Origin of the sequence: Pseudoxanthomonas composti (assembly GCF_004122095.1) — a bacterium.
Lineage (GTDB): Bacteria > Pseudomonadota > Gammaproteobacteria > Xanthomonadales > Xanthomonadaceae > Pseudoxanthomonas_A > Pseudoxanthomonas_A composti.
Map to the genome: position 1 here is coordinate 1 of NZ_SAWZ01000012.1, position 57,258 is coordinate 57,258.

The following is a 57,258-nucleotide window of genomic DNA, read 5'->3' on the forward strand; positions in this document are numbered from 1 at the left end:
TCTAACTGGCCGTGATCAAACCGTCAACACCGCGCTTTTCAGCTCGTCCCCGCCAGCGAAGCAATTCGCCGTCGGGAGCAGGAAATTATGCGAGGTCTTCACAACTTCGTCAACTTCTTTTCGAGGAAATTTTCGAAGCGTCCTGCCCTGCAACACTCCCTCACCTTGCCCCGGTTCAACTTCGAATCAGGCCGCCGGTGAAGCGGGGCGCGAAGTATGGGAGGTGATGACGATCTTGTGAAGGGGTTGGGACACTTTTTTTTCAGACCTACCCTGCCACGGCGCCGAAACGCCCTCACATCAGGCGTTTCGGCTTGGACCACTGCGAGTTCGATCAGGCAGCGACAAGACGAATGCGACTGAAGTTGCGCTTGCCGACCTGAAGAATGCCTTCGAAGCCCGGGACGAAGACGCGCTGTAGATCTTCGAAGACTTCGCCATCCACCCGCACCGCGCGCTCCTTGAGCTTGCGATTGGCCTCCGAGTTGCTGGGCGTCAGGCCAGCGGCGGTGAGCAAGGCCGCCATGCGAACGCCTTCGGCCGGAATCACCACGTCCTGCAGTTCCAGCAGTTCTGCGTTGGCCTCACCGCGCACGACCGCCTCCCATCCGGCCACGGCTTGGTCTGCGGCCGCCGCGTCGTGGAAGCGGGTGGCCAGCTCGCGCGCCAGGCGCAGCTTCACTTCGCGCGGATTCAACCGACCCGCTGCCACCTCGACCTTCAGCTGCTTGGCCTCTTCGATGGAGATATCGAAGCTCAGCAGATCGATCCAGCGCCAGGTGAGCTCGTCGCTGATCTTCATGGTCTTGGTGACGATGTCGATGGCCGGCTCGCTGATGCCGATGTAGTTGCCCAGCGACTTGGACATCTTGTTGACGCCGTCCAGGCCCTCCAGCAACGGCATGGTCAGCACGATCTGCGGCTTCTGGCCGTAGTGTTCCTGCAGGCCGCGCCCCATCAGCAGGTTGAACTTCTGGTCGGTGCCGCCAAGTTCGACATCGGCCTCCAGCGCCACCGAGTCGTAGCCCTGCACCAGCGGATAGAGGAACTCATGCAGCGCGATGGACTGCTGGGCGGCGTAGCGCTTGGCGAAATCGTCGCGCTCCAGCATGCGGGCCACGGTGTGCTGGCCGGCAAGACGGATCATGTCGGCCGCCGCCATCTTGCCGAACCACTCACTATTGAAACGGACTTCGGTCTTGTCGCGGTCCAGCACCTTGAAGACCTGCTCCTCGTAGGTCCTGGCGTTGGCCAGCACGTCTTCGCGCGTGAGCGGCTTGCGGGTGACGTTCTTGCCGCTGGGGTCGCCGATCATTCCGGTGAAGTCGCCGATCAGGAAGATCACCTGATGCCCGAGCAGCTGGAACTGCCGCAGCTTGTTCAACAGCACCGTATGGCCCAGGTGCAGGTCCGGCGCGGTGGGATCGAAGCCCGCCTTGATCCGCAAGGGGCGCCCCAGCGCCAGCCGGGCCTGCAGTTCCTCGGATTTCAAAAGTTCATCGGCACCGCGGCCGATAAGTTGGAGTGCTTCTGCGTGGGACGTGGTCATCTTTTGATCTGAATACGCGTGAGGGAATGACAAAGGTGAACCTGCAGTTAAAGCTTCATTAAACCGTCCGGCAGCCGAAATTTCGAATCCACTCAATGGTTTGACGCAGGGTTTTCACGTGACTATGGTACGACGATTGGGCTCGCTGCCTGGGCCCGGGGTGAACGACAGCATGCAGACGAACGGGGACGGCAACCGCCGCAAGCAACGGTTCCGTGAACGCCTGGAGGTCCTCCGAGACTCCGAACTTCATCGCCACGTGCGCCGCCACCTGCCTTCGGGCGGCTGGACGCGGCGGCAGTGGATCCACGCCAGCCTGTTCACCACCATCGGCATCATGGTGGCCACCATCATCCCGGGTTTTTCCTCCGCCATCCCCGCGCCGAAGGCCACCCACGCCACGCTGGCGCTGGAGCTGCCCGAGCTGGAAGGCGATGCCGCGCAGGACCATGCCGGCGATAGCTGGCAGACCTTGCGCATCAAGCCGGGGCAAACCTTGGGCGGCTTGTTCGAGGAGCTGGAAATCCCGGCCACGACGATGCACCAGTTCCTGGCCAACGACGACTTCAAGGCGCTGATGCGTCGCTTGAAGCCTGGCACCGAAATCAGTTTCGACATGCCCGTGGGCGGCACGCTGCGGGCCCTGCGTTACGACCGCGACCTGTCCAGCCGGGTGGTGCTCTCGCTCAAGGGCGAGAAGGTGGTGGAGAAGGTGATCCCGCGCGAGACCACGACCCGTACCGTCGTGCTCAGCGGCAAGGTCGGCAGCTCGCTCAACCGCTCGGCGCGCAAGGCAGGGCTGACCGCCGCCAACATCAACGCGCTGACCGACGACATCTTCAAATACGACATCGACTTCAATTCCGACCTGGACAGCGACGACCGCTTCAGCGTGGTGGTCCAGCAGACCTGGCGCGAGGGCGAGCTGGTGGCCACCGGGCCGATCGAGGCGGCGACCTTCACCGTCGACGGAAAGCTGCACTCCGGCTTCCGCTACGCGCGCCCGGGCAGCACGGCCGAATACTTCACCGCGCAGGGACGGCCGCTGAAGAAGAGCTTCATCCGCATGCCGATTCCCTATGCCCGCCTGAGTTCCAAGTTCGGCGCGCGCAAGCATCCGGTGTTGGGCACCATGCGCATGCACAAGGGTGTGGACTACGCCGCGGTGACCGGCACGCCGATCATGGCCGCGGGCGATGCCAAGGTGCAGTTCGCCGGCGTGCAGCGCGGCTACGGCAACGTGGTGATCCTGGACCACGGCCGCGGCTACACCACGCTGTACGGACACATGTCGCGCATCGGCAAGGTGCGTCCGGGCCAGCGCATCGCACAGGGCACGGTGATCGGCTACGTCGGCTCGACCGGACTGGCGACCGGGCCGCATTTGCACTACGAATTCCGCGTCAACGGTGCGCACCGCAATCCGCTGTCGATCACCATGCCGCCGCCGGAGCCGCTGGGCGGGGCGCAGCTGGCCTCGTTCAAGACCCAGACCCGCGATGCCCTGGCGCGCATCCACACGGTGGAAAGCGCCATCTACGCGGACCTGGAGCCGGGAACGCCGGTGGAGAGCAAGGTCGATCGCGCCGCGGTCACCGAGGTCGCCGACGCCACCCCGGCCAAGGGCCAGAAGAAGGGCGGCAAGAAGAAAGCGGGCACGCGCAAGAAGCGCGGCTGAGCACGGCGGGCCGCAGCGGCCCGCGTCGCAGATCCAGGGCGCAGCCATCCGGCGGCGCCCTTTTCATTGACGGCTTTGGGTGGAAGGAAAGCGCATGTCCGAGTTGTTCCTTGGCCTGATGTCCGGCACCAGTGCCGACGGCATCGATGCGGCACTGGTGCGCTTCGAGGCGACACCGCAGTTGGTGGCTGCACGCACCTACCCGTGGGTCCCGGAGCTGCGCGCGCAGCTGGTCGCGCTGGGCCAGGGCGGGGACGTGACTTCTTTGGATGCGCTGGGCGAGCTGGAGACGCGGATCGGCCTGGCCTTCGCCGAGGCGGCCAATGCCTTGATGCGCGAGGCGGAGGTCGCCCCGGCCTCGGTGCGGGCGATCGGGTCGCACGGCCAGACCGTGCGCCATCGGCCCGCTGCCCGGCACCCCTTCACCTGGCAGATGGGCGATGCCAGCGTGCTGGCCGAGCGGTGCGGCATCACCACGGTGGCCGACTTCCGCCGCCGCGACGTCGCCGCCGGGGGCCAGGGCGCGCCGCTGATGCCGGCCTTCCATGCGGCCATGCTGCACGCGCAGACCGAGGACCGGGCGGTGCTAAACCTGGGTGGCATCGGCAACTTCACCCTGCTACCGACGAGCGGGCAGGTCCTGGGCTTCGACACCGGCCCGGCCAATGCCCTGATGGACGCCTGGTGCGAGCGTCACACCGGGCAGGCCTTCGACGCGTCCGGCGCGTTTGCCGCCAGCGGCCAGGTGCACGCCGGTCTGCTGCAGCGGCTGCTGGACGATGCGTGGTTCGCGCTGCCTCCGCCGAAAAGCACCGGGCGCGAGCAGTTCCATCTGGACTGGGTCGAGGCGGCACTGCAGGCGCTGGCGGTGTCGCCCGCCGACGTCCAGGCCACGCTGCTGGAACTGAGTGCGCAAACAGTGACCGATGCGCTGAAGGCGACCCAGCCGGGCACACGGCGCGTGCTGGTCTGTGGCGGCGGGGTCCACAACCCGCGGCTGCTGGATCGCATCGCGGCGCACCTGCCCGAGGTGGTCGTCGAATCGACCGCGGTGCATGGGCTGGACCCGGATTACGTGGAAGCCATGGGGTTCGCCTGGCTGGCGCGGGAAACCCTGGCCGGGCGGCCCGGCAACCTGCCCTCGGTCACCGGCGCGGCGGGTCCGCGGGTGCTGGGCGCCATCCATCCGGCGTGACCCCGGCCGGGCGCTGATGCGCCAGCGCAGCGGGTCGGGCGCGGGACATTGCGCGACCCTTCAGGCGCTCAACGGCCGAGGTTGGCGTTGAGTTCCGGCTGCACGATCTCGATCCAGTAGCCGTCCGGGTCCTTCACGAAGGCCACGTCCTTCATTTTGCCCTGGTCCGGGCGCTTGACGAAGGTCACCTCATTCGCATCGAACCAGGCCACGGCCTTGGCCAGGTCCGGGACGGCGAAGCAGATGTGGCCGAAACCCTGCGGCTGGGCGTTGCCATCGTGGTACTTGAAGTCGGCCTGTTCCTCGGTCCCCCAGTTGTGGGTCAGCTCCAGCAGGCCACGCTGGCCGAAGGTCCAGACCGTGCGCGCGCCAATGTCTTCCGGCACCTGCTCGTGCGTGTCCAGCTTGGCCAGGAAGAACAGCGAGAAGGCCATCTCGGGGAAGTCCAGCTTGCGCAGCAGCGACATGCCGAACACGCGCGTGTAGAAGGCCAGTGACACCGCCGGGTCCTTCACCCGCAGCATGGTGTGGTTGAGGACGAAGCCCTCGCTGTCGGCGGTGGGCGCGTGCACGCCGGGCTGCTGCTCGGTGGTGAATGCCATGGGAGGTCTCGTTGGGGATGCGGGGCGCCGCGGGCCGTGGAGGGTAACGCAGGGCTGCGGATGCGCGTGCAGTCGTGCGGCCCTTGCGCGTCAACCCTGTGTATCACGCGTGCGTCTTCGGTCGTTGGACCGGCATGGCAGCGGAGCGCCTCGCGCGTGCTTCTTCAGATCTCGCGCGATGAGCGACATGCCGGACGACGCGCCGTGAACTGGGGTGACGGGTCGACGCGCTTGGCACCGGGCAACATCGCTTTCGACACGGCGTAGCAGAAGTTGTCGGTCCCTTGATGCGACGCGCTGCTTCGCAGGCATTGCGCGAGCCAGTGTCGGACGGACTCGCGGCACAAGACGCTGCACATCTTCACTGCAGGCCACGCCATGCCAGGCAAGCCCGCGCTGAAAAGGTCGCCACTCGCAGACAGCCCAGTGTCAGCGCTGTCCGGCGAGCAAGTGGCCCGGCGCGGCAGGGCGCCAGGCCCCTCCGTCAGAAACCCTGGCCCTGCGGCAGCTGCCTGAGCGCGGCGATGGCTTCGGACAGGGCGTGGACCTCCCCGCTCTCCAGGCCGCCGCGGACCTGGCTCTCCAGGACGAACAGGCCCTGCTCGATCACCGCGGTGAGCGTTTCCTCCATGGCCCAGCCACGGGCTTCGGCGATGCGCGCGATACGGTCCTTGAGCAGCGGGTCAAGCGTCTGGGCAACTGAAGTCATGGCGTGTCCGTTGTGCTTGCGGGTTCGGCTTCCTTGATATGACGCCAAAGCCAGGCAAGCAAGGCCAGCGCCGGCACGATGGTCATCGCGCTGAGGAAGAAGAAGGTGCTGTAGGAGGTGGCTTCCACCAGGTAACCGGAGAAGCTGCCGCTGAACTTGCCCGGCAGATTGGCCAAGGACACCAGCAGGGCGAACTGGGTAGCGGTGAAGTTGCGGTCGGTCAGGGACGACATGAAGGCGACGATGACCGTGCCGGCGAAGCCCTGGCACAGGTTGTCGGCGCTGATGGCCAGGTAGAACGCCCACAGCTGGCCGGGATTGTGCGCCATCAGCAGGAAGGCCAGGTTCGAGAAAGCCACGCCCAGCGCCGCCACCAACAGCATCTTGCGATAGCCGAAGTACGCCACCGCGCCACCGCCGAGGAACGCCCCGAGGATGCCCATCCAGATCCCGAAGACCTTGGCCACCGTGGCGATCTCGGCCTTGGTGTAGCCGCTGTCCAGATAGAAGGGCCCGGCCATCACGCCGATGACCTGATCGGGGAACTTGTAGATACCGACGAACACGAGCACCACGATGGAAAAGGCCACACCATGGCTAGAGAAGAAGCTGCTGATCGGCTCCCAGAACGCCTGCGCGGCATCGACCCGGCGGATCTGCTCGCCCTCGGGCCGCGGCGGTTCACGGCACAGCAGCGTGGTCAGGATGGGCAGCAGCATCAGTCCGGCCATCGCGGCATATGCCCACTGCCAGTCGACGAAATCGGCCACGTACAGCGCCCCGGCCCCGCCCAGGATCAGCCCGATGCGATAGCCGAGGGTGTAGGTGGCGGCCAGCGCGGCCTGCGCGTTCTTCGGGGCGATCTCGATGCGGTAGGCATCGACCACCGAGTCCTGGGTGGCGCCGGCAAACGAAGCGACCAGCACCCAGACCACCAGCCACCACACGCCTTGCTCAGGGTGCGTGGCGCCGATGGCGAACAGCCCGACCAGCACGGTGACCTGCGAGAACAGCAGCCAGGAACGGCGGCGGCCCATCGCGCCCAGTCCGGGAAAAGCGAAGCGGTCGATCAACGGCGCCCACACGAACTTCAGCAGGTAGAAGAAGCTCGCCAGGCTGATCAGCCCGATGCTGCCCAGGTCCAGGCCGACATCGCGCAAGCGCGTGGACAGCGTTTGCGATGCGATCAACAGGAACGGCAGGCCGCTGCCGAAGCCCAGCACCGCCATCGTCAGTGCCGCCGGCGTGGCGAAGGCGCGACGGATGCCTTGCCAGCCCTTGTAGGACGGCGCCTGCGTCGACGCGACCGGTGCACTCACTCGGCGTAGTCCACGGTGAACGGCGCGTGGTCGGAGAAGCGCTGCTCGCGGTAGATCGCGCAGCGTTGCAGGCGATCGCGCAGGCCCGGGGTGACGAACTGGTAGTCGATGCGCCACCCCACGTCGTTGGCGCGCGCCGCGCCGCGGTTGGACCACCAGGTGTAATCCTGGCCCTGCGGATGCAGCACGCGGTAGGCATCGACCCAGCCACGGCCACTGCCGGCATCGGCATCCTCAAGCACGTCGGCGCACAGGCCGTTGAGCCAGTCGCGCTCGGGGGGCAGGCAACCGGAGTTCTTCTGGTTGGATTTCCAGTTCTTGATGTCCAGCGCGCTGCGCACGATGTTCCAGTCGCCGCACAGCACGTACTCGCGGCCGCTGGCCAGCCACTGCTCCAGAATCGGCCGTAGCCAGGCCATGACCCTGAACTTGTACTCCTGCCGGATCTCGCCGGAAGAGCCGGAGGGGATGTAGAAGGACACCACACTCAGGTTGCCGTAGCGCGCCTCGATGTAGCGGCCTTCCTCGTCGAACTCGGCCCAGCCCAGCGCCGTGCGCACCTCGTCCGGCTCGCGCCTGCTGTAGATCGCCACGCCGCTGTAGCCCTTCTTCGTGGTGGCATCGCGGAACCAGGCCTTGTAGCCCTCGGGCAGGAAGGTCGGACCGGTGAGCTGGTGCTCCTGGGCCTTGGTCTCCTGGATGCACAGCACGTCGGCGTCCTGCTGGCTGAACCAGTCGAAGAAGCCCTTGGTGGCGGCGGAGCGAAGCCCGTTGGCGTTGAAGCTGATGATGCGCATTGCGTGCCGTGCGTGAGCGAAACCGGCGCCCAGCATACCGCCGCGGCCGACGACAGGCCTGCCATCGGCCCCGCGGGTTGCTACGCTGTCCTCCCCTGCACGCCCCCACCCGAGCCCCGTGAACGACTACCGCTCCCGCTTCCTGCAGCTGGCCCTGCATGCCAACGCCCTGCGCTTTGGCGAATTCACCCTCAAATCCGGTCGCATCAGCCCGTACTTCTTCAATGCCGGGCGCTTCGACCGCGGCCAGGCGCTGGCGACGCTGGCGACCTGCTACGCCGATGCGATCGAGGCCTCCGGGGTCCAGTTCGACCTGCTGTTCGGCCCGGCCTACAAGGGCATTCCGCTGGCGTCGGCGCTGGGCGTGGAGTTCGCCCGCCGTGGCCGCGACCTGCCGATCGCCTTCAACCGCAAGGAGGCCAAGGACCACGGCGAGGGCGGCATGCTGATCGGCGCGCCGCTGGAAGAGCGCCGGGTGCTGATCGTGGATGACGTGATCACCGCCGGCACCGCCATCCGCGAGGCGCTGGGCCTGATCCGCGCTGGCGGCGGTGAGCCGGCGGGCATCGTGGTGGCCCTGGACCGCCAGGAGATGCTGGGCGATCCGGCCAGCGGCCAGGCGCGGCGCTCGGCGGCGCAGGCCGTGGCCGAGGAGACCAGCGTTCCCGTGACCGCGGTCGCGACCCTGTCCGACCTGCTTGCATTCGCCGGGGAAAACGCCGACCTTGTGCGCCACCGCGACCAGCTGCTCGCCTACCGGGCGCGCTACGGCAGCGGCCACTCGGACACATGACAGCAGGGGGCTGTTGATGTTCAAGCCTCGCACCATCGCCCATTGCGCCCTGGCGGCCTTGCTGTGGCCCCTGGCCGTGGCCGCGCAGGACGCCCCGGCCCCGCAGAAGAAGCTGTATTGCTGGAACGACCGCGGCACCCGCGTGTGCAGTGATGCGCTGCCGCCGGAGCAGGTCAACAACGCGCGCCAGGAGTTCAGCGCCAACAGCGGCGCGCGGACCAGCTCGGTGGCGGCGGCGATGACCGACGAGGAGCGCGCCAACGCCGCCCTGGTAGCCGCGCAGGAACAAGCCGACGCGGCGGCCGCCGAGACCAAGCGCCGCACCGAGCAGGCGATGCTGACCTCCTACGCCAGCGAGGACGATCTCCGGCGCGTGTTCGGCGAGCGCACCGCGTTGCTGGACAACAACGTCAAGACCGCGCGCTACAACATCGCCAGCCTGCGCGAGGGCCTGGTCATGCTCTTGCAGAGGGCCGGTGAGCGCGAGCTGGGCGGCAAGCCGGTGGACGCCAAGCTGGCGGGTGAAATTGCCGAGCGCCATCGGGTGCTGCTGGAGCAGCAGCGCATGGCCACGCGCTTCGAGACCCAACGCGCGTCGCTGGACGATGACATCACCGAGACCCTGGAGCGCTATCGGCAGATGAAACAGCCGGACGCGCCGGGCGCGTGACCCGGGATCTATGCAGATCTATTCGCACATCCTTTCCATTCGGATCTCACACTCCGCCCTGGATCCGGACCTCGTGACCCGCACGCTAGGGCTGACTCCAGAGGTCACCTGGAAAGCTGGCGAGCCTCGCAAAACGCCCAAGGGGACCTTGCTCAAGGGCACACGGTCTAGCGGCTACTGGACGACCGATCCTTTCGGCTATGGCTGGAGAGAAAGTCCCGAAGCGACAGTCGAGGATGGCCTGGAAGAGTTGGTGTCGTTTCTGGAGCCGCATCGGGACTATTTGCGTGGGATCGCCCAGGATGGTCGGGTCGAGATCTGGGCCAGCACTCAGAGCGACCGGAATTTCGCCATTGAGCTTGCACCGCACATGCTGTTGCGCATTGGAACGCTAGGCGCCAGCCTGGTGCACGACGTCTACTAGGCCCTATCGCCGTATGGCGGCGTAGATCAGTCACGCCGCAGTGTTCTCGACGCTCCGCGTTTAGAACGTCAGCGTCAGCTCCGGCGCCACCTGCTGCAGCGTGCCGCGGAAGGCGTCGCGGATGCGATCCAGTGCGGCCTGGTCGTCGGCCTCGAAGCGCAGCACCAGCACCGGGGTGGTGTTGGAAGCCCGCAGCAGGCCCCAGCCATCGTCCCAGTCCGCGCGCAGGCCATCGATGGTCGACAGGCGCGCACCTTCGAACTGCGTCACCTCGACGAAGCGCTCGACGATCTCATGCGGCGAGGCCTCGCCCACGGCCACCTTCAGCTCCGGCGTGGACACGCCGTTGGGCAGGGCCGCCAGCGTATCGCTGGGGGCCTCCTCACTGGCGGCCAGGATCTCCAGCAGGCGCGCGGCGGCATACAGGCCGTCGTCGAAGCCGTACCAGCGCTCCTGGAAGAAGAAGTGGCCGCTCATCTCGCCGGCCAGCTCGGCGCCGGTCTCGCGCATGCGACCCTTGATCAGCGAATGCCCGGTCCGCCACATCATCGGCGTGCCACCGTGGCGCAGCACCCAGCCCTGCAGCTTGCCGGTGCACTTGACGTCGTAGATCACCATCGCGCCCGGGTTGCGCTCCAGCACGTCGCCGGCGAACAGCATCAGCAGGCGGTCGGCATAGATGATCTCGCCTTCGCGCGTGACCACGCCCAGGCGGTCGCCATCGCCGTCGAAAGCCAGGCCGATGTCGGCGTTGAAGCGCTGCACCGTCTGGATCAGGTCCTGAAGGTTGTGCGGTTCGCTGGGGTCGGGGTGATGGTTGGGGAAGGTGCCATCGACGTCGCAGTACAGCGGGATGGCCTCGGCGCCAATGGCCTCCATCAGGGCGGGGGCGAACTCGCCGGCCACGCCGTTGCCTGCGTCGATCACCACCTTGAGCGGACGCGCCAGCTGCACGTCGCCGGCGATGCGCTCCAGGTAATCCTGGGCCACGTCGCGGGCCTCCAGGCTGCCCTTGTCGGTGGAGATCAGCTGGCCTTCGGTGATGCGGGTGTACAGCGCGGTGATGGCCTCGCCCGATAGCGTCTCGCCGCCGATGACGATCTTGAACCCGTTGTAGTCCGGCGGGTTGTGGCTGCCGGTGACCGCCACGCAGCTACCGGTCTGCAGGTGATAGGCGGCGAAGTAGCACACCGGCGTGGGCGCCAGGCCGATGTCGATGACGTCGATGCCGGCCCGGCGCAGTCCTTCGATCAGGCCCGCGGACAGCTCAGGCCCGGACAGTCGGCCGTCGCGCCCCACCACCACGTTGTTGAAGCCGGCCTCGGACATCACCGAGCCGATGGCCTGGCCGATCAACTCGGCGGTGCGCACGGTGAGGCTGCCGCCCACCACGCCGCGGATGTCGTAGGCGCGGAAGATCCCCGGATCGACATGGCCGCCCGCAGCGCTGCCCACTGCTTTCTTCGCCGGTGCCTCGCTGGTCTCGGTTCGCGCCGGCACAGGGGGCGCTTCGCGCTTGATCGCCTCGCCGAAGGTGACATCGCTGCCGTGGGCGACCGCGCCCGGCTCGCGCTTGCGCGCCAGGGCCAGGGTCGGCACGCGCAGGCGCTGGAAGGCCAGCAGCACGCTCAGGGCGGCCACCAGCAGCAGCAGGCCGGCCACGATCAGGCACTGCACCGCGCCCAGGCCCATCGGCCCTTCGCTGATCGCAGGCGTGGCCTCGACCACGCGCAGGCCGCTGGTGCCCACGGAGCGGCCACCGGAATCGGCGCTGGCCGACAGGCTGGCATCGCCCGATTCGGCCACCGTGTGGCTGCCCTGACGCAAGGCCAGATACGCCCCTTCGGGCAGGGCGGCGTTACTGACCGCCGCGGTCACCGCGGTGGCCGGCAACACGGCATAGACCACATGGCCCCCTGTTGCGGCGGCCACGCCCAGCACCGGCTGCTTGCGCTCAAGCACGATGCCCGCCTGCGGCTGGCCCTGCTCGAGCGCGCGTTCCAGCAGTGCCAGCTTGGCGTAGCCGAAGGTGCCGGCATCGGCATAGCCGGCTTCCAGGGCGGCCTCCAGCACCTGGACATCCTTGACGTCCTGCCAGCCCGCACGCACGGCCTGCGCGGCCGCGGCGGTGTCGCCCGCGGCCAGCGCGGCGCCGACTTCGGGCTTGGCCACGCGTTGGGCCAGCTGGCTGCCCTGGGTGGCCAGCACCTGCTGCATCGCAGCCACGGCCTCCTCGCGCGCCGCCAGGGCCTGCTGCTCATGCCGCTCGGAACTCAGCAGGCTCCAGCCGCCCCAGCCGAACCAGGCCGCCAGCAGCACCAGCACCACGGCCAGCAGCGGCAGCGATTGCCGCCTGTCCTGCAGATTCAACTCCAAGCCCTTCTTTTTCCCCGCCATGCGTCACAGCCCCCTGTCAGCGCACACCCGTGTGGCCAAAGCCCCCCTCGCCACGCGTGCTTCCGGTAAATGAATCCACGACCTGCAAGCTTACGCGGGTGATGGGCTGGATCACCAACTGGGCGATGCGATCGCCGGGCTGAATCGTGAACGGCTCCCCGGAACGGTTCCAGGTGCTGATCAGCAGCGGCCCCTGGTAGTCGGCATCGATCAGGCCGGTGCCGTTGCCCAGCACGATGCCGTGGCGGTGGCCCAGACCCGAGCGCGGCAGGATGATGCCGCACAGCGCCGGGTCGCCGATGTGGATGGAGATGCCGCTGGGAATCAGCGCGCTCTCGCCGCCGGCCAGGGTCATCGGCGCCTCGATCGCCGCGCGCAGGTCCAGCCCGGCGCTGGCCTCGGTGGCGTAGGCCGGCAGCGGCCATTCGTCGCCGTATCGGGGATCGAGCAGTTTCAGCTGCAGGGCGTGGCTCATGCGTTCAATCGCTCGACGATCAGATCGACCAGCCGGTCGGCCAGTTCGGTCTTGGGGGCGGAGGAGAAGTCGCGCTCGCCGTCCTTCCAGTAGGCGGTCATCGCATTGCGGTCGCTCTCGAAGCCGCCATCGGGGATGCCCACGCGATTGGCCACGATCATGTCCAGGCGCTTGGCCAGCAGCTTGCCGCGGGCGTACTCGGCCACGTTCTCGGTTTCGGCGGCGAATCCCACCACCAGCTTCAGGGCCTGCTCGGAGGCGGCCACCTCGGCCAGGATGTCCGGCGTGCGCACCAGGTCCAGGTCCAGCCGCTCGCTGGATTTCTTGATCTTGTTGGCCATCTGCGTGCGTGGGGTGTAGTCGGCCACGGCGGCCGCGCCGATGTAGATGTCCGCCGGCAGCGCGCCCAGCACGGCCTGGCGCATCTGCACCGCTGAGCGCACGTCGATCCGGCTCACCCCGACCGGGGTGGGCAGGCTGACCGGGCCGGCCACCAGCAGCACCTCGGCGCCGCGGCGCGCGGCGGCGGCGGCGATGGCAAACCCCATCTTGCCGCTGCTGCGATTGCCCAGGTAACGCACCGGGTCCAGGTCCTCGTAGGTGGGTCCGGCGCTGACCACCACGCGCTCGCCGGCCAGGGTCTGCGCCAGGGCCGGCGCGGCCTGCTCGGCCGTGCGGGACAGGGCCGCGACGATCGCGGTCGGTTCGGTCAGGCGGCCCGGGCCGGACTCGCCCTCGGCCAGCGGGCCGTCTTCCGGGCCGATGACCTGCACCCCGCGCTGCCTGAGCAGCTGCACGTTGGCCTGGGTGGCCGGGTGCGCCCACATCACGTGGTTCATCGCCGGGCACACGGTGATCGGCGCGGTGGTGGCCAGGCACAGGGTGGTGACCAGATCGTCGGCCAGGCCCTGGGCCAGGTGCGCCAGCAGATCGGCGGTGGCCGGGGCGATCAGCACCCGGTCGGCCCAGCGGGCCAGCTCGATATGCCCCATCGAGGCCTCGGCGTGGCTGTCCCACAGCGTGGTGCGGGTGGGATGGCCGGACAGGGCCTGGAAGGTCAGTGGGGTGACGAATTGCTGGGCACCGGCGGTCATGGCGACCTGCACCTGCGCCCCGGCATCGCGCAGACGGCGCACCAGGTCCAGCGACTTGTAAGCGGCGATGCCGCCACCCACGCACAGCAACACACGTTGTCCCAGCAGCGCTTGGTTCACGTGGGAAAGTTCCGACTTGCCAACAGGCCGCTAGCTTACCCGATGCCCCGCGCGCCCCTGATGCCAGCGAAGCATGTGCCGATGCACATTCGTCACATGCGCCAGGGCCGCGCCATGTCGGCGCGCCGATGCGCCGACCCCGAGGACCCCTGCATGCACATCCGCGACTGGCCCGCCGGCGAACGCCCCCGAGAAAAACTGCTGCTGCGCGGCGCCGCCGTGCTCTCCGACGCCGAACTGCTGGCGATCTTCCTCGGCTCGGGCCTGCCCGGTCGGGATGCGGTGCAGACCGCGCGCGATCTGTTGCGGCAGCACGGCCCGCTGCGCCGGCTGCTGGACTGCTCCGCCAAGGCCCTGGCCAAGCTGCCGGGCCTGGGCCCGGCGCGCGCCAGCGCGCTGTGCGCCGCCCTTGAGCTGAGCCAGCGACATCTGGCCGCCGAGCTGGAGCGCGGCCAGGCCCTGGCCGACCCGCACGCGGCCGGCCGCTACTTCAGCCAGCGCCTGCGCGGGCGACCGCACGAGGTCTTCGCCGCGCTGTTTCTGGACAGCCGGCATCGCGCGCTGGGCTTCGAGGAGCTGTTCACCGGCACCGTGGACAGCGCCGAGGTCCATCCGCGCGAAGTGGTGCGGCGGGCGCTGTCGCACAATGCCGCCGCCGTGATCGTGGGCCATAACCACCCTTCCGGCTGCAGCGAGCCTTCGGCGGCGGACCGCGCCATCACCGCGCGGCTCAAGCAGGCGCTGGCCCTGGTGGATGTGCGTCTGCTGGACCATGTGGTGATCGGCGACGGCATGCCCGTGTCCATGGCCGCACGGGGTGAGCTGTAGGCGGATGGGGCAGCGATCGGGCGCATTCGGGCGTGCAACGGGCGCGGTGGGCTAAAATCGCCGGTCCGCGTTGTCAGCCAGCGACCCATCCCTGTGAAATCCCCCCTACGCGCCTTGATCCTGCAAGGCATCGATGCCCTGCGCCAGAACGGCACCCTGCCGGCCGATGCGGCCACGCCGGACTTCGTGGTCGAGCGGCCCAAGACCCGTGAACACGGCGATTTCGCCACCAATGCCGCCATGCTGCTGGCCAAGGCCGCGCGCAGCAATCCGCGCGCGGTGGCGCAGGCGCTGCTGGATGCGATGCCCGCCAATGCGGACATCGCCAAGGTCGAGATCGCAGGCCCGGGCTTCATCAATTTCCACTTCAGCGCCGCCGCCTACCAGCGCGAGGCCGCCAACGTGCTGGCGCAGGGCGCCGGCTACGGGCGCAACGACAGCGGCGCGGGCAAGACCGTGGGCGTGGAATACGTCTCGGCCAATCCCACCGGGCCGCTGCACGTGGGCCACGGTCGCGCCGCGGTGATCGGTGACTGCCTGGGCCGGGTGCTGGCCGCCAACGGCTGGGACGTCAAGCGCGAGTTTTACTACAACGACGCCGGCGTGCAGATCGAAAACCTGGCCAAGTCCACCTTCGCGCGCCTGCACGGGCTCAAGCCGGGCGATGCGCAATGGCCGGAGGCCGCCTACAACGGCGACTACATCGCCGATGTCGCCGCGGCCTACCTGCGCGGCGATGCCATCGAGCTCGAAGGCCAGACCGTGACCGGCAGCGGCGACATCGAGGATCTCGATGCGATCCGCCGCTTCGCCGTGGCCTACCTGCGTCGCGAGCAGAACGCCGACCTGGCCGCTTTCGGCGTCGGCTTCGATGTGTATTTCCTGGAGAGCTCGCTGTACCAGGACGGCAAGGTCGAGGAAACCGTGGCCAGGCTCAATGCCTCGGGCCATACCTACGAGGAGGGCGGCGCGCTGTGGCTGCGTTCGACCGACTTCGGTGACGACAAGGACCGCGTCATGCGCAAGTCCGACGGCACCTACACCTACTTCCTGCCCGACGTGGCCTACCACCTGTCCAAGTGGCAGCGCGGCTACGAGCGCGCCATCACCGAGCTGGGCGCCGACCACCATGGCTCGCTGGCGCGCGTGCGCGCCGGGCTGCAGGCGCTGGACGTGGGCATCCCCCAGGGCTGGCCGGAGTACGTGCTGCACCAGATGGTCACGGTGATGCGCGGCGGCGAGGAAGTGAAGCTGTCCAAGCGCGCCGGCAGCTACCTGACCTTGCGCGACCTGATCGAGGAAGCCGGCGCCGATGCCACGCGTTGGTTCCTGATCGCGCGCAAGCCGGACTCGCAGCTGACCTTCGACATCGACCTGGCCCGCCAGCAGAGCAACGACAATCCGGTGTTCTACGTGCAGTACGCGCACGCGCGCATCTGCAGCCTGCTGCGCCAGCTGGCCGAGAAGGGCCTGTCGGCCTACGACCAGGGCGCGGGCATCGAGGGACTTTCGGGTCTGGACGATGCCGCCTCGCTGGCGCTGATGGTGGAACTGTCGCGCTATCCGGAAGTGGTGGAAGCGGCCGGCCAGTCGCTGGAGCCCCATGCCATCGCGCAATACCTGCGGGAACTGGCCTATGCTTTCCACACTTGGTACGGCGCCACGCCGGTGCTGGTGGAAGATGCCGCCGCGCGCAACGCGCGCCTGGCCCTGGCGATGGCCACCCGTCAGGCGCTGGCCAACGGCCTGGACCTGCTGGGCGTCAGCGCGCCCGAGCGCATGTAATCGCAGACCCGATCAGAGAGCTCCCGAGAAGATGGCGGCACGACGCAACAAGAAGCAGGCCACGCGCAACAGCGGCAACAGCACGCCCGGCTGGGTGTGGTTGTTGTCCGGGCTGGTACTGGGCGCGGCGCTGTTCTTCATCGTGCCCGGGCTGATGAAGAAGGAAGGCGACGGCTTCTTCCGTCCCAAGCCCAACCCGGACGCCAAACCCGCTCCGGTGGCCGAGGACGACAGCGCCGAATCGGCCGAAGCGCCGTCGCAGGCGCCGGCGGACGCCGCGGCCGAGAAGCACAAGGAAACGCAGTACGACTTCTACACGCTGCTGCCTGGCCGCGAAGTGCAGATGTCCGATGCCGAACTGGCCGCCAGCGCCGAAGCCGAGCAGAAAGCCCAGCAGAAGGCGCAGCAGCAGCTGGAAGCCGCGCGCGCGCAGGCCGCCCTGGAAGGCCGTACCCCGCCGCCGGCCAGCGCCAATCCCGACCCGACCCTGCTCGCCGCCGGCCCGCAGCCGCTGGACGAATCGGCCCGCCCCGCGGTGGCCGCCGCCACACCGGCAGCCACCCCCGCCGCTGTTGGGAGCGCCTCGGCAATGGCCGCGCCTGCCACTGGCGGCGATGCGCGCTACATCCTGCAGGCCGGCTCCTTCGGCGCCTCCGGCGATGCCGAGCAGACCAAGGCCAAGCTGGCGATGATGGGGCTGGGCGCGCGCGTGGAATCGGCCGACATCAACGGCAAGACGGTCTACCGCGTCCGCATGGGCCCCTACGGAACCGCCAGCGAACTGGCCGAAGCCAAGCAGAAGCTGGCCGGCAGCGGCCTGCAGGCGATGGCCATCAAGGCACGATGAAGGCACCGGAGACGGCCGCACAGCGCCTGATCCTGGCGGCCGCAGCCGCCATCGGCCTGCAGCTGGCCGCATCCGGGCTGCTGAGCCTGGCCCTGCCCGCCGGGCAGACCCTCCTGCTTCCGACCCGGATCGGCTTTATCGACCCGATCAGCGAACTGGTGACCGTCCTGGCAATGGCCGTAGGCGGCTGGCTGGGCGGGCGCGCCTTCGTGCCGTTGGCCGCAGCCCTGAGCCTGCTGATGTGGGCCGGCATCATCGCGATGCTCTCCTTCGCCGGATTGCCCGGCGCGATGCCTGGCCAAAGCGCCGCCCTGGGGCAGATTGTCCGCGACAACCTGGCAGGCATCGTGCTGACCCTGTTGGCCGCCGCGGCCGGCGCCTGGCTGGGCGCCTGGCTGCGACAGCGCACCCGTCCCTCCCCTTCCGCATGAGTCCGCCCGCATGACCCAGACTGCCCTCATCACCGGTGCCACTTCCGGCTTCGGCGCTGCCGCCGCGCGGCGTTTCCTCACCGCTGGCTGGAAGATCATCGCCACCGGCCGCCGGGCCGAGCGCCTGCAGCCGCTGGTCGATGAGTTCGGCAGCGGGCGCGTTCACGTGGCCGCCTTCGACATGCGCGACAGCGCCGCGCTCAATGCCGCCATCGACGCGCTGCCGGCCGCGTTTTCCGACATCGACCTGCTGGTGAACAACGCCGGCCTGGCCCTGGGCACCAAGCCGGCTCAGCAGTCGGACCTGGCGCAGTGGCAGCAGATGATCGACACCAACATCACCGCGCTGGCGACCCTGACCCACCGCGTGTTGCCGACGCTGATCGCGCGCAAGGGCGCGGTGATCAACATCAGCTCGGTGGCCGCCACCTACCCTTACCCGGGCGGCAACGTGTACGGCGGCACCAAGGCCTTCGTGGCGCAGTTCTCGCTGGGCCTGCGCAGCGATCTGCACGGTACCGGCGTGCGCGTGACCAGCATCGAGCCGGGCATGGCCGAGACCGAGTTCACCCTGGTGCGCACCAGCGGCGACCAGGCCGCATCGGACACGCTGTACAGCGGGGCCACGCCGATGACCGGCGAGGATATCGCCGAGACGATCTTCTACGTGGCCACGCTGCCCAGGCACCTCAACATCAACCGTATCGAGCTGATGCCGGTCAGCCAGTCCTTCGCCGGGTTCCAGGTCGCACGCAACGCATCTTGATGCGCGCATGAGACACCGCAATGCGCTGGCGTTGATCGGCAACACGCCGCTGCTGGCGCTGACGCGGCTCAGCCCGCCGGGCAGCACGATCTGGGCCAAGGCCGAGTTCCTGAACCCCGGCGGCAGCATCAAGGACCGGCCGGCGCTGGCGATCCTGCGGGCGGCCCGGGCCAGCGGCCAGCTGCGGCCGGGGCAGGCGGTGGTGGAGATGAGCAGCGGCAACATGGGCGCCGGACTGGCGGTGGTCTGCGCCGTGCTCGGGCATCGGCTGGTGGTGGCGATGTCGCGCGGCAACAGTGCCGAGCGCGTGCGGATGCTCCAGTCGCTGGGCGCGCAGGTGCTGCTGGTGGATCAGGTCGATGGCGCGCCCGGGCAGGTCACCGGCGCGGACATCGCCGCGGCCACCGCGCAGGCGATGGCCTTTGCCCGCGACCACGACGCTTACTACGTCGACCAGTTCAACAACCCTGGCAGCATCGCTGCCCACGAGCACGGCACCGGCCCTGAGATCCTGCGCGGCACCGACGGGCGCATCGATGCGTTCGTGGCCACGGTGGGCAGCAGCGGCACCTTCGTCGGCACCGCACGCAGCCTCAAGCGGCATTCTGCCGCGATCCGCTGCGTGGCGGTCGAGCCGGCCGGTGCGCAGGTGCTGGCGGGCCAGGCCGTGGTCAAGCCGCGGCATCTGCTGCAGGGTACCGGCTACGGCAGCGTCCCGCCGCACTGGGAGCCGGCTCTAGCCGATGCCTTGCTGGCCGTGTCCGATGACGAGGCGCTCAGCTACAAGCGCCGGCTGGCGCACGAGGAAGGCCTGCATGTGGGCTATTCGGCGGCGGCCAACGTCTGCGCCTGCGTCCGGCTGATCGAGGCCGGCGGCCTGGGCCCGGCGCCCTCGGTGGTCACCGTGCTGTGCGACACCGGGCTCAAGTACGCCTAGCGCGCCTTCAGCCCGGCATCCCTTGCGCCTGCGTGGCAGGCGGCCTGTGCAACAGCCGTGCACGCAGGCGCAGGCCGGGCCGCTCCACCGCGTGGTGCAGCAGCACCGCCGCCAGCAGTGAGGCGCCGCCGTAGACCAGCACCTGGGCCAGGCCCCAGCCTGCGATGGCATCGCCCAGATGCAGCTGCACCAGCTTGTACACGGCCTTGTGGACCAGATAGAGGCTGTAGGAGATGGCGGCCAGCCACGTCGCGCCCGGAACCGCCCGGCGCCCGATCAGGCTGGCACGCCCGGCACCTGCGAACACCAGCAGCGCCAGGCCCATGGACAGCACCGGCCAGCCCACGGCATTGCCGAGCAGGCCGACCCGATCGCGGAACAGCCACAGCGCCAGGGCCATCACCGCGATCCCCAGGACCAGCGCGAGATTGGCGTGCCGTTGCATGCGCGCCCATTGCGCCGGCCTGAAGGTCTTCACGGTCGCAAGCAGCACCCCGCACAGCAATCCGTCCAGGCGATTCCACGTGGGGTAATAGAGATCCTCCACGAACCAGTTGCGCTGCATTGCGCCGGCCGCTTCGAGGGCACTGCCGTGCAGCCAGATGCCTGCACGCAGCGCGATGCCACCCAGCATCACCACCGCGGCCAGCGTGACCACCTTCCAGGCCGCGGGCTTGCGCATCAGCCACCAGGCCATCAGCGGAAAGACCAGATAGAAGTGCTCTTCCACGCAGAGCGACCAGGCATGGGAGAACGCCGAGCGGCTGTAGTCGTTGCCCAGGTTGACCACCATCAGCAGGAACTTCCACAGCGGCTCCAGCAGCGGCGCTTCCCGCCAGACCGGCACACAGAAGTACAGCGCCAGCACCACCCAATATGCCGGGAGGATGCGGAACGCGCGGCGCAGGTAGAAATCGCCAAAGCGCAGGGGCTCGCCACGTGCCAGCGGCGCCAGCACCTGCCCGCCAATGAGGAAGCCGCTGAGCACGAAGAACAGGTCCACGCCCATCCAGCCATAGCGCGAGAGCCAGGTCCACTCCGGCGGCAGCCCGCCCACCACCCAGGCGTGAAAGAACATCACCCACGCGATGGCGACGGCGCGCAGCAGGTCCAGGCCGGGATAACGCGATTCGGAGAGGATCATCGGGCCAGGCCGGGCATGCGGGAAAGTGGACAGGCGGAAAGTCTATGCGTGCGTGCAGCATTTGGGCCGGGCCGGGCCCAGGCGCCGCAGAATGCCAGCACGAAGCTGCATCTGACTCCGTTCATTGCTTGGTCGGGCAATCCGTTACGCAGGCTCAGTCCCGCCCGGACACCGCAGGCGGGCCGCTGGCCGTTGGGGCTGCGCCGACCGGCGGCCGGTGCCTGGACAGCCAGCGCTCGCGCAGCCTCAGGCCCGGGCGCTCCACGGCGTAGTGCAGCACGGCGCCGGCTGCCAGGACGGTCAGGGCGTAGCCGGTGAAAGTGATCACCCCGTGCCCGTCCAGCCAGTGGCCCAGGTGCCGGTGCACCAGCGCGGCCACCGCCGTGTGCGTGAGATACAGGCTGTAGGACACGGCCGCCAGCCAGCCGACACCGGGCAGCGCGCGCGCGCCGATCCAGCTGTGCCGGGAGGCGGCGGCGAAGACCAGCAGCGCCATCGCGGCCGATAGCAGCGGCCAACCCACGGTGTTGCCCACCGGACTGATCCGCGACCAGAAGCTGGCAATCGCCAGGCCCAGCAGCACCAGCCCCAGCATCAACATGAGGTTGGCGCGCTGCTGCCACCGCACCCAGTGATCGGGACGGAAGACCCGCAGCATCGCCAGGCACAGCCCCGCAAGCAGGCCGTCCAGGCGGTTCCAGGTCGGGTAATACAGGGCGCGGCCGTACCAGGTCACCGCATCGACCCCAGCGGCCACCTGCGCCCGCGCCTCATGCAGCCAGATGGCCCCACGCAGGATCACCCCCGCGCTGACCAGGAACACGCACAGGGCCACGAAGCCGCGCCGGTCGATGCGGCCCGCCAGCGCCGCGGCCAGCAGCGGCAGCACCAGGTAGAAGTGCTCCTCCACGCACAGCGACCAGGCCTGGGCGAAGGCGTCGCGTTGCAGCGTGTGGGTCAGGTTGAACAGGAAGAACACGAACTTCCACCAGGGCTCCATGTCCGGCCGTTCGCGGAAGCCAGGCCACAGCAGGTACAGAGCCAACACCACCCAGTACGCCGGCAGGATGCGCAGCGCGCGGCGCAGGTAGAACTCGCCGATGCGCAGCCGCGTCCCGCGCGCGATCGGCGCCAGCACCTGCTGCCCCACCAGGAATCCACTGAGCACGAAGAACAGGTCCACGCCCACCCAGCCATGCCGGGCCAGGGCATCGCCCCAGGGCCCCAGTCCACCGACCTGGTAGCTGTGGAACAGCATCACCCACACGATGGCCAGGGCACGCAGCAGATCCAGTCCGGGGTAGCGCAACGCAGACTCCTCTCCTTGGACGCGCGATGCTACCCGTGTTCTTGCCGATGCGCGCCCGGGAGACAGGCCATGGCAACCGGCGACAGCACCGCCCTGCGGCGGCCGATGCGTTTACTGCAGCGGCTCATCGCTCAGGTAGGTGTAGCCGGTCAGGCCGGCTTCCAGCGCCTGGGACAGCTCCTGGGCGCGCTCGGGCGACAGGTCGGCGGCGGCCACGCGCTGGGCGTAGGCGCTGCGCAGGTCGGCCAGGGCGTAACCGACGTAGTCCAGCATCACGTCGGTGGTGTCGCCCCGGCGCTGTTGGGTGAGCTGGTAGCCCTGGCCATCGCAGGCCACTTCCACCGCATCGGTGTCGCCGAACAGGTTGTGGATGTCGCCCAGGATCTCCTGGTAGGCACCGACCAGGAAGAACCCGATGCGGTAGGAATCGCCGTGCTTGAGCGCATGCAGCGGCAGCGAGCTGTCCAGGCTCTCGTTCTCGACATAGGTCTTGACCATGCCGTCCGAGTCGCAGGTCATGTCGGCGATGATGCCGCGGCGCGAGGGCGCCTCATCCAGCCGCTCGATCGGCACGATCGGAAACACCTGGTCGATGGCCCACACGTCCGGGATGGATTCGAACACGCTGAAGTTGACGAAGTACTTGTCCACCAGACGGTCGTTGAGCTCGTCCAGGATCGGGCGGTGGCTCTTTTCCTCGTGGCTCAAACGCGCGCGCACGCCGTGGGCGATGGCGTAGAACAAGTCGTCGATGCGCGCCCGCGAGGTCAGGTCGATCTGGCCCAGCGCATAGGCGCTCAGGCCCTCGGCGTGGAAATGCTGCGCTTCCTGGAACAGTTCCACCGCCGGACGCACGTCCAGCTCATCGTGGATCTCGCGCAGGTGGCGCACCGCCGCCGGCTCGTCCTCGTGCGCATCGGGCACGCGCCCTTCCGGCGCTTCCTCGACCTCGGACACGTTGGCGATCAGCACTGCGTGGTGGGCGGTCATCGCGCGGCCGCACTCGGTGACGATGCGCGGCGGCGTCAGGCCGTGCTCCTCGCAGGCCTCGGCCAGCGGCTGGACGATGTTGCCGGCGTAGGAACCCAGCCCGTAGTTGATCGAGTAGTAGCTGCGCGAGCGCGTGCCTTCGTAGTCGATGCCCAGGCCGCCGCCGACATCGACATGGCTGATCTTCGCGCCCAGGCGCGAGAGCTCGACGAAGTAGCGCACCGCCTCGCGCATGCCGTTGGCGATGTCGCGCACGTTGGAGATCTGCGAGCCCATGTGGAAATGCAGCAGGCTCAGGCACGGCGCGTACTCGGTGTCGCGCAGCGCCTTCCACAGGTCCAGCACCTGGCGCGGGGACAGGCCGAACTTGGCCTTGTCGCCACCGCTGTTCTGCCACTTGCCCGCGCCCAGCGAGGCCAGGCGCATGCGCACGCCCAGGCCCGGCATGACGTCCAGCGCCTTGGCTTCCTCCAGCACCAGCTTCAGCTCGGAGGGCTTCTCGATGACGATGAAGGTCTCAAGGCCCAGCTTGCGGCCGATCAGCGCCAGGCGGATGTACTCGCGGTCCTTGTAGCCGTTGCAGACGATCAGCCCGCCCGGGCGCGAGAGCGCCAGCACCGCCATCAGCTCGGGCTTGCTGCCGGCCTCCAGGCCGAAGCCTTCGCCGTGGTGCTGGGCCAGGGTGCCGGCCACGCCGCGGTGCTGGTTGACCTTGATCGGGTACACCGCGGTGTAGCCGCCGGCGTAGTTCCAGTCGGCCTGGGCCTGCTGGAAGGCGGCCTGCAGCTTGCCCAGGCGCTGGCCCAGGATGTCCGGGAAGCGCACCAGCATGGGCAGCTTGGCGCCATTGGCGCGCGCGGCGTCCACCACTTCGGGCAACACCACGGTCGGCCCGGCCTCGCCCTTGGGGCGCACGACGATGCGGCCGGCCGCGTCCACGTCGAAATACCCATCGGCCCAGTGCGGGATCGAATAGGTCTTGCGGGCCTGGTCGGTGGACCACTGCGTCATCGGGGTGCCTGGCAACATGAGGGGGCGGGCATTCTATCGCCCCCCTCCTTTCCGCGCCGTGTCAGCGGCCCCGGGTCCACACCGGCATGCCCGCCTGGCGGCGCAGAGCGCTGGCGTAGCGGCGGCGGTCGCCGCTGTCGAGGACCTGGAAAGATCCGGGCAGTTCGATGGCATCGACCAACCGCTGCAAGGCCCGGCTGCGGCTGAACACGAGGCCACGCCACTGTACAAGCATCAGGTAATGATCGCCCTGGGCTCCGGCACCGAGAACCTTGCGCACCAGCCACGCACGACGCACGTTGCCGACACTGGCCAGGGCGTGTCGCAGCGACGCCAGCGCCTGATCGGACAAGCCATGCGGGAGGAAGCTGTCGTCGGAGGACAGCCTGAAGCGATGCGCGTCGAGCTCGCGTTGTGCGTCCTGCCAGGCAAGGAACTCGGCTTGCACCTGCTCGGCGGCCTGGTGCTCGCCTCGCGCCTGGTGAAAGCCGTACAGCCGCTCCAGCACCGCACCGGTGCATGCGGCCTCCAGCGCCATGGCCCGACGCAGGTGGGCCTCGCCTGCCGGATCGTCCCGGTCCAGCAGGCTCGCGCCCAGCCGCAGGTGTCCTTCCAGCAGCTGCGGGGCGCGCGCCACGGCGGCCTGGAGTTCGGGCAACTGGTCCTGGTCCCCAGGCTGGAAGTTCCCTGCCAGCAGCAGATACTCCAGCTCCTGTTCGGGCGATCGCTCAGCCTGCGCCAGCACGGCGATGCGATCGCGCTGCGCCTGGCGCTGCTGGTAGCGCGCCGTCCACTGCTCCTGCACGCCCGCCCGCCAGCGTTCGCTGAAGACCTGCTCCAGCCGTGGCAGCAGCGGCCCCAGCAGGCGCTCGGCGGCCGACTGCGCCGGTTCGTCCAGCGGCATCGGCTGCGCCTTCAGCGCCTGCAAGCGGATGCGAAGCGGCGGATGGGTGTCCTCCAGCCCCAGGTCGCGGTCCAGCGCGCGGTCCAGCCACTGCGCGTCGTCGGTGTGGGCATGGCGCAGGGCCGCGCCGATGTCCCGATACAGCCGCTCGGGCGGCTGCGGCTGCTGCTCCGCGGCCTGGTCCAGGGCCGGAAAGAAGCCCTGGTGCAGACGCCCATCCAGCACGCAGGTCCGGGCCAGCGCATCGGCCAGCGCCTGCCCGCCGCCGGACACCCGTGCCGCGATGCGGTCCGCAGCCAGCTCGTTCTCGCGTGCCAGCACGAAGCTGTAGGCATTGAAGTACGGCGCGTACCAGCCGAAGAAGCGCTGGAACATGCCCGAGGCCCAGGCCTGACGCGCCTCCAGCGCCTGCAGCAGGCGGAACCAGCTGAGTCTGACCCGGTAGATCCAGGCGCCGAAGCGTCCGTGGCCGCCACCGAGGTGGCCGAACTCGTGGGCGATCACCGCCGCCAGCTGCTCGCAGCTCAGGGCCTGCATCAGCGGCAGGCCCAGCACCAGGAAATGGCGATGCCCCAGCAAGCCCAGCAGGCGCGGCACGCTGGCCGCGGCGGCGTTGAGCTCGGTGTCGATGACGATGCCCGCCAGCGGCGGCGCCCCCGCCGCGCGGCGAATGCGCTCGACCTCGGCCTGCAGTTCCGGTGCCTCGCCGGGCGCGAGCCGGTAGCCGTCCGGTGGCTCGATCCGCACCCACAGCGCGCGCAGCACCGAATACCCGAAGATCAGTGGAATCAGCACCAGCTTGAACAAATGGGCCAGCAGTGCCGGCTTGAGCGCAGCCAGCGCCACGATCAGTCCCACCGACATTCCGAATGCGCCGATCAGCGAGCCGGCAAGCACCGAAAACCCCAGCAAGGCCAAGGCGGCCAGTTGGATCCGATACCACACCGGCGCCTCCACAGCGCGGCGCTGCAGGCGCTCCACCAGCGCCCGACGTGCTTCCACAGACTGCATCCTGCACCCCTGTCGTGAACCTCCCCGGCCGTGGATGCTAAGCCAATGCCCCAGGACCGCAACAGGGCGTGGGCTACAATTGCGCCCCCTTTTTCACCTGGACCGCCGCCGATGAGCGCCCAAGACTCCTGGTTTATCGAACACTTCCAGCCCACCGGCTCGGCCATTGGCTTCCGGCTGAAGGGCAAGCTGGACCAGGTGCAGTCGCCGTTCCAGAAGATCGAGATCTACGACAGCACCGACTGGGGCAAGTTGATGGTGATCGACGGGGCGATGATGCTGACCACCAAGGACAACTTCTTCTACCACGAGATGATCAGCCACCCGGTGCTGTTCACCCACCCGGACCCGAAGCGGGTGGTGATCATCGGCGGCGGCGACTGCGGCACGCTGCGCGAGGTGCTCAAGCACCCGGGCGTTGAGAGCGCGACCCAGTGCGACATCGACGAGCAGGTCACGCGCATGGCCGAGAAGTACTTCCCGGAGCTGTGCGAATCCAACGGCGATGCGCGCGCCGAGCTGCTGTTCGACGATGGCGTGGCCTATATGGCCAACCTGCCGGCCGGCAGCGTGGACGTGGTGATCGTCGATTCGACCGATCCGGTCGGCCCGGCCGAGGGCCTGTTCAACAAGGCCTTCTTCGAGAGCTGCTACAAGGCGCTCAAGCCCGATGGCCTGCTGGTGCAGCAGTCCGAGTCGCCGCTGGCGCTGCTGGACCTGATCGGCGACATGCGCGCGGAGATGGGCAAGGCCGGCTTCCAGTCGTTCAAGACCCTGCCCTTCCCGCAGCCGTGCTATCCCACCGGCTGGTGGAGCGTGACCATCGCCTCCAAGGACGCCGGCGCGGATTTCGCCTTCCGCCAGGCCGATGCGGCGGCCAAGGGTTTTCAGACGCTGTACTACACCGCGCCGCTGCACACCGGCGTGCTGGTGTCCCCGCCGTTCATGGCCAAGGCGTTGGGCGAAGGCTGAGTCCGGCCCGCTGCCTGGCTGCGATGAACCAAAGCCGCGCGGTGTGCACCGCGCGGCTTTATTTGTGCGCCGTGGGAGCATGCGAAGGCCACGCGCTTGCACCGCTTCGCCACAATCAGCCGCGTGCATTGCGCTGTTGAAGCGGCTCGAGGTGGTGCTGGGGCCCTCAGCCGAGAAGATGCGTTCACGGGCTAGCCCCTTCGCGGCTGGAGCCGCTCCCACGGGATGCGTTCGAGGCGCATGGCGGCATTTCGGTGTCAGCTCAAAGCCGCCTTGGTGGACAAGCTTCGCGTTGTCCACCCTACATGGGGTGGACGGCGCTTCTTTCATCCAACGGATGTAGGGTGGATGACGCTCTTTCATCCACCATCTCCGCGAAGCGGATCACGCATGTTCGAGGTTCCATCAGGCCGCTCTCCCCTGCTGTTTGCATGTCTTCTCGGCAGGTGACCGCCATGCCTGTCATGCACTTGCCACCGGCCGGCGCGAAGCTGCAAGGTCATGACCCGCCCCGTCGGCGACGCGCGGGCGCCCGCTTCCGGAGTGCTGCATGTTGCGATCGAGCCTGTTCCTGACGGCCTGCATGGCCCTGACCCTGTCCTTTTCCGCCATGGCCCAGTCCACCCCGCTGAAACCCTTGCCGACCGACCGACCGCTGGTGATCGGCCACCGCGGCGCCAGCGCGCTGCGCCCGGAGCACACGCTGGCCGCCTACGCCAAGGCCATCGAGGATGGCGCCGACTTCATCGAGCCCGACCTGGTCTCGACCCGCGACGGCGTGCTGGTCTCGCGACACGAGAACGAGATCGGCGGCACCACCGATGTGGCCGACCACCCGGAATTCGCTTCGCGTCGCACCACCAAGACCATCGACGGCCATGCCATCACCGGCTGGTTCACCGAAGACTTCACGCTGGCCGAGCTGAAGACCCTGCGCGCACGCGAGCGGCTGCCGCAGCTGCGCGGCACCGCCTACGACGGCCAGTTCCAGATCGTGACGCTGGAGGAGCTCATCGACTTCACCGCGGCCGAAGCGGCTGCGCGCGGCCGGGTGATCGGGCTGATTCCCGAGATCAAGCACCCGACCTATTTCCAGCAGCAGGGCCTGGCGATGGAGGCCGAGGTGCTGGCCACGCTGCAGGCGCATGCGTACACGCGCAGCGCGCCGGTGGTGATCCAGTCCTTCGAGGTGGACAACCTCAAGCGCCTGCACGCGCTGCTGGGCAACGCGCATCCCAACATCCGCCTGCTGCAGCTGATCAGCGCGCCGGATGAGCGCCCCGGCGATGTCATGGCCGCGGGCGGCAAGACCACTTACGCCCAGATGCTCACGCCGGCTGGCCTGAAGACCATCGCCCAGTACGCGCAGATCCTGGGGCCGGCCACGCGCACGCTGCTGCCGCTGGATGCGCAGGGCAGACTGGGCCAGCCCAACGAGATCATCGCAGCCGCCCATGCCGCCGGGCTGCAGGTGCAGCCGTATACGTTTCGTCCGGAGAACGCCTTCCTGCCCAAGGACCTGCAGCATGGCCAGGACCAGGCTGCGCGCAACGCAGACGGCTCGGTCAAGGAGATGCGCGCCTTTATCGACGCGGGCGTGGATGGCTTTTTCACCGATGACCCGGCGCTGGGGCGCAAGGCCGTCGACGGGCGTTAGCGGGCAGCCGCGCGGCAGATTGCGGCGCGGTGTCAAAAGCATTTCATATTCGGCCTGCATGGTGGGGGGGATCGCGAGCGCTGCGCTGTCGGCGCATCGCCACTTCCCCCCACTGCTCCTCCCCAACACCATGCACATTCGCCCGCTGTCACTCGCCGTGGCGCTCGCCCTGAGCGCCGCCCACGCCCATGCGCAGGATGCATCCACCAATACGCCCGATGGCAGCGACAGCGCGCGCACGCTGGACGCGGTCTCGGTCATCGGCGCCGGCGAAACCCGCCAGGTCCAGCGCATCACCGAGGTGGACAAGCAGGTCCTGCCGCCCGGCACCAGCGGACAGAAGATCCTGGACCGCCTGCCCGGCGTGTCGGTGCAGTCCAACGACCCGTTCGGCGCCAATGAAGAGTCGCAGACCATCAGCCTGCGCGGCTTCGACAAGAGCCGCCTGGGCTATACGCTCGATGGCATCCCGCTGGGCGACAACGCCTACGGCAACTACAACGGCCTGAGCATCGCGCGTGCGTTGATTGCCGAGAACCTGGCCGGTGTAGAGCTGTCCGAGGGCATCGGCTCGCTGGGCGTGGCGTCCACCAGCAACCTTGGCGGCACCATCCAGTACTTCTCGCAGGACCCGGCCAGCACCTTCGGCGGACGCATCGCCCAGACCGTGGGCAGCGACAGCCAGAACCGCAGCTTCCTGCGCGTGGACACCGGCGACCTCAATGGTTTTGCCGCCTACGTCTCCGGCGTGCATCAGGAGGCAGACATGTGGGCCGCGCCGCACCAGAACCAGACCACCAGGCAGTTCAACGCCAAGGCGGTGTGGAACGTGGGCGAGCATCGCTTCGGCGCCTTCGCCGCCACCTCGCGCGTGAGCCAGGCCAACTACGCCTACCTGTCCAAGAGCATGCTGGCGCGCGGCCTGGGCTGGGACTGGAACATCTATGCGCCGGACTGGAACCGCGCCGTGGCCGCCGCCTACTGCGCGCCCGCCACCTACGACGCGACGCGCTGCGCCTTCAGCGGCGGCGTGAACAGCATCGACGATGCCTACTACCAGTCGCGCGCCCTGCGCGATGACAACCTGTACGCGCTGGATGCGGACATCGCCCTGGGCCAGACCAGCCACCTCAAGCTGCTCGGCTACCACCACGAGAACCGCGGCCAGGGCCACTGGTGGGCGCCGGGCCAGCGCTCCAACCCGGGCACGCCGCAGGAGCTGCCGATCTCCATCCGCTCCACCAACTATTCCATCAACCGCCAGGGCCTGACCGCGGCCTTGAACTGGCAGTGGGGCATCCACGAGCTGCAGGCCGGGCTGTGGTACGAGCGCAACGACCACAACGTCGAGCGCAACTTCTACTGGATCGATGGCCCGTTCCTGGACGATGGCTATCTCAACCATCCCGACCGGCGCCTGTTCGACCAGGATTTCGACATCCGCACGCGGCAGTTCTTCGTGCAGGACCGCATGCGCTTCCTGGACGAGCGCCTCACCGTCGATGTCGGCCTGAAGAGCCCGCGCACGGAGATGACCGCCTTCGCCAAGCCCGGTACCGAGACCCAATACGCCAGCGGCACCCTGATCGCCAAGGAGAACGTGCTGCCGCAGGCCGGCGTGGGCTTCAAGCTTTCGCCGGGCCAGGAAGTGTTCGCCTCCTATGCGGAGAACATCGCGGCCTTCGTCGGCGGTGGCAGCGGCGGTCCGCTGCAGGTCTCCCCCGCGTCCTTCGCCGCCAGTGCCGGACTGCAGCCGGAGAAGTCGCGCACCTTCGAAGCCGGCTGGCGCGTGTTCGGCGATACCTACCAGGCCTCGCTGGCGGCCTACCACGTGCTGTTCGACAACCGCCTGCTCTCGCTCAATCCCTGCGCCAGCATCGAGGTCGGTACGCGTCCGGAGTGCGTCACCCGCTTCATCAACGTCGGCTCGGTCAAGAGCAATGGCGCGGAGCTGACCTTCATCCTCAAGCCGGTCCAGGGGCTGGAGTGGTACAACGCGCTGTCCTGGAACAGGACCACCTACGAGGACGACTACGTCTCCGGCGGCGAGGTGGTGCCGGTGGCCGGCAAGATCACCGTGGACACGCCGCAGCAGATGGCTTCCAGCGAGCTGAGCTGGCGCCAGGGCGGCTGGAACGTCAGCCTGCGCGGCAAGTACACCGGCAAGCGCTACTACACCTATACCAACGACCAGTCGGTGCCGGGCGTGACCACCTTCGACTTCGGCACCGGCTACGACTTCGGCGCCGGCCTGGGCCTGCAGAACCTGCGCGTGGCCCTGAACGTGACCAACCTGACCGACAAGCGCTACGCCGGCCAGCTGAGCTCGTTCGCGCCGACCGACCCGGCCGGGACCCGCTACGCCATCCATGCCAGCGCGCCGCGGCAGGTGTTCTTGACCCTGTCGGCCGAGTTCTAGGGCGGCAGGCGCCCGGTCTGAGGCGGCTTGCTTGAGCCGCGGTCCGGCAGGGCCGCGGCTTTTTTGCGTTCGCTTGGGGCCAGGAACGAGTGGAGAGGAACGAGGAACGAGACAAGCGCGCGCCTGGCTGCTCTCACTCGTTCCTCGTTTCTCGTTCCTCGTTTCTCGTTCCTCGTTTCTCGTTTCTCGTTTCTGCGGAGAGCTCAGCACCGACCCGCCCGATGAATGGAACGCTCCGTCCAGCCAACCGCTCGCCCGGACTGTCGGAAAAACGTTAAAATTAGTTGCCGAGACAAACGGTTTAGTAATTGGCCTGTCATCTTCAGGCCGGACAGCAGTGATGAACGCCTCTTTGATCCCGACCCGCCAAGGGTCCTACCTTCCGATCTCCGCCCGCATGCTCAAGCGCGGCGAACGCGTCCTGGAACCGGACGTCTATGTCACCCCTTACCAGGGCCAGCCCGTGGTGGTGAAGGACTACCGCCGCTATCGCGGCACGCCGATGGCCTTGCCTGCCCGCCTGCTGGTCTGGCGCGAAGCCCGCATCCTGCGGCGCCTGCGCGGCTGGCGGCATGCGCCGGTGTTGCTGGGTTCGGCCGGCCTGCTGCTGGGCATGGAGTTCGTCGCCGGCAGCGCCCTCAGCGGCGAGGCCGAGATGCTCACCGAGTCCCTGTTCCGCCAGCTACGCGGGGTGGTCGCGCGGCTGCATGCCGACGGCATCCTGCACAACGATCTGCACACCTCCAACTTCATGCTCGCCGGCGGCACCCTGGTGCTGCTGGACTACGCCTCGGCCCTGCGCCTGCCGCGCTGGATGCTGCGCCTGCCGTTGTTGCGCGAGTTCCGTCGCGCCGACCTGGCCAATGCCCTGCGCATCCAGAAGCGCCTGACCGGCCGCCACTTCGGCGGTGCGCGCGCCGAGCTGCTGGCCCCGCCCACCTGGGTCAGCGCCACGCGCGAGCGCTGGAAGCGGTTCTATCGCTGGGCCAAGGCCTGAACGCTGCCGGCGGCGCCCTGCGCCGCCCGTGTGTGCGCCGGCAACCGGCGCGGTCGGGTCCAGACGGCCCTAGAGCGCGTCGTTGCCCAGCTCGCCGGTGCGGATGCGGATGACCTGGTCCAGGGCGTAGACGAACACCTTGCCATCGCCGATCTTCCCGGTGCCGGCGGCCTTGACGATCGCCTCCACCACGCGCTCGACCTGCTCGTCGGGCACGGCGATCTCCAGCTTGGTCTTGGGCAGGAAATCGACGATGTACTCCGCACCGCGGTACAGCTCGGTGTGTCCCTTCTGCCGGCCGAAGCCCTTCACCTCGGTGACGGTAACGCCGGTCATGCCGACCTCGGCCAGGGCCTGGCGCACATCGTCGAGCTTGAAGGGCTTGATGATGGCCATGACCATCTTCATCGCGTTCCCCTTGGATACGTCTGCGGCGAAGGATACCGCGCTTGCATGCATGCAGCGCGTGGGCTTCAATGCCGCACTGGACATGCGGCGTTTTCCGACACGGCGCCATGCCCTGCGCTGATGGCCTGCCGATCCGACCTGGCCCAGGCTCAAGGACACCGCCAGAGGACCCGAACATGATCGACCTGAACCCCATCGACGAGCTCGCCCGCCGCCTGTCCAGCCTGGTCCCGCCGGGCCTGCGCGAATCGCGCGAAGAGCTGCAGCAGACCTTCAAGGCCGCCCTGCAGAGCGGCCTGGGCAAGCTGGACCTGGTCACCCGCGAGGAATTCGACGTGCAGCGCGCGGTGCTGCTGCGCACCCGCGAGAAGCTCGAAGCGCTGGAGAAGACCGTCGCCGCGCTGGAAGCCGAGCGCAGCGCGGCCCCGCGCGATCCCTCCGCCTCCTAAGCGGAGCTTCCCCCATGAGTCTTGCCCTGGTGCACAGCCGTGCACGGGCCGGCGTGCGCGCACCTGCGGTCCGGGTGGAAGTGCACCTGTCCGGTGGTCTGCCCTGCACGCAGATCGTCGGCCTGCCCGAGGCGGCCGTGCGTGAGTCGCGCGACCGCGTGCGTGCGGCGATCCTGTGCGCGCAGTTCGAATTTCCCGCCCGCCGCATCACCGTCAATCTGGCGCCCGCCGACCTGCCCAAGGAAGGCGGCCGCTTCGACCTGCCCATCGCCCTGGGCATCCTGGCCGCCAGCGGGCAGATCGACCGGCAGGCGCTGGCCGAGTGGGAATTCATCGGCGAGCTGGGGCTGACCGGCCAGCTGCGCGCGGTCGATGGCGTGTTGCCTGCCGCCCTGGCAGCGGCGGCGGCCCAGCGACGGCTGATGGTGCCGGCCGAAAGCGGCGCCGAAGCGGCGCTGGCGCGGGAGGGCAACGCCTGCACCGCGCGCACCCTGCTGGAGGTCTGCGCCACGCTCAACGGCACCCGCGAGCCCGTGCCGGCCCAGCCGCAATCGGTCCAACCCGTGCCGCTGCCGGACATGGCCGATGTGCGCGGGCAGGCGCAGGCGCGCCGTGCGCTGGAAGTGGCCGCGGCCGGCGGGCACCACCTGCTGTTCGTCGGCAGCCCCGGCTGCGGCAAGACCCTGCTGGCCTCGCGCCTGCCCGGCATCCTGCCCGAAGCCAGCGAGGACGAAGCGCTGGAGTCGGCGGCCATCGCCTCGGTCAGCGGACAGGGGCTGGACCCGGCGCGCTGGCGACAGCGGCCCTACCGCGCGCCGCACCACACCGCCAGCGCGGTGTCCCTGGTGGGCGGGGGCGCGCAACCGCGTCCGGGCGAGATCTCGCTGGCCCACAACGGCGTGTTGTTCCTGGATGAGCTCACCGAGTGGGATCGCCGCGCGCTGGAAGTGCTGCGCGAGCCGCTGGAGTCCGGCACGGTCACCGTCTCGCGCGCGGCACGCAGCGCGGAGTTTCCCGCGCGCTTCCAGCTGGTGGCCGCGATGAACCCCTGCCCCTGCGGCTGGGCCGGCGATGCCAACGGACGCTGCCGCTGCAGCCGCGATGCGATCAACCGCTACCGCAGCCGCATCTCCGGGCCACTGCTGGACCGCATCGACCTGCAGATCGAGGTCCCACGCCTGCCTTCGCAGGCGCTGCGGCCCGACGCGCCCGCCGGCGAGGACAGCGCAGCCATCCGCGCCCGCGTGGTCCTGGCGCGGCAACGCCAGCTGGCGCGCGCCGGCGCGCTCAATGCGCACCTGAGCCAATCCGAGACCTTCGCCAGCTGCCGCCTGGCCCCGGGCGACCAGGAGTTGCTGGAACGCGCGATCGACCGCCTGCAGCTCTCCGCGCGCACCATGCAGCGCATCCTGCGGGTCTCGCGCACCATCGCCGACCTGGCCGGCGCAGCGCAGATCGACACATCACACCTGACCGAAGCCCTGGGCTATCGCCGCATCGACCAGCGCGGTGAGGCGCATGCGGCGTAGCCGCAAATCACAGCGCGCGACGAACGTTTGATCCAAACTCTCTACTACTCGGCAACTTTCATTCAGTGCATCGAAGGCACTGAAGGTAAGGAACGCAGAGGTGTGGCAATCGCCACACCTCTGCGCCTAATAACACATCGAGCGGACAGCGACAGACCTACATAACGAGGCGTTTTCTTAGAATCTTTACTGCCGACCAGACGTCAAGCAGCCACGCTACACAACCTTACATGTCACAGTTGATTCCACTGCCGGTGCGAAGACCCCGTCAGCGTCGTAGATCTTCGAACTCACCGTGTGCGTCGCGCTACTTGGGCCACCGGAACCACAACCGAACGTCCAGTACAGCTTGCCGTCGACGAGCGAAACCGTACGACCCTTTGTTCCACGGCAGGTATAACCGTCTGCACACTGCACGATTTCGACGTTCACCTTCAATGCCCCCCCGCGGTTCTCCTGTGTACGTGAAGTACACCGGAACTTTAGTTCCTTTAGGACCGGACGCTGGCCCTACGGATGCCACTGAAAACGGGGCACAGCTTTTCCCCTCCTTGTACATTCGATATCCCTTCTCAACCCCACGCATCGCGGCCGCACGAAAGCTTGAGTTGCGAAGGAGAGCTGAATCCTCGCTATTGCTGTGGAAGCCCACCTCGACAAGTGCCGTTGCCATCGCAGCTTCGCGCACTTCGCCATAGCTATCACCCGATCTAACACCCACGCGAATGGGATAACTCGCGTAATCGGGGAGTTGCGTGATCTGTTCTTTGAGGTAGCAATGGATGTTATTGGCTAGCTGGGTGGAAGCTGGATCGCTCAGATTTGTAACTACAGTCGCGCCGCGGGCCGTCGCACCAGCAGCATCCGTATGAAGGGAGATCATTGTTTCTGCATTGATGTAGTTGGCGTATTCCGGCCTGGAGCGAATGTCATCATCATATTCGCGCAGGTTTGAGCGCTCTGGCTGCTTACGCGAGGGGGAACCATTAGGGAACTTGTTCCAGATCGTTGCGCCAAGCTCGGGATAAATTCGCTTTAAGTAATAGCGTGACCCAAGCGCCGCCCAACTCAATCCGCTTGCTGGATCTTGCGTGGTATTGGTAATGTCACGGGTATGCTTGACGCTGGTGACCGTTGAGGCGCTGCGGTCAGCAAGGTAACTCGCCAAGCGAGAGGAGTAGCCTGGCGTTACCGTATCCTCGTAGACATTGGTGGTTCCCGCGTAAGGGGTTGGACGCTGGTACCGCCATGTTTCATCAGCATGATGCAGATACTTCCCGTGCCCCGGATTAAGCACAACGAGCCCGGCGACAGGGGCCGCGACAGCCTGGTTTTCAAGGGCCGCCGCCCTCTGCTTTTTCAGGTACGCAGGCGGATAGATTTCTCGAAGCTCCTTACCGCCAATCCTAACTTTGATGTAGTTGAACCTCACAACATTGCCAAGCAACTCGTAGCCCTCGTTCTCAACCTCTCTCACCAGCTCGCCGAAATCTTCTGTGAACTCACTTGCGCCTCTAGGAAGATAGCTCGCATCTAAGTCAATCCACACCACTCCTGTTTCAGCGTCTGGAGTAACTTTGACTAGGACCTGTTTGGCTTGCCCTGCAATGCGCTTCTGCCCGTCAACAAAAGCTTGCAACTCAGGCTCAATTTCCTGAGCTACAGCACCACGATTCTTGGCGGTGAGGTTGGGAAGATCAGGATTAGCGCCTGCTTGGGCGAGGGCTCCAAAACTGAGCACACCCCCCACCAAAAATATTAATGCGGCAACGACAAACGTTGACTCTTTCCTTGCGTGCATCATGCACCGTCCTTTGCTGTCATCATTGACCTCAGAAACGTGAGGCCGACGTCCCCTGCTCCTCCTTGCAACCACATGATCCGTCGTGGTGGTTGTATTAGTTCCCGTGGCGTGCCAAGAACTTGAGCTTGTCTCAAGTTGACCATCCCATTCCCCAATCAGCAAGTCAACGACCTCACTAGGGAACCCCTGAACAAGTCGGTCTTTTGAGCGACACGATCGGCATCTAACCCTGGCGCGATGCGATGACGCAGCTGAGCTTTTCCGATGCCGAGCATGAAAGGCGGCGGTCGTTAGCCTTCGTGCTCCGCCAGGAACTGGCCGATCAAGGCGTTGCAGCGGCGCGGGTGGGTGAAGGTCATGCCGTGCGAGGCGCCGGCGATGGTGTGGCGGCGCGCATCGGGCAGCCAGGCCGACAGGGCTGCGGCGTTGTCGCGGTATTGCGCAGGACTGAGCGCGCCGTCCAGCAGCAGCACCGGCAGCTCCAGCGCGCGCGCATCGGCCTGTCGGAATGGCGGCAGCGCGTCGGCCAGTTGCGGCGCCAGGGTGGCGGCGTTGTCGCGCACCATGTTGCGGAAGGCTTCGCTGCTGCGCTTCCACGCGCCGGGCTGACTGACCGAATCGACGAAGCACGCCAGTCCGGCGTCCCGCTCGCCAGCGTCCAGCAGCGCCAGCGCCTGGGCGCGCAGCGCCTCGGCTTCCGCCGGCAGCCCGGCCTCCTGGGGCGCACCCGGGTCCAGCAGGGTCAGGCTGCGCACCCGCTGCGGCTGGGCGATCGCGGCCTGCCAGGCCACCGCCGCGCCGCGCGAATGGCCAATCAGGTGCGCGCGGTCCAAGCCGCAGGCTTGGATGAAGTCCAGCACCTGCTGCGCGTGCTGGCGCCAGCCGAAGGCGGGCAGCTGTGTGTCCGGCAGCGGCGGGTGGTAGTGGGCAAGGCTGGGCGCCAGCACTTCATGGCGGTCGGCCAGGCCGCGCAGCTGCGGCTCCCAGTAACGGAAGTCGCACAGCGCGCCATGCACGCAGACCACGGGCGAACCGCTGCCCGCGCTTGCGTAGGCGATCAACGTGCCATCGCCCAGCCGCTTCAGCCTGGCCTTGTCCGTCACGTCCGCACCTGTGCTGCCACGCCCGCCATTCCGCATCGAAAGGAACAGGATGCTAAGCAGCGCCATCGCGGCGTGCCAGCGCTGGCGCGTCACGGCTATGGCGGCAATCCCACGCCGTGGAATCGCAGCGAGGAAAGAAAGGGCGGCCAAGCAGCCAGCCCGGTTCACTCTGCAGCCCGAGGGATGCGGGCGGCGCGGGACCGGTCTGTGGGTGCAGATCGGGATACGCTTTCGTTGACTGTCCTGCACTACGGCCGCGCGGACCCGCGCTTCGGAGGGGCACCAAGGGGCCACAGACACCTGGCGGCTGCCTTCCTGATCAACGCCTGCTCACACAAGCAGGTCATCCCAGATGCGATGGGCATTCGCCACATCGAAACTGCTCACCCACTCCCTTCTCCCGCACGCAAGAACGTCTGGCACGCCGCCCTCGCGTGCCTTCAGCATCACGGGATTCGGGCTGTGCTTCGACAGCAGTGGCCTGGCCAGCCAGGCCACTGCTCCCGGCCATGCGCGGGCGTTTTCTCCCATCCCCGATCAGGCCCCCTCCCCCGCGCGCAGGAGAAGGGATCGCGCATCGCCGCTTTCCGCACCAGCCTCAGGCGGCCCGGCTCACCGCAGCGTTGGGGGCGAACTGCTCCTCCTCGGTGGACCCGGTCAGCGCCGTGGTCGAGGACTGGCCCTGCTGGATGGCCTGGGTCACCTGGTCGAAGTAGCCCGTGCCCACCTCGCGCTGGTGCTTGACCGCGGTAAAGCCCTTGGACGCGGCGGCGAACTCGGCCTCCTGCAGCTCCACGAAGGCGCTCATCTGGTTGCGCGCATAGCCGTGGGCCAGGTTGAACATGGAGTAGTTCAGGCTGTGGAAGCCGGCCAGGGTGATGAACTGGAACTTGTAGCCGTAGCCGGCGATCTCGCGCTGGAAGCGGGCGATGGTGGCGTCGTCCAGGTTCTTCTTCCAGTTGAAGCTGGGCGAGCAGTTGTAGGCCAGCAGCTTGCCCGGGAACCTGGCGTGGATGGCCTCGGCGAAAGCGCGCGCGAACTCCAGGTCCGGCTTGCCGGTCTCGCACCAGATCAGGTCGGCATACGGCGCATAGGCCAGGCCGCGGCTGATGGCCTGCTCCAGGCCCTTGCGGGTCTTGTAGAAGCCCTCGACCGTGCGCTCGCCGGTGGTGAAGGGCTGATCGACCGGGTCGACATCGCTGGTCAGCAGGTCGGCGGCCTCGGCATCGGTGCGAGCGATCAGCAGGGTCGGCACGCCCATCACGTCGGCCGCCAGGCGCGCGGCGTTCAACTTCTCCACCGCCTCGCGGCTGGGCACCAGCACCTTGCCGCCCATGTGCCCGCACTTCTTGACCGAGGCCAGCTGGTCCTCGAAATGCACGCCGGCCGCGCCGGCCTCGATCATCGCCTTCATCAGCTCGAAGGCGTTCAGCACGCCGCCGAAGCCCGCCTCGGCATCGGCCACGATGGGCTGCAGGAAGTCGATGCTGTCGTCGCCTTCGGCGTGGTACAGCTGGTCGGCGCGCAGCAGCGTGTTGTTGATGCGCCTGACCACGGCCGGCACCGAGTCGGCCGGGTACAGCGACTGGTCCGGATACATCTGCCCGGCCAGGTTGGCATCGGCGGCCACCTGCCAGCCGGACAGGTAGATCGCCTTCAGGCCGGCCTTGACCTGCTGCATGGCCTGGTTGCCGGTCAGCGCACCCAGGGCGTTGATGAAGTCCTCGTTCTGCAGATAGCCCCACAGCTTGTCGGCGCCGATCCTGGCCACCGAGTGCTCCACCGCCACGGTGCCACGCAGGCGCACCACATCGGCGGCGGTGTAGTTGCGGGTGATGCCCTTCCAGCGCGGGTTGGTGTCCCAGTCCTGCTGGATCTGTTCAGCGGTCGGCAGCGTGGTGCGCATGGTGGTTCTCCGTGGTGTCGGTGAGGGGTGGCGTGAGGCAAAGCGGTGCCGCGGCGCCTGCAACGCGGGCGCCTGAAGGCAGTTGCGAGTGAGGGCCCGGTGGCCGGCCCTCAGTCGATCAAGGCATAGGCCGGCAGGGTGAGGAACTCGGCCAGCGTGTCGCTGCGGCTCAGCCGGTCGAGCAGGGCGATGGCCGCATCGAGCTTGGCGCCACCGGGCAGCTTGCCGCGATCGCCCAGCGTGGCCGGCAGCTTGTGCAGGGCGGCCTCCAGCAGGCGCAGGTCGATTGCCGTGCCATCGTCCAGGTGCAGGCCGGGCGTGTGCAGCCACTGCCACAGCTGGGCGCGCGAGATTTCCGCGGTGGCCGCGTCCTCCATCAGCCAGTGGATCGGCACGCAGCCGTTGCCGTCCAGCCAGGCCGCCAGGTAACGCACGCAGACCTCGACGTTGCCTTCGAAGCCCGCCCGGGTGATGGCGCCGGCCGGCGGGCGAATCAGCTCGTCGCGGCCGACCTGGACGTCCTCGCGCAGCACCTGGTGCTGGTTGGGCTGCGGCATGTGCGCATCGAACAAGGCCTGGGCCACCGGGATCAGCGCCGGATGCGCCACCCAGGTGCCATCGTGTCCGGCCGTGACCTCGCGCAACTTGTCCGCGCGCACGCGGGCCATGGCCTGTTCGTTGGCGGCCTCATCGTGATTGATCGGGATCTGCGCGGCCATGCCGCCCATGGCATGGGCGCCACGGCGGTGGCAGGTCTGGATCAGCAGCTCCGAGTAGGCCTTCAGGAACGGCTGGGTCATGGTCACCTGGCCGCGCTCGGGCAGCACCTTGTCCGGGTGCGCGCGGAAAGTCTTGATGTAGGAAAAGATGTAGTCCCAGCGCCCGCAGTTCAGCCCGACGATGCGGTTGCGCAGCGCGTGCAGGATCTCGTGCATCTCGAACACGGCCGGCAGCGTCTCGATCAGCACGGTGACCTTCATCTGTCCCAGCGGCAGGCCCAGGCTGGCCTCCAGGTGCGACAGCGCGGTCTCCCACAGCGCGGCCTCCTCCATCGACTGCAGCTTGGGCAGGTAGAGGTACGGGCCGCGATCCTTGGCCTGCAGGGTGCGGGCACTGTGGAAGGCGAACAGCGCCGCATCGAACAGCGCACCGGAGAGCGGCGCGCCGTCCACCAGCACGTGCTTTTCGTCCAGGTGCCAGCCGCGCGGGCGCACGATCAGCACCGCCCGCTCGCCTTCGGGCTTGAGTGCGTAATGCTTGCCCGGTTTATCGCCGCTGGCGGGCGCGTCGAACTGCAGCGTGCCGGCCACCGCCTCGGCCAGCGCGCGCTGGCCGGCCAGCAGGTTGGCCCAGGTCGGGGACGTGGAATCCTCGAAGTCGGCCATGAACACCTTGGCGCCGGAGTTCAGGGCATTGATGACCATCTTCGGATCGGTCGGCCCGGTGATCTCCACCCGGCGATCCAGCAGCGCCGCCGGGATCGGCGCCACGCGCCAGTCGCCTTCGCGGATCTCGCGGGTGTCGGCGCGGAAGTCGGGCAGTCCGCCGCCGTCGAAGAACGCCTGACGCTGCACCCGGGCAGCCAGCCGCGCCTGCCGCAGCGGCTCGATGGCCCGGTGCAGCGTGGTCAACAGGGCCAGCGCCGCCGGTGGCAGCAGCGCATCCTGGCCGGGCGCGGCGGCGGTGAGGGCGATCCCGGGGGTGGGGCGCCCCGGCAGGGTTGCACGGGCGGGGACGGCGAAAGCGTGGGCGGACATGGGCGTGATCTCCTGCGATGGCAGGGTTTCAAGGTGCGCGCCAAGCGACTTATTTGACAAAGCAGTTTTATCAATGAAACGTATAAGCCAACCTCATAATTAGCTCCGCCCGATCTTGACAGACCCCGTAACCCCGCGATTTCCCTACAAATCCGACAGGCTCAAGCCACTTCGCGCGTTCTGCCAGACCGTGCGACTGGGCTCGGTCTCGCGTGCGGCCGAGGCGCTGTACGTCAGCCAGCCCGCCATCAGCCTGCAGCTGCAGGCACTGGAACGGGAGCTGGGCACGCCGCTGTTCGAGCGCAGCGGCCGCCGCCTGCTGCCCACCCGCGAGGGCGAGGTGCTCTACGAGCTGGCCCAGCCGCTGGTGGAGGGCCTGGACGCCCTGCCGGTGGCGTTTCGCGACAAGGTCAGCGGGCTGGATGCCGGCGAGCTCAACATCGCGGCCAACAGCTCGACCATCCTTTACCTGCTGCCGCCCATCGTCGACGCCTTCCGCCGGCACCACCCCGACGTCCGCTTGACCCTGCACCCGGCCATCAGCGCCGACGGCACCGACCTGCTGCGTGCGGACACCGTGGACCTGGCGGTGGGCTCGATGCTGGATGTGCCCGGCGACCTGAGCTATGAGCCGGTCTACCAGTTCGAGCCGATGCTGATCACCCCGCGCGATCACCCACTGGCGGTGAAGAAGAAGCTGACGCTGCAGGACATCTCCCCGCACGGCCTGATCCTGCCGCCACGCCGGCAGGTCACGTATCGGTTGGTGGACCTGGTGTTCCAGCAGGCGCGCGTGCCCTACACGGTGGTGCTGGAGGTCGGCGGCTGGGAGGTGATCAAGCAGTACGTGGCCATGGGCATGGGCGTGTCCATCGTCAGCTCGATCTGCCTGACCGAGGCCGACCAGGACAAGCTGGCCGCGCGCTCGCTGGCCGAGTACTTCCCCTCGCGCAGCTACGGGGTGGTGGTGCGGCGGGGCAAGTTCCTCTCACCGCAGGCGCGCGCCTTCATCGGGCTGATCCGGCCGGACCTGTTTCATCCGCGCGACCATGATGAGGGCGGGGATTCGGAGCGATGAGTAGAGCAGGAGTGAGCGCGGAGGAATGAGGAGTGAGTAAGGGCACAGCGCTTTCTTTGGCCGCTGGGTCCGAGAGCGTCACCTCAGACACCGCCTTGGCTAAGACTGCTTCTGTGGGAGCGGCTGAGCGCTTGAAAGCAGCCCGCGCAAGCCTGCTCTGCTTTTCGCTCACTCCTCACTCCTCGTTTTACCACTCACGCCTCGATCCAGCTCACTCCTCACTCCTCGCCCTACTCCTCACCTCTTCCTAGGCCGGCGCCCCACCTTCCCCTGCTGCTCCGCCACGCGCTTGGCCAGCTTGGCCGCGGCAGTGGCGACTTCTTCCTGCAGCTTGAGGTAGTTGGCCAGCCGGCCCGGGTCGAGTTCATCGGCATCGATCGCGGCCTGCACCGCGCAGCCCGGGTCGCCCTGGTGGGAGCAGTCGCGGAAGCGGCAGTGGGTGGCCAGCTCCTCGATGTCGGCAAAGCCGCCTTCGGCCAGGTCCTCCTCGCCGGTGGGCTTGAGCTCGCGCATGCCGGGGGTGTCGATCAGACAGGCGCCGGACGGCAGCGGGATCAGCGCGCGGTGGGTGGTGGTGTGCCGGCCACGCGAGTCGGTCTGGCGCACCGCGCCGGTCTTCATGCGCTCGCTGCCCAGCAGGGTATTGGTCAGGGTGGACTTGCCGGCGCCAGAAGAGCCCACCAGCACCGCGGTGCGGCCCGGGCCGAGCCACGCGTGCAGCTGCGCCACGCTCTCGGCGTCCTTGGCGTTGACCGTGCGCAGCGGGATGCGCTGCGCGGCCAGGTCGGCCAGGACTTCCAGGGCATCGGCGGCGTACTCGGTCTGGTCAGCCTTGGTCAGCACCACCACCGGCTCGGCGCCACCGCCACCCACCAGCATCAGGTAGCGCTCGATCCGGCGCGGGTTGAAGTCCGCATCCAGCCCGCAGACGATGAACACCACGTCGACATTGGCCGCGATCACCTGCTGGTGATAATGCTCGCCGGCCGCGGCACGCTTGATGGCGGTGTGCCGCGGCAGCAGCGCGACGATGCGCTTTGCCTCCTCCACCAGCACCCAGTCGCCCACCGCCGGGCGCTCGTGCGCCGGAAAGCGCGGGCGTTGCCATTCGGGCAGCGACTCCGGCCGCAGGGCGTCATCCGGTCCACGGCACACCACGTACCCGGAGCGATGCTGTTCGATCACCCGCGCCGGCACGGCCTGCGGGTGGGCCTGGCACAGCGCCTGCCACGCGGCATCTTCCGCTGCGCCCGGCCAGGGCCAGCCAATCGCCCGCAGCGCGGCATCGTCGTCGAACGCTTCTGTCATGGCCGCGATTCTACGGGGTGGCGGTCAACGCCCGCGTTCGGCGCCAGGGTCCGCAGGGCTTCGCGGCGCCTGTCTGCCTCCTTGATGGTTTCGGCTGCAACGCCCGCAGGCCAGGGCTTTCCGGCGTATGCTGGTGCCGTTTCCTCCCCTAGCCCCGCGTGCCATGTCCTCCGTGCCCAGCAAGCCCCTCGCCACCCGCGAGCGCCTGTCAGAAGTCCGTTACGAGATCCGTGGCGAGCTGGCCCGTCGAGCGCGTGAGCTGGAAGCGCAGGGCCGCAAGCTGATCAAGCTCAACATCGGCAACCCCGGGGCCTTCGGCTTCCGCGCGCCGGATCACCTGCAGCACGCGATCGCCGACGACATGGATCGCACCGACCCCTACACCCACCAGCAGGGCCTGCCGGCCGCGCGCGAGGCCGTGGCCGCCTACTACGCCCGCCGCAACATGCCGCATGCGCACCCGGACCGGGTGTTCATCGGCAATGGCGTGTCCGAGCTGATCGACCTGTCGCTGCGCGCGCTGCTCAATCCGGGCGACGAGGTGCTGGTGCCCTCGCCGGACTACCCGCTGTGGTCGGCGGCCACCATCCTCAACGATGGGCGCCCGGTGTATTACCAGTGCGATGCGTCCAACGGCTTCCAGCCCGATCCTTCCGAGATCGAGACGCTGGTGTCCAGCCGCACCCGCGCCATCGTGCTGATCAACCCGAACAACCCCACCGGCGCGACCTACTCGCGCGAGCTGCTGCAGCGGATCGTGGTCATCGCCGCCAAGCACCGCCTGCTGCTGCTGGTGGACGAGATCTACGACCAGATCCTCTACGACGGCGCCAGGTTCGAGCCGCTGGCGCCGCTGGCCGGCGACGTGCCGTGCATCACCTTCTCCGGCCTGTCCAAGGTGCACCGCGCCTGCGGCTGGCGGGTGGGCTGGGCGCTGCTGTCCGGGGCCACCGAGCTGATCACCCCGCTGCACCAGGCCATGGACCTGCTGGGCGCCCTGCGCCTGTGCGCCAACGTGCCCGGCCAGTACGCGGTGGACGCCGCGCTCAACGGCCCGGACACCATCACCGCGCTGTGCACGCCTGGCGGCCGCCTCTACGAGACCCGCCGGGCGGTGATCGAAGCCTGTCAGGCCAGCGAGCACCTGCAGCTGGTGGCGCCGGCTGGCGCGCTGTACGCCTTCCCGGCCATCGTGGGCGATGCGGCCAGGCAGTTCGACGACTACCGCTTCGCGCTGGACCTGATGGAGACCGAGGGCGTGCTGGTGGTGCCGGGCTCGAGCTTCAACGTGCCCTACCGCCACCACTTCCGGGTCACCCTGATGCCCGAGGCGGCCAGCATGCGCGAGGTCTTCAGCCGCATCGACCGGGCCCTGTCGCGGCATGCCGAGGCGGTGACCAAGGTCGTGCCGATCAAGCCGGCCGCGCGCAACGCCGCGGCCTGAAGCTCCACGGCGAAGCGCGATGGCCGCAGACGCACTCGGCGCCCGCTATCTGGCCCTGGGCGATTCCTACACCATCGGCGAGGGCGTGCAGGCGGCCGACCGCTGGCCGGTGCAGCTGGCCCATGCGCTGCGCGCGCAGGGGCTGGCGCTGGAAGACCCGCAGCTGATCGCCACCACCGGCTGGACCACCGACGAGCTGGCCGCCGGCATCGCCGAGGCCGCACCACAGGGCCCGTTCGCGTTGGTGAGCCTGCTGATCGGCGTCAACAACCAGTACCGCGGCCGCCCGCTGGACGAGTACCGCGTGCAGTTCGGCCAGCTGCTGGAACAGGCGATCGGCTTTGCCGGTGGCGCTGCCGGCCACGTCTTGGTGCTGTCCATCCCCGACTGGGGCGTGACGCCCTTCGCCACCAGCCAGCGGCGCGATGCGGAGCGGATCGCCGATGAGATCGACCGCTTCAATGCGGTGGCCCGGGAAGCCTGCCAGGCACGCGGCGTGGCCTTCATCGACATCACCCCGGTCAGCCGCGAACACGGCGCCGATGCGCGCATGCTGGTCGAGGACGGCCTGCATCCGTCGGCGGCCATGTATGCGCACTGGACCGCGCGCGCCCTGCCGGCCGCGCGCCAGGCGCTGGGCTGACAGCACGGCAAGCACGCGCAGCGGGCGCAACCCGCGCCGCACGGCCTATCATGCGCACTCGCAGTTTCGCCAAGGACCGACGTTGAGCGACGCCACCCGCCCCATGCCGCGCGAACAGGCCCTGTCCATCGCGCGCGCCTTCCTGCCCAAGCGGCCCTGGGGCAACCGCTACGACTACTACTACACCCAGACCAAGCTGCGCACCGACCCGCTGTATCCGGGCGTGCTGGCCGCGCTGCGCGGCACCACCGCGCCGGTGCTGGACCTGGGCTGCGGGCTGGGGCTGCTGGCCCACGCGCTGCACGCCGATGGCCAGACGCTGGCCTACTACGGGGTGGACATCGATGCGGACAAGATCCGCCGCGGGCAGCAGATCGCCGCGCGCAGCGGGATTGCCGGCGCCCGTTTCGAGGTGGTGGACCTGGGCGCGCGCTGGCCCACACACCAGGGCAGCGTGGCCATCCTCGATGTGCTGCAGTACCTCTCGCACGAGGTGCAGGCCGGCATGCTCCAGCACGTGGCCGGGATACTCACGCCCGGCGCCCGGCTGGTGATCCGCAGCGGCCTGGGCGATGACAGCCGCCGTGGCCGCACCACCAAGGTCACCGACCTGCTGGCGCATTTGGCCGGCTGGATGCAGGAAGTGCCCAAGACCTATCCCACGCGCGAGGGCCTGGAGACGATGCTGGCCGATGCCGGCCTGCGCGCGGAGTTCTCGCCGCTGTATGGCAACACGCCCTTCAACAACTGGCTGATCGTGGCCGAGCGCGGCTGATGCACTCACGGCCAGACGGCGACGCCCTGCGCGCCGCCGCTGGGTCCCCTGCCTAGAATCGCCAGGACAGCGTCAGCTCCACATCGCGCGGATCGCCGTAGATCCACTGGGTCTGGTAGGTGACGTTGGCGTAGTAGCGGCGGTCGAACAGGTTGCGCACGTTGAGCTGTGCGGAAAGCGCCTGGCTGATGTCGTAGCGCGCCATCAGGTTGCCCAGCAGCACGCTGCCCTGCTCCAGCCGCGCGGTGTTGCCATCGGGGGCCACGCCGCGCTCGTAGAAGGAGGATTGCCAGCTCACGCCGCCGCCCAGGCGCAGCGGCCCGGTCTGCCAGGTGGTGAATAGCGTGCCCTCCCGGCGCGGACTGGTGGGATTGACGTCCGCCCCGTCGGCATCGTTGGCATCGAACTGCGCCCAGCCCAAGCTGATGCGCCACTGCTCGGACAGTTCGCCGTCCAGCTGGAATTCCACGCCCTGGCTGACCGTGCCCCTGGCTGCGCGATAGGCCTGGTCGGTGGTGCCCGGCACGACCTGTCCGGGGTCGGCCACGGCCACGTTGTCCTGCTCGATGCGAAACAGCGTCAGCCCCGCGTTGAGCGCGCCGCCGAAATACTCGCCCTTGGCGCCGATCTCGTAGTTGTTGCCTTCGCGCGGGGCCAGATAGCGGCCGTTGCGGTCGCGATTGGCCTGCGGGCTGAAGATGCTGGTGTAGCTGGCATACAGCGCGTGGTGCTCATCCAGGTCAAAGATCAGGCCGGCATAGGGCGTGGTGCGGCCATGCTTGCCATAAGAGCTGCTCGGAGTGATGCGGTCGCTGTTCTTCCAGTCGCTGACGCGGGCGCCGAGGATCGCCTTCAGGTCATCGCGCAGATTGAAGCGGCCAGCGGCGTAGACGGCCACCTGGCGGATGTCGTTCTCGCTGCCCTTCACCAGCGGCGTCCAGGCCGGCTGCGGCATGGTGCCGGTCCAGTCGTAGACGCTTTCGGGCGTCAACGGCTCAGAGGTGCCGTTGTACCAACTGCGGACGTTGCGATCCATCCAGGTCGCACCCACCACCACTTCGTGCTCGTGCCCCCAGAACGACATAGGAATGCTGGCATAAGCATCCAGGCTGTCCTGCAGGGTGTAGGTGGGATAGTCGCCGCCGTAGTTGTTGTCCAGGCCCAGGCCGGTGGTCCTGTCCGGATAGCTGAAATAGCCGTACAGCACCGACTTCCAGTCGGTCTCGAAACGCTGGCGCGCATACTCGACATGTAGCTGCGCACCGCTGTCGAAACGGTGGGTCAGGCCCGCGAAGGCATTGGTGGTGTCGGCCACGCCGCGGGCCCAGCGTGGGGCGAAGGAGTCCGAGCGCGAAAAACGCGTGCGCGTGCCATCGCTGAACCACGCCGGCACGCCGCCCCAGGTGGTGCCGCGGCCATCGTTGCGCTGCTTGCTGACGCCGGCGTAGCCGCTGGTCGCAGCGCCGAAGTCGGCATCGACGATGCCGTAGAGCAGGCCCGAGCTCCTGCTGTAGTAGTCGCGGAACGAATCCTTGTCCTCGTAGCTGGCAACCACGCGCCCGCGCACGTTGCCGGCGGCATTGAGCGGCGACTGCACGTCCGCCGTGCCGCGGTAGCGGTCCCAGCTGCCGGCGGACAGGCTGAGCGAGCCGGTGAATCCATCGCGGTTGGCGTGCTTGCGGATCAGATCGACCGACGCGGCCGGGCTGCCGGCGCCAGTGGTCAGGCCGTTGGCGCCGCGCACGATCTCGACCCGATCGTAGATGGCCAGATTCTGCTGCACGTCACCGGTGTACTCGGTGGGGATCCCGTCGACGCGGTAGTAGTCGATTTCAAAGCCGCGTGCGCTGATGTAGGTGCGCTCGGTATCCCAGGTCGGCGAGTTGAAGCCGGCTACCGTGTCGGTCACGTCCTGGAAGGACTGGAGGTTGCGGTCGACGATCTGCTGGCGGCTGATCACCACCACCGATTGCGGCGTATCGCGCAGCGACAGGTCCAGCTTGGCCGAGCTGCGGGCCACACCGGCAGTGTAGGAGTCGCTGCCCTCGGTGCTGGCATCGCGATGGCCTTCCACGCGCAGATGGTCCAGCTCGACCGGCGCGTTGCCGCTGGTCTGGGCAAGCACCGCGCCCGGCGCCACGCACGCCAGTGCCAGCAGCGAACGGCGCAACGTCGGAGGACAACGCAGCGGACGTGCTGCAACGCGCGCTTGCGCGTCGACGGAACGGGTAGACATCGAAAGCGCCTCATGAGCCGAAGGGTCGAGTGCCGTCATCGACGGCCGGCTGGCGCTGGGGTGCGGTAGGCACGCGGGCTTGCTGGGCGCGCATGTTGGTGGCACCGCAACACGCTGTCAACAATGTCAGGCGCAACGACCTGGGGGGTCGCAGGGACCGGGCTTGCCGCTCAACCGCCCGGCAGACGCGCGGCCAGGCCGCGGGCGGCGAGCAGCGCCATGACGCGCCGCAGGATCTCGACATTGTGGCCGTGGCGCGCGCCCTCGTGCAGCAGCACGATGGCGCCGGGGCGCAGGTCGCGCTCGATCCGCGCCAGCACCTGCTCCGGGGTGCAGTCCACGCCATCGAAGCCGCGCGCGCTCCAGGCCACCCGGGTCAGCCGGTGGCGCGCCAGCACCGGGGCGATGAAGGGGTTGGTGTGGCCCACCACCGAGCGGAACCAGCGCGGCGGGCGGCCGGCCAGCTCGGTCAGGGTGCGCTGGTTGGCGGCTATCTCGTGTTCCAGCTGGCCCGGGCCCAGCCGCCAGAAGGCGGTCTGTGGATGGCTGTCGCTGTGGTTGCCCAGCTCATGCCCGCGCCGCAGGATTTCCCGCACCAGCTCAGGGTGCGCGCGGGCGCGCTGCCCCACCACGAAGAAGGTCGCCTTGGCCTGGTGCGCGTCCAGCAGGTCCAGGATCGCCGGGGTGTCCTGCGAGGGGCCGTCGTCGATGGTCAGCCACACCGCCTGGCCGGCCGGGTCCAGCCGCGACAGCGCCGGACAGAACAGCTGCGAGCGCGGATTGAGTGTGGACCACACCACCGCCAGGTGAGAGGCCAGCAGGGCGGGCAGGCCCACCTCCCAGCCGGCCTGCCACCACAGCAGCAGCACCCCCACTTGCGATGCGGCCAGCAGCCCCAACCTCAGATGGGGTCGGCGTGGCACACGATTCAGCGTTGCGTCCGGCGACATGCCGCGCATGATGCCACGCGCGTAGAATTTCCTTTCTTATTGAGCTGGTGAGCCCGATGTCCCTCGACCCCGCCCTGCGTTCGCGTATCGAATCCCTGCTGCAGTCCAACCGCGTCGTGCTGTTCATGAAAGGCCAGCCGAGCATGCCGCAGTGCGGGTTCTCGGCCAAGGCGGTCGGCGCGCTGTCGACGCTGGGCGTTGACTTCGCCCACGTCAACGTGCTGGCCGACCAGGAGATCCGCGAGGGCATCAAAGTCTATGGCGACTGGCCGACCATCCCGCAGCTGTACATCGACGGGGAACTGGTTGGCGGCAGCGACATCATCGAGCAGATGACCAACTCCGGTGAGCTGGCCGGCCTGCTGGGCGTGCAGATGCCCGACCGCAGCCCGCCGCAGATCACCGTGACCCCGGCGGCGGCGGAGATGCTGCTCAACGCTGTGGAGGACGCCGGCCGCGGCGCGGCCCTGGTGCTGGCGGTCAGCCCGCAGTTCCAGCCGAACTTCCAGATCGGGGCCCACGACCCCAACGCGATCGCTGCCGAATCCAACGGCGTGCGCATCCAGTTTGACCTGGCCAGCGCGCGCCGGGCCGAAGGCGCGGTGATCGACTGGGTGGACGACATCCGCGGCAAGGGCCTGGCGATCGACCTGCCGCTGGCGCCCAAGCCGGTGCAGGCCCTGAGCGTGACCGACGCCGACGCCCACGTGCGCGCGGACAAGCTGCTGCTGGTGGACGTGCGCCCGGCCGAGGAGCGCGCCATTGCCTCGGTCAACGTGCCGTTCAAGACCTTCGACGGCAACGGCCGCGCCGAACTGGAAGCCCTGCCCAAGGACACCTCGCTGGCCTTCCTGTGCCACCACGGGGGTCGCAGCCAGCAGGCGGCCGAGGAGTTCCTGGCCCTGGGCTTCACCAAGGTGTTCAACGTCACCGGCGGCATCGACGCCTGGTCCACCGATGTGGATCCGAACGTGGCGCGTTATTGATCCGCCCGCGCCCACGCATCACGAAAAAGCCGGCCCACGTGGCCGGCTTTTTCGTGGGACATCGCCTTCAAACCCCAGCCGGCATGCACGCGCACCGTAGGGTGGATGCCGCTCTTTCATCCACCACCTCGGTAAAGCGTCGGCGCGCGCATGTCGGTGTATCAAGCGCCATCGCAACCGGCCCCTCGGTGGACAAGCTTCGCGTTGTCCACCCTACGTGGGTGGGTGAGGACCCTTCATCCACCAGCTCCGTGAACTCGGACCGTGAGCACGCGGTAGATCAAGCCAGCCGTAGGGTGGATGACGCTTTTTCATCCACCACCTCGGTAAAGCGTCGGCGCGGGTATGTCGGTGTATCAAGCGCCATCGCAACCGGCGGCATGGTGGACAAGCTTCGCGTTGTCCCCCCTACGTGGGCGGGTGAGGAGCCTTCATCCACCAGCTCCGTGAAATCGGACCGTGAGCACGCGGTAGATCAAGCCAGCCGTAGGGTGGATGACGCTTTTTCATCCACCATCGCGGTGAGATGGATGGCGGCCTTGGCCGCCGCGGGCTGCGCGAGCTGGCAGGCCTAGTCACGAGGGGCGCTCAAAAGCCGCCACCGGCCTCGAGCCACGCCTGCTCTTCGGCCGTGTTCTCGCGGCCCAGCGCACGGTTGCGGTGCGGGAAGCGACCGAACCGGACGATGACCTGCTGGTGTGCGAGGGCGTACTCGAGCACCTCGGCCTCGCCCAGGGCGGTGAACAGTTCGACCGAGCGCGCCTGCATCGTCGGGTCTTCCGAGTGCTCGAACGGCAGGTACAGGAAGGCCCGCAGCGCCGGCACGATCTGCACGTCGTGGCCGGCCGTCACGGCGCGCTGCGCATAGTGCAGCGCCAGGGGATCGGTGGCGTAGCTGTGCGCGCTGTCGCGGAAGGCGTTACGCGGCAGCTGGTCCAGCAGGATCATCAGCGCCAGCGCGCCTTCCGGCGTGTCCAGCCAGTGCTCCAGCTCGCGCCGCGCCGCGGCGTGGTGGGCGGGCAGGAAGCGCTGGGCGAAAGCGGTATCGAAGGCGCGGTTCTTCTCGAACCAGGCCTGCGGGCCGGCGTCCTGCCAGAACTGCACCACCTCGTGCGCGCTGGGCAAGCTGGATTCGGATGAGCTCATGGGTGCAGTCCTTCAAGTAGAAAGTCCGTGCAGGGTAGTCAGGCGCGCGCATCGGCGCTGTCAGCCTGTGCGATCCGGCGCTTGTTAACCGGCATGCGCAGCGGTTAGCTTGAAACGATTCAGACCGGGGAGACACCTGATGCGTCCTACCTTGCTGGCCATGGCCGGCCTGCTGTGCTGCTGCGGCCCGGTGGCCGCCAAGTCGCGGTTCACCGATGACCCTTACCCCAGCACCTACAAGGCCATCGCCTCCGGCCCGGTGCTGATCGAGCACGCCACCGTGCTGACCGGCACTGGCACGCGGCTGGACGATGCCGATGTGTTGCTGGTGGACGGCAAGGTCTCGGCCGTGGGCCAGCGCCTGCAGGCCCCGGCCGACGCCACCCGCGTGGACGGCACGGGCAAGTGGGTGACCCCGGGCATCATCGACGTGCACTCCCACCTGGGCGTGTACCCCAGCCCCGGCGTGCGCGCGCACAGCGACGGCAACGAGATGACCGCACCGGTCACGGCCAATGTCTGGGCCGAACACTCGGTGTGGCCGCAGGATCCAGGCTTCGGCATGGCCCTGGCCGGCGGGGTGACCTCGCTGCAGGTGCTGCCGGGCTCGGCCAACCTGGTCGGTGGACGCGGGGTGACCCTGAAGAACGTGGCCGCCACCAGCTACCAGGCGATGAAGTTCCCCGGCGCGCCCTGGGGCCTGAAGATGGCCTGCGGCGAGAACCCCAAGCGCGTCTACGGCGGCAAGGGCGGCCCGGCCACACGCATGGGCAATGTCGCCGGCTACCGCGCGGCCTTCATCGATGCGGCCGAGTACCGCAGCAAGAACCAGCCCAAGGACCAGCAGCCGAAGAAGAAGCGCTGGTTCTCGCGCGCTTCCGGTGGTGAGGGCAACGACAGCGGCGGCGATACCGGCGGCAAGCGCGACCTCAAGCTGGACACGCTGGCCGGGGCGATCAACGGCGACATCCTGGTGCACATCCACTGCTACCGCGCCGACGAGATGAACATCATGATGGACCTGGCCAAGGAGTTCGGCTTCAAGATCGCCGCGTTCCACCACGGCGTGGAGGCCTACAAGGTCGCCGACCGGCTGGCCCAGGAAGGCATCTGCGGCGCGCTGTGGGCCGACTGGTGGGGCTTCAAGATGGAAAGCTTCGACGGCATCCAGGAGAACATCGCCATCGTCGATCGCGCCCCGGGCGGCTGCGCCATCGTGCATTCGGATTCGGAAGAAGGCATCCAGCGACTCAACCAGGAGGCGGCCAAGGTGATCGCCAACGCGCGCAAGATCGGCATGGACATCAGCCCCGAACACGCCATCACCTGGCTGACCGCCAACCCGGCCAAGGCCATGGGCATCTCCACCGTCACCGGCACCCTGGAGCCGGGCAAGATGGGCGATGTGGTGCTGTGGAACCGCAACCCCTTCAGCGTCTACGCGCAGGCCGAGCAGGTCTATATCGACGGGGCGCGCGTGTACGACCGCCACGACCGCAGCAGGCAACCGGTATCGGACTTCATGCTGGGCCAGGGAGGTGCGCCATGATCCGCGCCCGCCTGCTGCGCAGGAAGCTGCTGCTGGCCGCCGTGCTGGGCGTGGCCGCCTCGCCTGCGGCTGCCCAGGATGTGCTGATCCGCCAGGCCACCGTGCACACGGCCGGCAGCCGCGGCACCCTGCAGGACACCGACGTGCTGGTGCAGGGCGGCATCATCCGCGCCATCGGCCAAGGCCTGGCCGCACCGGCCGGGGCCACGGTGGTGGAAGCCGCCGGCAAGCCGCTGACGCCGGCCTTGTTCGGCGGCATCAGCGAGATCGGCGTGGAGGAAGTCTCCGGCGAGGAGTCCACCGTGGACAGCGCGGTGAGCCTGGAACACGACCAGCCGATCCGTCCGGAGTTCGACGTCACCCTGGCCTTCAACCCCGACTCGGTGGTGATCCCGGTGGCGCGCGTGGAAGGCATCGGCTTCACCCTGGTGGCCGCCACCACCGGTGCGTCCTTCATCGCCGGCCAGGGCGGGGTGATGCGGCTGGACGGCAGCGCCGATCCGCTCGGCCCGCACGCGCTGTTCGTGCGCCTGGGCACCGATGCCACCAAGTTCAGCGGCACCTCGCGCGCGGCGCAGTGGATGCTGCTGGACCAGCTGGTGGCCGAGGCGCGCGGCCGCGTCCCGGCCGACTCCCCGCATGCGCTGCTCACGCCCACGGGCCGTGCGGTGCTGGCGCGCTACCTGGGCGGACAGGGCCGCATCGTGGTGCTGGTGAATCGCGCGGCCGACATCCGCCGCCTGCTGCGCTGGGCGGCCAGGGAGAAGGTGCGCATCGCCATCGCCGGGGCGGCCGAAGGCTGGCGCGTCGGGCCCGAGCTGGCCAGCGCCAAGGTGCCGGTGTTCGTCGATGCCTTCGCCGACCTGCCGGCGGACTTCGACCAGATCGGCGCCACCCTGGAGAACGCGGCGCGCCTGCGCCAGGCCGGGGTGGAGGTCAGCTTCATGCTCGGCGGCGATTCCACGCCCAACGCGCGCAAGCTGCGCCAAGGCGCCGGCATCGCGGTGGCCAACGGCCTGCCCTGGGAAGACGCCCTGGCCGGCCTGACCCGGGTGCCGGCGCAGGTGCTGGGCGTGGCCGACCGCATCGGCACCCTGGAGGTGGGCAAGACCGCGGACATGACATTGTGGTCAGGCGATCCGCTGGACGTGATCAACACCGCCCAGCAGCTGTGGCTGGGCGGACGCGCCATTCCGATGCGCTCGCGCCAGACCGAGCTGCGCGACCGCTACCTGCGCGCGGCCGGCCCGCTGCCGCGCGCTTACGCGCCTTAGGGCGAGGAGTGAGTGGTGGGGCGAGGAGTGAGGAGTGGAGCGAAAGCGGGGCCACTTCTCGCCTTGCTCGCTCTTTTCTCCTCCTTTCATCACTCACATGCGCGCCTTGGGGTGAGGAGTGAGTGGTGGGGCGAGGAGTGAGGAGTGAGCGAAAGCGGGGCCACTTCTCGCCTTGCTCGCTCTTTTCTCCTCCTTTCATCACTCACGTGCGCGCCTTGGGGTGAGGAGTGAGTGGTGGGGCGAGGAGTGAGGAGTGAGCGAAAGCGGGGCTACGCTTTTTTGCTCACTTCTCACTTCTCGCTTCAACACTCACTCCTGCATAAGCCTTGGCGCGGGCGCGCCGATGCGCTAGCGTCCGCGCACATTCGCGACAGAAGCGGCCGCCAAGTCCGGCCGCGCCAGGGGGGACACCATGCGTATCGGTATCGTTGTCGACTCGGCCTGCGATCTGCCGGCCGATTTCATCGAGCGGAACAACATCGTCGTGCTGCCGATCACCGTGCGGATCGGCGAGGCCGTGCTGGCCGACCACCGCGACGAGGAGGCCACGCTGAGCTTCCTGCAGGCGCATGTGGCCGAGCGCGGCCACGAGGCCGAGACCACGCCGTTCACCGTCAACCAGATCCGCGACCTGTTCCTGCAGCGCCTGGTGATCGACTACGACCACGTGTTCTGCCTGACCATTTCCAAGCTGCGCAGCCAGATCCACGACAACGCGATGCAGGCCAGCTTCGCGATCCTCAACGACTACAAGCCGGTGCGCCAGGCCGCGGGCCACACCTCGCCGTTCGCACTGCGGGTGATCGACACGCTGAACCTGTTCGCCGGCCAGGCCATCACCGCGGTGGAGGCGGTGCGCATGCGCGCGGCCGATGCCTCGGTGGCGCAGATCCGTGCGCGCCTGGAAGCGCTGGCCGAGCAGACCTATGGGTACATGATCCCGCGCGACCTGTACTACCTGCGCGCCCGCGCCCGCACCAAGGGCGACCGCAGCGTGGGCCTGCTGAGCGCCGCGCTGGGCAGCGCGCTGGACATCAAGCCGGTGCTGCGCGCCCATCGCGGGGTGACCGAGCCGGTGGCCAAGCTCAAGGGCTTCGAGCCGTCGGCGCAGAAGCTGTTCGAGTTCGCCGGCAAGCAGGTGCGCAAGGGCTTGCTGACCCCCACCCTGAGCGTGGGCTATGGCGGGGAACTGGAAGAGCTGCGCAAGCTTCCCGGTTACGCGCGCCTGCGCGAGATCTGCGCCGAGCAGCAGGTGGAGGTGTTCGAGTCGGTGATGAGCCTGACCGGCATGGTCAACGTCGGCAAGGGCGCACTGGCGGTGGCCTTCGCCGCCGAGCCGCATAACTTCGCCTGAATCCCGCGACAGGTTTCGACGACGCAATCACCCGCTCCTGGCTAGGCTGCGCCGCATCCAACGCGAGGAAACACCCGATGGCCGTGCGTTACTTCATCAGCCTGCCCGACCCCGCCAAGGCCCGCGGTAGCGACAGCGCGCTGAGCTTCAGCGCACACGGAGCGGAAGGCTTCGCCGAGCAGTTGCAGGATGCCCTGCGGACCCCGACGCTGTTCGAGCGCTGGCGCGGGCAGCAGGCCGACCCCGACGAGGTGGACCCTGCCCTGGGCGCCACCGACCCTGGCGCCAGCGTCACCGGCCAGCAGGACGACCTGCACGTGGACCTGGTGGTCAGCACCAGCCTGCCCAGCGAGATCCTCAAGCAGCGCCTGCGCTGGCTGGCCGGCAGCGGCTGGCAGCTGCGCGACGTGCGCTGAGGGCCCACGTGCGCTGGTGGACAAGCTTCGCCTTGTCCACCCTACGTGATCGGGAAGAGGCTCGCCCTCCTCCGTCAGCGACAGCACACTCGCGCCGTAGGGTGGATGACGCTCCTCCATCCACCTCCCTGCAGACCGAACAAGCACCGACGCACGTCATTTCGGTGTTGCGTCCAGCTGCAAAAAGGCGAGCTCTCAGCCCGCTGATGCTTGACTCGTCGTCATGCCGCAGCGCGGCGCTGGTGGACAAGCTTCGCGTTGTCCACCCTACCTTACCCGGACGATGGCACCTCCTCTTCCATCAACGTCCCCGCGCGAACCGTAGGGTGGATGACGCTCCTCCATCCACCATCGCTGCAAATCAACCAAACTGGAGCGTGGCTCCAAGGTGACATTTCCCCTCCTCCACTCCACGCCTGTCTGCTGTAGGTCGTGAGCGCTTGGGCGAAGAGCGACACGCGCCTCCGCGGCCATCCGTGCCTCGGCGCGCCACGCTCAGCCAGCGGCGTCCAGTGCACTTGCCCTGCGCATGGGCAGGCGCCATTTCAGGTTCACGCCCAGCGTGCCCAGCACGATCAACGCCAGGCCCAGCAGCTGCACGGCATGCAGCCGATGGCCATAGAGCGCGTAATCCAGTAGCAGCGTCACCAGCGGATAAACGAAGGCGACCACCGCGATCGTGGCCACCGACAGGTGGCGGTAGGACGAATAGAACAGCACGTAGACGATGCCGCTGTGGATCACGCCCAGGCCGATCAGCCACCCCCAGTGCGCGCCCAGGTGCAGCGTGGCGCTGGAGGAAAACCCCGCCAACATCGCCGCGCCGACGCAGCACTGCACGGTGACCACCGCGAACGGTCGCTGGCGCCCGACGCTGCGCGACATCAGCAGCGAGGCCCCGCACAGTACCGCCGCCAGCAGCGTCAGGCCGATGCCGGACAGGTAGGTGGCATCGACCTGCCCCAGCAGCCGCAGCGGGTCGGCCGAGCACGCCACGCCGAGGAAGGCCAGCGCGGTCCAGGCCCAGTCCGCCGGCCGCGTGCGTTCGCCAAGGACCAGCGCGGCCAGGATCAGCATCACGAACGGGAAGCAGTGGTAGACCATGGTCGCCACGCCGATCGAGGAGCGCGCCATGCCGGCAAACAGCGCAACCCAGTTGAGCACCAGCAGCACCCCGGAGATCACCGCCCCGCGCAGCAGCACGCGATCGCCCAGCACGCCGCGCAGGTGTCCGCGCGCCAGGCCCCAGGCCAACAGGAACAACGCGCCAAACAGGCAACGGTAGAACACCGCGGTGACCGGGTCCTGGCCGC

The 57,258-nt window shown here is 68.4% G+C and carries 49 protein-coding genes (1 of these 49 only partly in view); 27 read left to right on the plus strand and 22 right to left on the minus strand.

Annotated elements, in window-relative coordinates; translation table 11 throughout:
* Window positions 1-334: 334 nt before the first annotated feature.
* Window positions 335-1,549 (minus strand): tyrosine--tRNA ligase, encoded by a 1,215-nt coding sequence (gene tyrS / locus EPA99_RS16895; RefSeq protein WP_129472427.1) that lies wholly within the window; start codon window positions 1,547-1,549, stop codon window positions 335-337.
* A gap of 172 nt (window positions 1,550-1,721) precedes the next feature.
* On the opposite strand from tyrS, the gene EPA99_RS16900 reads away from it, so the two are divergent.
* Both EPA99_RS16900 and EPA99_RS16905 read left to right on the plus strand, forming a co-directional pair.
* Entirely contained in the window at window positions 1,722-3,227 is a 1,506-nt protein-coding gene (locus tag EPA99_RS16900; RefSeq protein ID WP_129472428.1) for a M23 family metallopeptidase, read from the plus strand.
* A 94-nt stretch (window positions 3,228-3,321) separates the two neighbouring features.
* Window positions 3,322-4,422 (plus strand): anhydro-N-acetylmuramic acid kinase, encoded by a 1,101-nt coding sequence (locus EPA99_RS16905; RefSeq protein WP_129472429.1) that lies wholly within the window; start codon window positions 3,322-3,324, stop codon window positions 4,420-4,422.
* A gap of 68 nt (window positions 4,423-4,490) precedes the next feature.
* Here the strand turns inward: EPA99_RS16905 and gloA are convergent, their stop codons facing one another.
* From gloA to EPA99_RS16925, 4 genes are all read right to left on the minus strand, one after another.
* On the minus strand, window positions 4,491-5,024 hold the full coding sequence (gene gloA, locus EPA99_RS16910) for a lactoylglutathione lyase (RefSeq protein ID WP_129472430.1): 534 nt from the start codon (window positions 5,022-5,024) through the stop codon (window positions 4,491-4,493).
* A gap of 484 nt (window positions 5,025-5,508) precedes the next feature.
* Window positions 5,509-5,733, minus strand: coding sequence for a hypothetical protein (locus EPA99_RS16915; protein ID WP_129472431.1), 225 nt, complete (start codon window positions 5,731-5,733; stop codon window positions 5,509-5,511).
* Window positions 5,730-7,052, minus strand: a complete 1,323-nt coding sequence (locus EPA99_RS16920) for an AmpG family muropeptide MFS transporter (RefSeq protein ID WP_241688438.1) — start codon at window positions 7,050-7,052, stop codon at window positions 5,730-5,732. The genes EPA99_RS16915 and EPA99_RS16920 overlap by 4 nt, the downstream gene beginning before the upstream one ends.
* On the minus strand, window positions 7,049-7,849 hold the full coding sequence (locus EPA99_RS16925; protein ID WP_129472432.1) for an exodeoxyribonuclease III: 801 nt from the start codon (window positions 7,847-7,849) through the stop codon (window positions 7,049-7,051). Before EPA99_RS16925 ends, EPA99_RS16920 begins: the two co-directional genes overlap by 4 nt.
* A gap of 118 nt (window positions 7,850-7,967) precedes the next feature.
* On the opposite strand from EPA99_RS16925, the gene pyrE reads away from it, so the two are divergent.
* From pyrE to EPA99_RS16940, 3 genes are read left to right on the plus strand one after another with little or no spacing between them, the layout of a single operon-like run.
* Window positions 7,968-8,642 carry an orotate phosphoribosyltransferase gene (gene pyrE, locus EPA99_RS16930; RefSeq protein ID WP_129472433.1) on the plus strand — a complete coding sequence of 225 codons (675 nt, stop codon included), beginning with the start codon at window positions 7,968-7,970 and terminating at the stop codon, window positions 8,640-8,642.
* A gap of 16 nt (window positions 8,643-8,658) precedes the next feature.
* The gene (locus EPA99_RS16935; protein ID WP_241688439.1) at window positions 8,659-9,312 is read left to right on the plus strand and encodes a hypothetical protein; all 654 of its coding nucleotides are present in this window, start codon (window positions 8,659-8,661) and stop codon (window positions 9,310-9,312) included.
* A 10-nt stretch (window positions 9,313-9,322) separates the two neighbouring features.
* A complete protein-coding gene (locus EPA99_RS16940; protein WP_129472434.1) occupies window positions 9,323-9,736 on the plus strand; it encodes a DUF4279 domain-containing protein in 414 nt (137 codons plus the stop codon).
* Window positions 9,737-9,796: 60 nt separating this feature from the next.
* Here EPA99_RS16940 and EPA99_RS16945 read toward each other — a convergent pair whose 3' ends face one another.
* Genes EPA99_RS16945 through coaBC form a run of 3 tightly spaced genes read right to left on the minus strand, consistent with a single transcriptional unit; the run spans window position 9,797 to window position 13,822 of the window.
* Complete coding sequence (locus EPA99_RS16945; RefSeq protein ID WP_129472435.1) at window positions 9,797-12,133, minus strand: phosphomannomutase/phosphoglucomutase; 2,337 nt, start codon at window positions 12,131-12,133, stop codon at window positions 9,797-9,799.
* Between the two features lie 16 nt (window positions 12,134-12,149).
* Window positions 12,150-12,608: a dUTP diphosphatase gene (dut, locus tag EPA99_RS16950; protein ID WP_129472436.1), complete on the minus strand. Its 459-nt coding sequence runs from the start codon at window positions 12,606-12,608 to the stop codon at window positions 12,150-12,152.
* Window positions 12,605-13,822 (minus strand): bifunctional phosphopantothenoylcysteine decarboxylase/phosphopantothenate--cysteine ligase CoaBC, encoded by a 1,218-nt coding sequence (coaBC, locus tag EPA99_RS16955; protein WP_129472437.1) that lies wholly within the window; start codon window positions 13,820-13,822, stop codon window positions 12,605-12,607. Before coaBC ends, dut begins: the two co-directional genes overlap by 4 nt.
* Window positions 13,823-13,975: 153 nt before the next feature.
* Here coaBC and radC point away from each other — a divergent pair, with 153 nt between their 5' ends.
* From radC to EPA99_RS16985, 6 genes are all read left to right on the plus strand, one after another.
* On the plus strand, window positions 13,976-14,650 hold the full coding sequence (radC, locus tag EPA99_RS16960) for a RadC family protein (RefSeq protein ID WP_129472492.1): 675 nt from the start codon (window positions 13,976-13,978) through the stop codon (window positions 14,648-14,650).
* Window positions 14,651-14,743: 93 nt separating this feature from the next.
* Window positions 14,744-16,435: an arginine--tRNA ligase gene (argS, locus tag EPA99_RS16965; protein WP_129472438.1), complete on the plus strand. Its 1,692-nt coding sequence runs from the start codon at window positions 14,744-14,746 to the stop codon at window positions 16,433-16,435.
* A 31-nt stretch (window positions 16,436-16,466) separates the two neighbouring features.
* The gene (locus EPA99_RS16970) at window positions 16,467-17,282 is read left to right on the plus strand and encodes an SPOR domain-containing protein (protein ID WP_129472439.1); all 816 of its coding nucleotides are present in this window, start codon (window positions 16,467-16,469) and stop codon (window positions 17,280-17,282) included.
* Complete coding sequence (locus EPA99_RS16975) at window positions 17,279-17,713, plus strand: hypothetical protein (RefSeq protein WP_129472440.1); 435 nt, start codon at window positions 17,279-17,281, stop codon at window positions 17,711-17,713. Before EPA99_RS16970 ends, EPA99_RS16975 begins: the two co-directional genes overlap by 4 nt.
* 10 nt (window positions 17,714-17,723) lie before the next feature.
* Window positions 17,724-18,479 carry an SDR family NAD(P)-dependent oxidoreductase gene (locus tag EPA99_RS16980; protein WP_129472441.1) on the plus strand — a complete coding sequence of 252 codons (756 nt, stop codon included), beginning with the start codon at window positions 17,724-17,726 and terminating at the stop codon, window positions 18,477-18,479.
* 7 nt (window positions 18,480-18,486) lie between these two features.
* Complete coding sequence (locus EPA99_RS16985) at window positions 18,487-19,416, plus strand: PLP-dependent cysteine synthase family protein (RefSeq protein ID WP_129472442.1); 930 nt, start codon at window positions 18,487-18,489, stop codon at window positions 19,414-19,416.
* A 7-nt stretch (window positions 19,417-19,423) separates the two neighbouring features.
* Here the strand turns inward: EPA99_RS16985 and EPA99_RS16990 are convergent, their stop codons facing one another.
* The 4 genes from EPA99_RS16990 to EPA99_RS17005 form a co-directional block, all read right to left on the minus strand.
* A complete protein-coding gene (locus EPA99_RS16990) occupies window positions 19,424-20,560 on the minus strand; it encodes an acyltransferase family protein (RefSeq protein WP_129472443.1) in 1,137 nt (378 codons plus the stop codon).
* 154 nt (window positions 20,561-20,714) lie between these two features.
* A complete protein-coding gene (locus tag EPA99_RS16995) occupies window positions 20,715-21,869 on the minus strand; it encodes an acyltransferase family protein (protein WP_129472444.1) in 1,155 nt (384 codons plus the stop codon).
* A gap of 111 nt (window positions 21,870-21,980) precedes the next feature.
* Window positions 21,981-23,870: an arginine decarboxylase gene (speA, locus tag EPA99_RS17000; protein ID WP_129472493.1), complete on the minus strand. Its 1,890-nt coding sequence runs from the start codon at window positions 23,868-23,870 to the stop codon at window positions 21,981-21,983.
* Between the two features lie 61 nt (window positions 23,871-23,931).
* Window positions 23,932-25,776 (minus strand): M48 family metallopeptidase, encoded by a 1,845-nt coding sequence (locus EPA99_RS17005; RefSeq protein WP_164978685.1) that lies wholly within the window; start codon window positions 25,774-25,776, stop codon window positions 23,932-23,934.
* Window positions 25,777-25,896: 120 nt separating this feature from the next.
* Here EPA99_RS17005 and speE point away from each other — a divergent pair, with 120 nt between their 5' ends.
* The 4 genes from speE (at window position 25,897) to EPA99_RS17025 (ending at window position 31,830) form a co-directional block, all read left to right on the plus strand.
* Window positions 25,897-26,757 carry a polyamine aminopropyltransferase gene (speE, locus tag EPA99_RS17010; RefSeq protein ID WP_129472446.1) on the plus strand — a complete coding sequence of 287 codons (861 nt, stop codon included), beginning with the start codon at window positions 25,897-25,899 and terminating at the stop codon, window positions 26,755-26,757.
* Window positions 26,758-27,307: 550 nt separating this feature from the next.
* Window positions 27,308-28,414: a glycerophosphodiester phosphodiesterase gene (locus tag EPA99_RS17015; protein WP_206733794.1), complete on the plus strand. Its 1,107-nt coding sequence runs from the start codon at window positions 27,308-27,310 to the stop codon at window positions 28,412-28,414.
* A gap of 130 nt (window positions 28,415-28,544) precedes the next feature.
* Window positions 28,545-30,833: a TonB-dependent receptor gene (locus EPA99_RS17020; protein WP_129472447.1), complete on the plus strand. Its 2,289-nt coding sequence runs from the start codon at window positions 28,545-28,547 to the stop codon at window positions 30,831-30,833.
* Window positions 30,834-31,173: 340 nt separating this feature from the next.
* Window positions 31,174-31,830 carry a BUD32 family EKC/KEOPS complex subunit gene (locus EPA99_RS17025; RefSeq protein ID WP_129472448.1) on the plus strand — a complete coding sequence of 219 codons (657 nt, stop codon included), beginning with the start codon at window positions 31,174-31,176 and terminating at the stop codon, window positions 31,828-31,830.
* A gap of 69 nt (window positions 31,831-31,899) precedes the next feature.
* Here EPA99_RS17025 and EPA99_RS17030 read toward each other — a convergent pair whose 3' ends face one another.
* Window positions 31,900-32,238, minus strand: coding sequence for a P-II family nitrogen regulator (locus tag EPA99_RS17030; protein ID WP_129472449.1), 339 nt, complete (start codon window positions 32,236-32,238; stop codon window positions 31,900-31,902).
* On the opposite strand from EPA99_RS17030, the gene EPA99_RS19095 reads away from it, so the two are divergent.
* From EPA99_RS19095 to EPA99_RS17040, 3 genes are read left to right on the plus strand one after another with little or no spacing between them, the layout of a single operon-like run.
* On the plus strand, window positions 32,225-32,359 hold the full coding sequence (locus EPA99_RS19095; RefSeq protein ID WP_277751653.1) for a hypothetical protein: 135 nt from the start codon (window positions 32,225-32,227) through the stop codon (window positions 32,357-32,359). The genes EPA99_RS17030 and EPA99_RS19095 overlap by 14 nt on opposite strands.
* Window positions 32,360-32,414: 55 nt before the next feature.
* On the plus strand, window positions 32,415-32,687 hold the full coding sequence (gene ubiK, locus EPA99_RS17035; RefSeq protein ID WP_129472450.1) for a ubiquinone biosynthesis accessory factor UbiK: 273 nt from the start codon (window positions 32,415-32,417) through the stop codon (window positions 32,685-32,687).
* Window positions 32,688-32,701: 14 nt separating this feature from the next.
* Window positions 32,702-34,216: a YifB family Mg chelatase-like AAA ATPase gene (locus EPA99_RS17040; RefSeq protein ID WP_129472451.1), complete on the plus strand. Its 1,515-nt coding sequence runs from the start codon at window positions 32,702-32,704 to the stop codon at window positions 34,214-34,216.
* A 307-nt stretch (window positions 34,217-34,523) separates the two neighbouring features.
* Here EPA99_RS17040 and EPA99_RS17045 read toward each other — a convergent pair whose 3' ends face one another.
* The 4 genes from EPA99_RS17045 to aceB form a co-directional block, all read right to left on the minus strand.
* The gene (locus EPA99_RS17045; protein ID WP_129472452.1) at window positions 34,524-36,020 is read right to left on the minus strand and encodes an N-acetylmuramoyl-L-alanine amidase family protein; all 1,497 of its coding nucleotides are present in this window, start codon (window positions 36,018-36,020) and stop codon (window positions 34,524-34,526) included.
* 290 nt (window positions 36,021-36,310) lie between these two features.
* Window positions 36,311-37,123, minus strand: a complete 813-nt coding sequence (locus EPA99_RS17050; RefSeq protein WP_241688441.1) for an alpha/beta fold hydrolase — start codon at window positions 37,121-37,123, stop codon at window positions 36,311-36,313.
* A gap of 598 nt (window positions 37,124-37,721) precedes the next feature.
* Complete coding sequence (gene aceA / locus EPA99_RS17055) at window positions 37,722-39,029, minus strand: isocitrate lyase (RefSeq protein ID WP_129472453.1); 1,308 nt, start codon at window positions 39,027-39,029, stop codon at window positions 37,722-37,724.
* Between the two features lie 110 nt (window positions 39,030-39,139).
* A complete protein-coding gene (gene aceB / locus EPA99_RS17060; protein ID WP_129472454.1) occupies window positions 39,140-40,786 on the minus strand; it encodes a malate synthase A in 1,647 nt (548 codons plus the stop codon).
* A 115-nt stretch (window positions 40,787-40,901) separates the two neighbouring features.
* On the opposite strand from aceB, the gene EPA99_RS17065 reads away from it, so the two are divergent.
* On the plus strand, window positions 40,902-41,864 hold the full coding sequence (locus EPA99_RS17065; RefSeq protein ID WP_129472455.1) for a LysR family transcriptional regulator: 963 nt from the start codon (window positions 40,902-40,904) through the stop codon (window positions 41,862-41,864).
* A 237-nt stretch (window positions 41,865-42,101) separates the two neighbouring features.
* Here EPA99_RS17065 and rsgA read toward each other — a convergent pair whose 3' ends face one another.
* Window positions 42,102-43,172, minus strand: coding sequence for a ribosome small subunit-dependent GTPase A (rsgA, locus tag EPA99_RS17070; RefSeq protein ID WP_129472456.1), 1,071 nt, complete (start codon window positions 43,170-43,172; stop codon window positions 42,102-42,104).
* 163 nt (window positions 43,173-43,335) lie between these two features.
* On the opposite strand from rsgA, the gene EPA99_RS17075 reads away from it, so the two are divergent.
* From EPA99_RS17075 to EPA99_RS17085, 3 genes are all read left to right on the plus strand, one after another.
* Complete coding sequence (locus EPA99_RS17075) at window positions 43,336-44,616, plus strand: pyridoxal phosphate-dependent aminotransferase (RefSeq protein WP_129472457.1); 1,281 nt, start codon at window positions 43,336-43,338, stop codon at window positions 44,614-44,616.
* Between the two features lie 19 nt (window positions 44,617-44,635).
* Entirely contained in the window at window positions 44,636-45,259 is a 624-nt protein-coding gene (locus tag EPA99_RS17080) for an SGNH/GDSL hydrolase family protein (RefSeq protein WP_129472458.1), read from the plus strand.
* Window positions 45,260-45,362: 103 nt separating this feature from the next.
* Complete coding sequence (locus tag EPA99_RS17085) at window positions 45,363-46,034, plus strand: class I SAM-dependent methyltransferase (protein ID WP_164978692.1); 672 nt, start codon at window positions 45,363-45,365, stop codon at window positions 46,032-46,034.
* A 52-nt stretch (window positions 46,035-46,086) separates the two neighbouring features.
* On the opposite strand, the gene EPA99_RS17090 is transcribed toward EPA99_RS17085, so the two are convergent.
* Entirely contained in the window at window positions 46,087-48,204 is a 2,118-nt protein-coding gene (locus tag EPA99_RS17090) for a TonB-dependent siderophore receptor (protein WP_241688442.1), read from the minus strand.
* A 236-nt stretch (window positions 48,205-48,440) separates the two neighbouring features.
* Window positions 48,441-49,220, minus strand: a complete 780-nt coding sequence (locus EPA99_RS17095; protein ID WP_129472461.1) for a polysaccharide deacetylase family protein — start codon at window positions 49,218-49,220, stop codon at window positions 48,441-48,443.
* 56 nt (window positions 49,221-49,276) lie between these two features.
* On the opposite strand from EPA99_RS17095, the gene grxD reads away from it, so the two are divergent.
* Window positions 49,277-50,206, plus strand: coding sequence for a Grx4 family monothiol glutaredoxin (gene grxD, locus EPA99_RS17100; RefSeq protein WP_129472462.1), 930 nt, complete (start codon window positions 49,277-49,279; stop codon window positions 50,204-50,206).
* 588 nt (window positions 50,207-50,794) lie between these two features.
* Here the strand turns inward: grxD and EPA99_RS17105 are convergent.
* Window positions 50,795-51,352 carry a DUF924 family protein gene (locus EPA99_RS17105; protein ID WP_206733795.1) on the minus strand — a complete coding sequence of 186 codons (558 nt, stop codon included), beginning with the start codon at window positions 51,350-51,352 and terminating at the stop codon, window positions 50,795-50,797.
* 139 nt (window positions 51,353-51,491) lie between these two features.
* Between EPA99_RS17105 and EPA99_RS17110 the strand changes: the two genes are divergently transcribed.
* The 4 genes from EPA99_RS17110 to EPA99_RS17125 all read left to right on the plus strand — a co-directional run bounded on the left by EPA99_RS17110 (window position 51,492) and on the right by EPA99_RS17125 (window position 55,945).
* On the plus strand, window positions 51,492-52,901 hold the full coding sequence (locus EPA99_RS17110; protein ID WP_129472463.1) for an amidohydrolase: 1,410 nt from the start codon (window positions 51,492-51,494) through the stop codon (window positions 52,899-52,901).
* Entirely contained in the window at window positions 52,898-54,175 is a 1,278-nt protein-coding gene (locus EPA99_RS17115; RefSeq protein WP_129472464.1) for an amidohydrolase family protein, read from the plus strand. The genes EPA99_RS17110 and EPA99_RS17115 overlap by 4 nt, the downstream gene beginning before the upstream one ends.
* 412 nt (window positions 54,176-54,587) lie before the next feature.
* Window positions 54,588-55,529: a DegV family protein gene (locus EPA99_RS17120; protein ID WP_129472465.1), complete on the plus strand. Its 942-nt coding sequence runs from the start codon at window positions 54,588-54,590 to the stop codon at window positions 55,527-55,529.
* Window positions 55,530-55,606: 77 nt separating this feature from the next.
* On the plus strand, window positions 55,607-55,945 hold the full coding sequence (locus EPA99_RS17125; RefSeq protein ID WP_129472466.1) for a hypothetical protein: 339 nt from the start codon (window positions 55,607-55,609) through the stop codon (window positions 55,943-55,945).
* Window positions 55,946-56,440: 495 nt separating this feature from the next.
* Here the strand turns inward: EPA99_RS17125 and EPA99_RS17130 are convergent, their stop codons facing one another.
* Window positions 56,441-57,258, minus strand: partial view of a DMT family transporter gene (locus tag EPA99_RS17130; protein ID WP_129472467.1) — the 3' portion only. It continues 97 nt past the right edge of the window; 818 of the gene's 915 nt are visible here — the last part of the coding sequence; the start codon falls outside the window, past its right edge — the gene reads right to left on this strand; its stop codon occupies window positions 56,441-56,443.

Coding starts and splice junctions, on each gene's coding strand:
- speE (WP_129472446.1), top strand. CDS start 25,897: ATGAGCGCCCAAGACTCCTGGTTTATCGAACACTTCCAGCCCACCGGC.
- EPA99_RS16945 (WP_129472435.1), bottom strand. CDS start 12,133: ATGGCGGGGAAAAAGAAGGGCTTGGAGTTGAATCTGCAGGACAGGCGG.
- radC (WP_129472492.1), top strand. CDS start 13,976: ATGCACATCCGCGACTGGCCCGCCGGCGAACGCCCCCGAGAAAAACTG.
- EPA99_RS17105 (WP_206733795.1), bottom strand. CDS start 51,352: ATGAGCTCATCCGAATCCAGCTTGCCCAGCGCGCACGAGGTGGTGCAG.
- EPA99_RS17045 (WP_129472452.1), bottom strand. CDS start 36,020: ATGATGCACGCAAGGAAAGAGTCAACGTTTGTCGTTGCCGCATTAATA.
- EPA99_RS17040 (WP_129472451.1), top strand. CDS start 32,702: ATGAGTCTTGCCCTGGTGCACAGCCGTGCACGGGCCGGCGTGCGCGCA.
- EPA99_RS16985 (WP_129472442.1), top strand. CDS start 18,487: ATGAGACACCGCAATGCGCTGGCGTTGATCGGCAACACGCCGCTGCTG.
- EPA99_RS16925 (WP_129472432.1), bottom strand. CDS start 7,849: ATGCGCATCATCAGCTTCAACGCCAACGGGCTTCGCTCCGCCGCCACC.
- dut (WP_129472436.1), bottom strand. CDS start 12,608: ATGAGCCACGCCCTGCAGCTGAAACTGCTCGATCCCCGATACGGCGAC.
- tyrS (WP_129472427.1), bottom strand. CDS start 1,549: ATGACCACGTCCCACGCAGAAGCACTCCAACTTATCGGCCGCGGTGCC.
- aceB (WP_129472454.1), bottom strand. CDS start 40,786: ATGTCCGCCCACGCTTTCGCCGTCCCCGCCCGTGCAACCCTGCCGGGG.
- grxD (WP_129472462.1), top strand. CDS start 49,277: ATGTCCCTCGACCCCGCCCTGCGTTCGCGTATCGAATCCCTGCTGCAG.
- EPA99_RS16900 (WP_129472428.1), top strand. CDS start 1,722: ATGCAGACGAACGGGGACGGCAACCGCCGCAAGCAACGGTTCCGTGAA.
- aceA (WP_129472453.1), bottom strand. CDS start 39,029: ATGCGCACCACGCTGCCGACCGCTGAACAGATCCAGCAGGACTGGGAC.
- EPA99_RS17085 (WP_164978692.1), top strand. CDS start 45,363: ATGCCGCGCGAACAGGCCCTGTCCATCGCGCGCGCCTTCCTGCCCAAG.
- EPA99_RS16935 (WP_241688439.1), top strand. CDS start 8,659: ATGTTCAAGCCTCGCACCATCGCCCATTGCGCCCTGGCGGCCTTGCTG.
- speA (WP_129472493.1), bottom strand. CDS start 23,870: ATGACGCAGTGGTCCACCGACCAGGCCCGCAAGACCTATTCGATCCCG.
- gloA (WP_129472430.1), bottom strand. CDS start 5,024: ATGGCATTCACCACCGAGCAGCAGCCCGGCGTGCACGCGCCCACCGCC.
- EPA99_RS16940 (WP_129472434.1), top strand. CDS start 9,323: ATGCAGATCTATTCGCACATCCTTTCCATTCGGATCTCACACTCCGCC.
- EPA99_RS17110 (WP_129472463.1), top strand. CDS start 51,492: ATGCGTCCTACCTTGCTGGCCATGGCCGGCCTGCTGTGCTGCTGCGGC.
- EPA99_RS19095 (WP_277751653.1), top strand. CDS start 32,225: ATGACCATCTTCATCGCGTTCCCCTTGGATACGTCTGCGGCGAAGGAT.
- EPA99_RS17095 (WP_129472461.1), bottom strand. CDS start 49,220: ATGTCGCCGGACGCAACGCTGAATCGTGTGCCACGCCGACCCCATCTG.
- EPA99_RS16905 (WP_129472429.1), top strand. CDS start 3,322: ATGTCCGAGTTGTTCCTTGGCCTGATGTCCGGCACCAGTGCCGACGGC.
- EPA99_RS16915 (WP_129472431.1), bottom strand. CDS start 5,733: ATGACTTCAGTTGCCCAGACGCTTGACCCGCTGCTCAAGGACCGTATC.
- EPA99_RS17125 (WP_129472466.1), top strand. CDS start 55,607: ATGGCCGTGCGTTACTTCATCAGCCTGCCCGACCCCGCCAAGGCCCGC.
- rsgA (WP_129472456.1), bottom strand. CDS start 43,172: ATGACAGAAGCGTTCGACGACGATGCCGCGCTGCGGGCGATTGGCTGG.
- EPA99_RS17025 (WP_129472448.1), top strand. CDS start 31,174: ATGAACGCCTCTTTGATCCCGACCCGCCAAGGGTCCTACCTTCCGATC.
- EPA99_RS17120 (WP_129472465.1), top strand. CDS start 54,588: ATGCGTATCGGTATCGTTGTCGACTCGGCCTGCGATCTGCCGGCCGAT.
- EPA99_RS16980 (WP_129472441.1), top strand. CDS start 17,724: ATGACCCAGACTGCCCTCATCACCGGTGCCACTTCCGGCTTCGGCGCT.
- EPA99_RS17075 (WP_129472457.1), top strand. CDS start 43,336: ATGTCCTCCGTGCCCAGCAAGCCCCTCGCCACCCGCGAGCGCCTGTCA.
- ubiK (WP_129472450.1), top strand. CDS start 32,415: ATGATCGACCTGAACCCCATCGACGAGCTCGCCCGCCGCCTGTCCAGC.
- EPA99_RS16975 (WP_129472440.1), top strand. CDS start 17,279: ATGAAGGCACCGGAGACGGCCGCACAGCGCCTGATCCTGGCGGCCGCA.
- EPA99_RS16990 (WP_129472443.1), bottom strand. CDS start 20,560: ATGATCCTCTCCGAATCGCGTTATCCCGGCCTGGACCTGCTGCGCGCC.
- EPA99_RS17080 (WP_129472458.1), top strand. CDS start 44,636: ATGGCCGCAGACGCACTCGGCGCCCGCTATCTGGCCCTGGGCGATTCC.
- EPA99_RS17020 (WP_129472447.1), top strand. CDS start 28,545: ATGCACATTCGCCCGCTGTCACTCGCCGTGGCGCTCGCCCTGAGCGCC.
- EPA99_RS16970 (WP_129472439.1), top strand. CDS start 16,467: ATGGCGGCACGACGCAACAAGAAGCAGGCCACGCGCAACAGCGGCAAC.
- EPA99_RS17030 (WP_129472449.1), bottom strand. CDS start 32,238: ATGAAGATGGTCATGGCCATCATCAAGCCCTTCAAGCTCGACGATGTG.
- EPA99_RS17115 (WP_129472464.1), top strand. CDS start 52,898: ATGATCCGCGCCCGCCTGCTGCGCAGGAAGCTGCTGCTGGCCGCCGTG.
- EPA99_RS17015 (WP_206733794.1), top strand. CDS start 27,308: ATGTTGCGATCGAGCCTGTTCCTGACGGCCTGCATGGCCCTGACCCTG.